Consider the following 55026-nt stretch of genomic DNA (forward strand, 5'->3'; position numbering starts at 1 on the left):
CGTGACGAAGGGCACGCCGTCCTGCTCCATGTCGGCGGTGACGGACCAATATTCCTGCGGCTTGAACGCCTCGATCTCGCGTTCGCGATCGACGACGAGGCGCAGCGCCACCGATTGCACGCGGCCCGCCGATTTCGCGCCCGGCAGCTTGCGCCACAGCACCGGCGAAAGCGTGAAGCCGACCAGATAATCCAGCGCGCGCCGCGCGCGATAGGCGTCGATCAGATCCTCATCCAGCGCGCGGGGATGCGCCATCGCATCCAGCACGGCCGGCTTGGTGATGGCGTTGAAGGTGACGCGGCGCACATCCTGCGGCAGCGCTCGGCGCTTCCTCAGCACCTCCTGCACATGCCACGAAATCGCCTCGCCCTCGCGATCGGGGTCGGTCGCGAGGATCAGGGTGTCGGCATCCTTCGCCTCGTCCGCGATCGCCTTCAGCTGGCGGGTCTTGTCGGCATAGGCCTCCCACTCCATCGCGAAGCCGTTGTCCGGATCGACCGATCCGTCCTTCGCCGGCAGATCGCGGACATGGCCATAGGATGCCAGCACGCGATGGCCGGGGCCGAGATATTTCTCGATGGTCTTCGCCTTGGCGGGCGATTCAACGACGACGAGCTTCATGGGTTCTGGTTGTTCCTCGTATGTGTACGCGTAAAGGTGGAGACCCGCCTTGCCCTTCGTCAAGCACGCAGTTTCAGCCCAGGGATATGACCGCCTCATGGAGATCGCCACCGAACGCCTGCTGCTGCGCCGCGCCCGCCCGGAGGATGTCGATGCGCTGCACGCCATTCTCTCGAACGATCGGGCCATGCGCTACTGGTCGACGCCGCCCCATGCCACGCGCGCGGAAACCGAGGCATGGCTGGCCGCGATGATCCAGTCACCGGCGGAGGAAAGCGAGGATTTCGTGGTCGTGCGCGACGGCCGGGTGATCGGCAAGGCGGGCGCGTTCCGGCTGCCGGAGATCGGCTATATCCTCCACCCCGATCATTGGGGGCTGGGCCTCGGCCGGGAGGCGCTGAGCGGGTTCGTCGCTCATGTCTTCCGCCGGCCGGACGTGGACCATCTGGTCGCGGACGTCGATCCGCGCAACATCGGCTCGCTCAGGATGCTCGCCGGCCTCGGCTTCTACGAGGCGGGCCGCGCGGAACGGACCTATCACACCCATATCGGCTGGTGCGACAGCATCTACCTGCGGCTGGACGCGCCGGGCTGACCCCGGATCGTTTCCGGCGCCGAAGGGTTACGCCTCCCGGAAGCCATGGCACCGGAGGGATTCATGTCCGTACCGCACAAGGCCGAGCTCAGCCTGCTCGACCATGAGGATGGCCAGCTGATCGCGAAGACGCACCATCCCGCCATCCACGATCTGACGCGGGAGGAGCTGCAGGATATGCGGACGCGATTGCGGGCCCTGCGCGATCGGGAACGCACGCTGCTCCGCCAGAAGCTGCGCGAGATACGCGGCAAGGCCGAAGCGCGCGGCACGAGCTTTCCCGGCACGGCCGATCAGCCGGCCAGGCGCAAGCAGGTGTTCGCCAACGCGCTGAAGCGGGTGAACAGCGAATTCAGCCGGCTGCGCAAGATCGAGGGGCGCCAGGCCATGACGGAATCGGCCAAGCGGGCCCTGGCGCTGCGCAAATCGGGTGAGGAGTTCGCCCGCCCCGCCAACAGCCCCACCGCCGGCAAGGGCGCGCGCGCCATCCCCAGCAAGCGCGGCAAATCGCATATCGCCGGCAGCCGTATCGGCAGCACATCGCAGGCGACCAGGAAGGCGCAGGCGGCAAAGGACAAGCGCGGCTGAAAGCGCGCGGGCCGGCCTCAGCCCAGGCTCACCCGTCCGCCGGCATGGCGTTGCAGGCTGCCCGCCAGCTCCAGTTCCAGCAGCACCAGCTGGACGACGGCGGGCGCTAGGCCGGACAGGCGGATCAGCTCGTCCACCGGAACCGCCGACGGGCCGAGCAGGCCGGTGACGGCGCGGCGATCGCGATCGTCGGCATCGATCGCGGCCGGCGGCACGGCATAAGGCTGGCGCGGAGCCGCCACGCCATCCGCGATCGGGCGGAGCGCTTCCATGATATCGGCGGCGGACTGGACGAGGGTCGCGCCCTCGCGGATCAGCAAATTGCAGCCCTGCGCGCGCGGATCGAGGGGGAAGCCGGGCACGGCCATCACCTCGCGGCCATAATCGGCGGCATAGCGCGCGGTGATCAGCGATCCCGATTTGGGCGCGGCCTCCACCACCACCGTGCCGGCGGCGAGCCCGGCGATGATCCGGTTGCGATAGGGGAAATGCCGGGCGCGCGGCTCCAGCCCCGGCGGCTGTTCGGCCACCAGCAGGCCGCGTTCGGCGATATCCGCCTGCAATGCGGCATTTTCCGGAGGATAGGTGATGTCGATGCCGCCCGCGATCACCGCCACCGTGCCGCCTTCCAGCGCCCCGGCATGGGCGGCGGCATCGATCCCGCGCGCCAGCCCCGAAACCACCGTGGCACCGGCATCGGCCAGCTCATGGCCAAGCTGGCGGGCGAAGCGGATGGCGAGCGCGCTGGCATTGCGCGCGCCCACCATCGCCACCATCGGCCGGTCGAGCAGCGCCAGCCGCCCCTTCACGATCAGGGCCGGCGGCGCGGCCTCGATCTCCGCCAGGTGGCGCGGATAGAGGCCGATGCCCCGGAACAGGTATCGCGCGCCGAGCGCGGCGACGCGCTGCACCTCGCGCTCCACCTCGGCGCGGCCCGCCACGCGGATTTCCCGCCCGCCCCCGCGCCGGGCGAGATCGGGCAAGGCATCCAGCGCATCCTGCGGCCGGCGGAAACGCTGGAGCAGCTGATGGTAGGTGACGGGGCCGACATTGGCGGAACGGATCAGCCGGAGCCGGGCGATGCGATCTTCCTCGATCGCGGGATCGGCGCCGTCCGCCATCGCTTCAGCCGGCGGATTTGGCGCCGATGCGCGGTTCGGTGCCCGCCAGCAGCCGTTCCAGATTGCCGCGATGCTTCCACAGCACCATCAGCGCGAAGGCCAGGAACAGCAGCACCAGCGGAAACTGCCCCATCACGGCGGCGACCACCGGCGGCATGCAGGCCGCCGCCATGCCGCCGACGGAGGAATAACGGCTGATCAGCGCCGCGCCGATCCACACCACCGCGAAGGCGATCCCCGCCGGCCACAGCAGCGCCAGCGCGATGCCCAGCAGCGTCGCCACCCCCTTGCCGCCCCGGAAGCCGAGCCACACCGGATAGAGATGGCCGAAAAAGGCGCCCGCCGCCGCCGGCGCGCCGAGATCGGGCGAGATCGCGGCCGCGATCAGCACCGCCGCCGCGCCCTTGGCGCCATCCAGCAGCAAGGTGAGCGCCGCCAGCCCCTTCCGGCCGGTGCGCAGCACGTTCGTGGCGCCGATATTGCCCGATCCGATCTGGCGCAGGTCGCCAGCGCCCGCCGCGCGCGTCAGCAGCACGCCGAACGGGATGGACCCCAGCAGATATCCGCCCAGCAGGGCAATCAGCGGCCAAAGCCAGGTTTCAGAAAGCACACACCACCCTGTCGTTGTGCGGCGACAATAAGCGCTGCCGTGCCTTACGCAAGATTTCCGTCACATTCCCTCCCTCGGGCGAGGGACGATTCCCCATCGCGCCCTTTGCCCTTATGAGGCGGGCATGAGCGACGACCGCCCCCTCCTCTTCTTCGATTCGGGCGTGGGCGGGCTATCCGTCCTCGCGCCCACGCGCCGGCTGCTGCCCCGCGCGCCCATCGTCTATGCCGCCGACAATGGCGGCTTCCCCTATGGCACGAAGAGCGAGGCGGAGATCGCCGCACGCGTGCCCGCCCTGCTGGGCCGGCTGGTGGAGCGTTACAATCCCCGGCTGGTGGTGATCGCCTGCAACACGGCCTCCACCATCGCATTGGGCGCGGTGCGCGCCGCGCTCGACCTGCCCGTGGTCGGCACGGTCCCGGCGATCAAGCCCGCCGCCGAACAGTCCCGCACCCGCGCGATCGGCGTGCTCGGCACCAATGCCACGGTGCGCCAGCCTTATGTCGACGATCTTTCCGCGCGCTTCGCGGGCGATTGCCTGGTGCTGCGCCACGGATCGGCCCGGCTGGTCGAGCTGGCCGAGGCGAAGCTGCGCGGCGAGCCCACGGCAGCGGCCGACTATGCCGAGGTGATGGCCGGCCTCGTCGATCAGCCGGGCGGCGACCGGATCGATACCGTGGTGCTGGCCTGCACCCATTTCCCGCTGGTGGAGGCGGAGCTTGCCGCCGCATCGCCGCGCCCGCTGGCCTTCGTCCATGGCGGCGACGGCATCGCCCGGCGCATCGCCCACCTGACCGAGGGGCAGGAATGGCCGCAATCGCCCCCGCCGGGCATCGCCCTGTTCACCGCCCCGTTCGAGGTTCCGGCCGGCCTCGTCGCCGGCCTCGCCGCCCATGGGCTGGAAGATATCCGCTTCCTCTGATCTCGCCGCTTATCGGGGGAAACGATCAGCGAAAACGGGGCTTTGCGCTACACATCCCGGCCCCGCCATCCTATGTTTCGGCCATGATCGCGTGCCCGGTCGCGGGATGTTAACCGCCATGTGCGCAGCATCGCTGCACATATGGCCGCCAGTTGCGAACCGTTCGCGCTGGAAAAAGTGGGCGAGCTTCCCTAGAAGCGCCCGCATATTTCGAGGGCGATGGCCCCCGGGGGAGTAGGTTCCTTGGACTATCAGCGCGTTTTTGCGGATGCGATCGACAGGCTCCATGCGGAGGGCCGCTACCGGGTTTTCATCGATATCCTGCGCAACAAGGGCGCTTTTCCCAACGCGCGCTGCTTCGCCGGCCATAATGGGCCGAAGCCGATCACCGTCTGGTGCTCCAACGATTATCTCGCCATGGGGCAGCACCCCAAGGTGATCACCGCCATGGAAGAGGCGCTGCACGATGTGGGCGCTGGTTCGGGCGGCACCCGCAATATCGGCGGCAACACGCATTACCATATCGATCTGGAGAATGAGCTGGCGGACTGGCACGGCAAGGAAGCCGCGCTGCTCTTCACCTCCGGCTATGTTTCCAACGATGCCACGCTTTCGACGCTGGGCAAGGTGCTGCCCGGCTGCATCATCTTCTCGGACGAGCTGAACCACGCCTCGATGATCGCGGGCATCCGCAATTCGGGCTGCGAGAAGCGGGTGTTCCGCCACAACGACCTCGCCCATCTGGAAGAGCTGCTGGCCGCCGAAGACCCCGAGGCCCCCAAGCTGATCGCCTTCGAAAGCGTCTATTCGATGGAAGGCGACGTCGCCCCCATCCATGCGATCTGCGATCTGGCGGACAAGTATAACGCGCTGACCTATCTGGACGAGGTGCACGCCGTCGGCATGTATGGCCCGCGCGGCGGCGGCATCGCCGATCGCGAGGGCGCGGCCCACCGGCTGACGATCGTCGAAGGCACGCTGGCCAAGGCGATCGGCGTGATGGGCGGCTATATCGCGGCCGATCGCACGATCATCGACGTGATCCGCAGCTATGCGCCGGGCTTCATCTTCACCACCTCGCTCTCGCCCGTGCTGGTGGCCGGCGCGCTCGCCAGCATCCGCCATCTCAAATCCTCCTCGGAGGAGCGCGACGGCCAGCAGGCCGCCGCCGCGATGCTGAAGGCGATGTTCCGCGAAGCCGGCCTGCCGGTGATGGAATCCACCACCCATATCGTGCCGCTGATGGTGGGCGATCCGGTGAAGGCCAAGCGGGTGAGCGACATCCTGCTCGCCGAATATGGCGTCTATGTGCAGCCGATCAATTATCCCACCGTGCCGCGCGGCACGGAACGGCTGCGCTTCACGCCCGGCCCGCAGCATGACGAGGCGATGATGCGCGACCTGACGTCCGCGCTGCTCGAAATCTGGGACCGGATCGAACTTCGGCTCGCGGCCTGACGCATCGGGGCAAGCGGCCGGCGCGCCGGCCCGCTTCTCCCTCCGGCCGCGATCGTCAATCGCGGCAGAAGCCTTCGCCCTGCCGGATCATCAGGCAATCCTTCTTGCCGGCCAGATATTTGAGGCCGGTCTCATCCCCGGTCGCCTTGCGGATCACTTCCTCCTTGCCGTCGCGGGTGAAGTGGATCGTCTCGCCGGCGCCGGTGCCGACATAATTGTTGGTGCCGTCCAGCAGCGTGACCTTGAGGGCATATATCCCCTCCTCCGGTCCCGGCTCGATCTCCAGCGCCAGCCCTTCCACGCCCACCCATTTGCCGATCCACGCGGCGGTCGGCAGCGTCGAGGCGACGGCGGCATTGCCGATGCCGGGGTCCGCCACGGCATTGCCGGGGGCCATGTCCGGTTCCGCCGGCAGGATCGCATTGCCGGCCGCGTCCGCCCCGCCGGCATCGACATCCGCCGGCTTGGTCGCCGGTCCGCAGGCGGCAAGCATGGCGCAGGCAAGAATCATGATGGTGGGCTTCATCGGCAAGCTCCCTTGATGGTGGATGCCCTTCCAACGCACGGATCGCGACTTGGCAACATGGCAGGTGGCGTTTCGCCGCCCGAGCCCCTAGATAGCCGCCATTCGACTCAATCCGGAACCCGTATCATGGCCGAGACAATCGCCATCGCATCCGATCACGCCGCCATCGACCTGAAGGCCGCGCTCGCCCAATGGCTGCGCGAGCAGGGCCATGAGGTGATCGACCTTGGCCCCGCAACGGCGGATTCGGTCGACTATCCCGATTATGGCTATGCCCTGGCCGAAGCCGTGGCCGGCGGCCGCGCCGCGCGGGGCATCGCGCTATGCGGATCAGGCATCGGCATCTCGATCGCGGTGAACCGCAACCCGGCGGTGCGTTGCGCGCTCGTTTCGGACAATCTTTCCGCCCGCCTTTCGCGCCAGCATAATGATGCGAACATCATCGCCATGGGGGCGCGGCTGATCGGCGTCGATACCGCCAAGGATTGCGTATCCGCCTTCCTCGCCACCCCGTTCGAAGGCGGCCGCCACCAGCGCCGCATCGACAAGCTTTCCAACCCCGCATTCGCCAAGGAGCCAGCATGAGCACCAACCCCGCATCCCTGTCGGAGGTCCAGCCCGACGGCTTCTTCACCCGTGGCCTCGCCGATGCCGATGCGGCCGTGTTCGGCGGCGTCCGCCAGGAACTGTCGCGCGAGCAGAACCAGATCGAGCTGATCGCTTCGGAAAACATCGTGTCCCGCGCGGTGCTGGAAGCGCAGGGCTCCGTCTTCACCAACAAATATGCCGAAGGCTATCCGGGCAAGCGCTATTATCAGGGCTGCGCGCCCTCCGACGTGGTGGAAACGCTGGCGATCGAGCGCGCCAAGCAGCTCTTCAACTGCGGCTTCGCCAATGTGCAGCCCCATTCGGGCGCGCAGGCCAATGGCGCGGTGATGCTGGCGCTCACCAAGCCGGGCGACACGATCATGGGCCTCAGCCTCGATGCCGGCGGCCACCTGACCCACGGCGCCAAGGCGGCGCTTTCGGGCAAATGGTATAATGCCGTGCAATATGGCGTGCGCCGCGACGATCACCTCATCGATTTCGATCAGGTCGAGGCGCTGGCCAGGGAGCATCAGCCGAAGCTGATCATCGCCGGCGGCTCCGCTTATCCGCGCCACATCGATTTCGCCCGCTTCCGCGCGATCGCGGACGAGGTGGGCGCCTATTTCATGGTCGACATGGCGCACTTCGCCGGCCTGGTGGCGGGCGGCGTGCACCCCACGCCCTTCGGCCACGCCCATGTCGTCACCACCACCACGCACAAGACGCTGCGCGGACCGCGCGGCGGCATGGTGCTGACCGATGACGAGGCGATCGCCAAGAAGATCAACTCGGCCGTCTTCCCCGGCCTGCAGGGCGGCCCGCTGATGCACGTGATCGCCGCCAAGGCGGTGGCGTTCGGCGAGGCGCTCCAGCCCGAATTCAAGAGCTATGCCAAGGCGGTGGTCGAAAACGCCAAGGTGCTGGCCGCCCGCCTGAAGGAACGCGGCGCGGAGATCGTCTCCGGCGGCACCGACACGCATCTGGCGCTGGTCGATCTGACCCCGCTGGGCGTCACCGGCCGCGATGCGGACGAGGCGCTGGAGCGTTCGTCGATCACCTGCAACAAGAACGGCATCCCCTTCGATCCGCTGCCCCCGGTCAAGACCTCGGGCATCCGCGTCGGCACGCCGGCCGGCACCACGCGCGGCTTCGGCCCGGCCGAATTCCGCGAGATCGCGGACATGATCGCCGACGTGCTCGAAGGCCTGCGCACCAAGGGCGAGCACGGCGATCCGGCCGTGGAAGCCGCGGTCAAGGCCCGGGTCGAGGCGCTCTGCGCCCGCTTCCCGATCTACCCCGCCCAGTGAGTTCGATCCGCTCTCGCGGGTGGGGGTGCGGGCTGATGCCGCTCGCCTGGAGGGCGCGATAATGCGCTGCCCGTTCTGCGGCCATGAAGACAGCCAGGTGAAGGACAGCCGCCCCAGCGAGGATGGGGCGGCGATCCGTCGCCGGCGCCAGTGCGAAGGCTGCGGCGCGCGCTTCACCACGTTCGAGCGCATCCAGCTGCGCGAGCTGACGCTCATCAAGAGCGACGGCCGCCGCGAACCGTTCGATCGCGACAAGCTGGCCCAGTCGATCAGCGTCGCCTGCCGCAAGCGCCCGATCGATCCCGCCCGGATCGACCGGCTGGTCTCCGCCATCCAGCGCCAGATCGAAACCAGCGGCGAAAGCGAAGTCGCCGCCGCCCAGGTCGGCGGGATGGTGATGAACGGGCTGAAGGCGATGGACAGCGTGGCCTATATCCGCTTCGCCAGCGTCTATAAGGACTTCACCGAGGCCAAGGACTTCGAGGATTTCGCCGGCGCGGTGGCGGAGGCGGGCAAGGACGGATAGGAGTTTCTTTCGCTTCCCCCTTGCCGCCCGCCCATCCCTTGCTTCGCCCATCCCGAGGGGGAGGCCGACCTTTTGAAGCCTCGTCTCGAAGGATCGCCCGCTTCCCCCACCCGCTCATCCTGAGTAGGGACTGAGCCTCGGCGAAGGCCCGTATCGAAGGACATGCCTTGACCTTCCACACCTATCTCCTCCGCTGCTCGGACGGCAGCTATTATGTCGGCCATACCGACGATCTGGACACCCGCCTCGCGCAGCACCAATCGGGCGGGATCCCCGGCTACACCGCGAACCGGCGCCCCGTGGAACTGGTCTGGTCGGAAAGCTTTGCCGATCGCGATCAGGCCTTCGCGGTCGAACAGCAGATCAAGGGATGGTCGCGCGCGAAGAAGGAAGCCCTGATCCGGGGCGACTGGGAAGCGATCCGCATGCTGGCGCGCGGCGGAACGCCCCTTCGAGACGAGGCTTCGCCAGGCTCAGCCTCTCCTCGGGATGAGCGGGAAAATGGCGGGGAATCCGCTCCGCCCCCCGTCATCGTCCTCGTCCGCCCGCAGCTTGGCGAAAATATCGGCAAGGCGGCGCGCGCCATGCTGAACTTCGGGCTAGCCGAGATGCGGCTGGTCTCCCCGCGCGACGGGTGGCCCAATCCCGATGCCGGCCCGGCCGCGTCCGGCGCGGATATCGTGCTGGCCGATGCGAAGGTCTATGAGAGCGTCGCCGATGCGGTGGCGGATTGCGCGCATGTCTATGCCACCACCGTGCGCAAGCGCGGCGTGACCAAGCCTGTGGTGACGCCGGAGGAAGCGGCCCGCGCCATCCATGGCGAGCCCGGCCGGTCCGCGATCCTGTTCGGGCCGGAACGTTCGGGGCTGGAAACCGATGACGTGGCGGTCGCCCGCACGATCCTGACGGTGCCGATCAACCCGGAATTCGGCAGCCTGAACCTCGCCCAGGCGGTGATCCTGGTCGCCTATGAATGGTCGAAGGGCCAGGCGCTCGCCTCCCCGCCCGCGACGGACCTCGATCCCCCGGCCCCGCAGGGCGACCTCGACGGCATGATCGGCCAGCTCGAAGCCATGCTGGACGGGGCGGGCTATTTCTTCCCGCCCGATCGCGTGCCCGCGACCAGGCGCACGCTGCGCACCATGCTGACCAAGCCGGCCTGGACCGCGCAGGAGGTGCGCACCATGCGCGGCGTGCTCAGCGCGCTCGCCAAGCCCCGGCCGCGCTGACGCTCAGCGCGCGTCGAACTTGTCGAATTCGTAGGCGATCGATCCTTCGACGAGCTGTTCGTAGAGCGCGCGCACCAGAGCGGGCGGCACGCCCACGCGCGCGGCCACGGCGGCGGCATTGTCGATCACCTGCGCCTTGCGGGCTTCGTCGCGCACGGCGCCGCGCGTCGTCTTGATGCGGGCGGCGGCGTCCATGTAGCGCATGCGCCGGCCGAGCAGCGTGACGATCTGTTCGTCGAGCGCATCGACGCCGGCGCGGACCTCGATCATGGTCGTGCAGTCTTCGGGAGCGAGTATGTCGGTCATGCCGCCTCCCTAGATCGATTTGGGGGCGGAGGGAAATCCGCCGGTGCGGAACGCGCGAGGCCCTGCCCCGCCCCGCCGAACTTGACTCGCCGGCACCATCCCGCCATAGGCGCCGCTTCGCGATTGGCCCCGCATCCCGGTGAAGCGGTGGCCCTGCCGGATCCGATCCGTGCAGGCGATACCGGGAACGAGGCCGTCCCCAAGCGGATGGCCGACCCTGTAGCAATTGAAGGAAGTGACATGTCGAAGCGCAACAGCGCCAAGTACAAGATCGATCGCCGCATGGGCGAGAACATCTGGGGCCGCCCGAAGAGCCCGGTGAACCGCCGCGAATACGGCCCCGGCCAGCACGGCCAGCGCCGCAAGGGCAAGATGTCCGACTATGGCATCCAGCTCAAAGCCAAGCAGAAGCTGAAGGGCTATTACGGCGAAGTCACCGAAAAGCAGTTCAAGAAGGCCTATATCGAGGCGTCGCGCATGAAGGGCGACACCGGTCAGAACCTGATCGGCCTGCTGGAGCGCCGCCTGGACGCGCTGGTCTATCGCGCCAAGTTCGCGCCGACCATCTTCTCGGCCCGCCAGCTCGTCAGCCACGGCCACGTCTATGTGAACGGCGTGAAGTGCAACATCGCCTCGCGTCTCGTGAAGCCGGGCGACGAGATCACGCTGGGCAAGAAGGCGCAGGAAATGGCCCTCGTGCTCGAAGCGCAGAGCCTGTCCGAGCGTGACATCCCGGAATATGTGGCCGCCGACGGCGCCGCCAAGGTCACCTTCGTCCGCGTGCCCTCGCTCGACGAAGTGCCCTATCCGGTGAAGATGGAACCGAACCTGGTCGTCGAATTCTATTCGCGCTGATCCGGCGTTCCATCGCTCGAGCAAAAAGGGCGGTCCCGATCGGGGCCGCCCTTTTTGTTTGCTGGTGATGGACGGCCGCGAGCAGGCGGCTCCCGCCCGCCGCCTCTCTCAACCGGCCGGCGGCGCCTTGGCCTTGTCCTGCGGCGCGGGGCTCTTGTCCGTCCCCTCATCGCCGGCATCGGCCTCCGCCGTCGTGGCCAGCCCTTCCCAGGACTGCACCGCGCCGGACAAGGGCTCATGCTTCTTCGCCATGGCGAGCAACGCACGCGCCCGCGCTGCCGAGCCGCCGCCGTGCGGATCGGCGGCCAGCGGCTCGATCATGCGCGCCGCCTCGTCGAAATAGCGTTTCTGCATCAGGGCGACGGCCGCGCTCCCGCGCAGTTCGTCCACCTGCGGGGCAAGCCGCTGCGCTTCGAGCAGGACGTTCAGATCGTTATCGGACAATGGCTCCAGCGATCGGGTTTCCACATAGGCCCAGAGCGCCGGCACATAATATTTGTCCGCCTTGAAGGCCCGGACGAACCACTTCCGGGCGCTATCGTAAAGCGGCGCGCGCGCCTGGCCTTCCAGCTTCCGGGCAGCGGAGAGATCGGCATAGCCCCGCAGGAACAGCGAATGGGCGTCCTGCGCGCCCTCGCCGGCCACCAGCTTTTCCGCAAGCGTCCGGCCGGTGGCGACATCGCCAACGTCCAGCTCGATCTCCGCCTGCGTCGCCATCGCCAGCCGATCGCCCGGAAAAGCGGCGGCCGCCTTGCGCACCCGCGCCAGCATCGGCCTGCCACGCTCCTCATCGATCCCCAGCGATATGCCCGCGCCGGGCAACAGCAGGTCGTCCGCCGATTTGGGCAGGGCCGTGATCGTGACGGAGGCAGGCCCCCAATCCTCCGGCCGACCTATTTTCAAATAGGTGAGCGGCCTCGACACATATGTCTTCAGGGCCTTGGTGAATTCGGCATAGTTCATGCCGAATTCGCGCTGGAAGACCGCCTGGCTGTCTTCGCCGCTGTTGCGGGCCGCCAGATAACGCTTCAATTGCAGATGCTTTTTCTGCCCGAACATCCAGTGGGTTATCAGCCAGCTCTGCGCATAGAATTGCGCCATCTGGAGACTGTTCAGGCCCTCCGCATTGCCGTCCAGAATGCGCTGGACCGGCAGCCATGGGGCGTTCACCAGCATATAGCCGCGCCCCGCATTGTAACGGCCGACATGGAACTCCTTCTCCAATATGTCGGCCGTCATCATATATTCGGCAAAGCCTTCGACATACCAGGCGGGATAACCCATCGGGTAATATTGCAGCATGAAATGGTGCGTATATTCGTGCTGCAGCACTTCGTCGCCATCCAGCCCCCCACGATCCCTGCGGATCGCGAAGGCCGCGATCGCGCCCGGTGTCGCCGAATAGAAGCCGGCCACGCTGGCGCTGACCGGGCGGACCTGGCGCAGGTCCGCGTTGCTGCCGACCAGATAGATGTCGAGCTTGCCGGGCGCCGGCGGCAGCTTCGTTCCCGTTACCAGCCTGAGGATACGGTCATAATCCTCCAGCTTCGAGGCAAAGGTCCGCAACTGCGCCTCGCCGCCTTCGCTGTAGATGCGGAAATGCTCCGTCTCGGCCTTCAGCCAGGCGGCATGGGCCGTGCCGGAGGAAAGCCCCGCCGCCAGCAGCGCCAACAGAGACCACGCACGCCGGACTGACCGTTTCGTTCTGATGCCGTGATCGCCGCCCATATTTACATTCCCATCGCTTTTCGGAGGAATGCATCGCTCTTCCCGAGCATATCGGCACGAACCGCTGAGTCTTCGAGATCATGGTCGAGCGCCGGATAGATTACGAGCTCAGGCTTCTTTCCGGCGTCCGTCAGCCGGTCCGCCATCAGCCTGGAAGCCTGCACCTCCACATTGCTGTCCACATCTCCATGAAACAGCATCACCGGCGCACGGATCGCCGCAGCGTTCTGGGCGGGCGATCCCTCGCGGATATGAGGGCCGTTTCCGACAAATCGCTGTATCTCCACAAAGGTTGCGGTGTTGCGATACTGCTCCTTCAGACCGTTAAGGTCGGTGACCGGCGCAATGGCCACGATCGCCTTGTAGAGATCCGGCGCGAGCACGCCGGACTGGAGCGCGGCATAGCCGCCATAGGACCAGCCGAGCACCGCAAGCTTCTTCGGGTCGGCGATACCTTCGGATACCAGCCATCGCCCGCTGTCCACCACGTCGCCAATGGCAATCTTCCAGGATTGGAAGCCGTTATTACGAAACCATTCATCGCCATAGCCGGTCGAGCCGCGGAAATTGGGCTGAAGAACGGCATAGCCGCGATTGGCGTAATATTGCGCCATCCAATCGAAGCCCCATTCGTCACGCGCGCCCGGCCCTCCATGCGGCATCACGATGGCCGACAGGCCCTTGCCCGAAGATCCGACCGGCAGCGTCAGATAGGCCGGTATCAACGTCCCATCGGCAGCCCGCACCTGAACCGATCGCATGGGCGCCAACGGATAATCCGCCAGTTCGGGCCGGCTCAGGATCAAGGGCCGCAGCTGCTTGGTGCCTCGATCGAACAGGTAATATTGGCCTGGATCGGTATCGCCGCCGGCCCAGATCAGCAGCTTCCGTCCATCGGCGCTTTCGCTTTCGAAATTGATTTTTGGTTGTTTTGGCAAAACCTTGCTCAAGCCGTCGGCGAGCTTATTAAGGTTTTCGTCAAAATAAACCGCCTGGCGATGGTCCGTTGCGAAGGACACACCCACGATCCGCCTCTTCCGACCGAGCCGGATCAGACCATCCACATCCACCTCTGGATGGCTGAAAACCAGTTGGTCACGTAGAGAACCGTCCAGCGATCGCTTGTATAGAGCCAGTCGACCGTTATTCTTCATGAAGCCATAAGCGGCATTTTCCTCGGGATCGACGGCATAGGGGTTGAAGCCCTGGCGGGTCAGGGAATTATACTCCCCCAGATCCTTCCACCCATCCTGGCCTGCCAACCGGTAGGAATAGCGCGTGACACCCGTGGTGTAGCCATCACCCTTGAGTTCCCATGCACCCTTTATCCGTACCGTGCCGAGGCCGTCCGTGATGAATTCCGAGGCATCCCGCATGGGATTGACGACCCTCTTCGAAGCCAGGGTGGTCGTATCCACCCGATCGACACCGAAGCCTTCGAGGCGGCTTTCGACGAGCTTTCCGATCCTAGCTTCGGGAACATAGGCGCGGCCTATCAGCACCGCTCCGTCCTGCCCCGGCAGCAAGTCCACGATCGTTCCACCGAACCCATTGAAATATAGCGCATCTCCGTTTGTCCGACGCGAAAGCAGCTTGGGATCGCTGCCGTCGATGTTGATGGCTATCATGGAACTGGTGTTGACGACCTGGCCGGCGCCGCGCTGAACCGAATATATCTGGCACGCCAACCGCTTGTCCGAAACCCAATCGCAGCGTGAAATCCGTTCGGGATTGCCGCTGGCAAGTAGCGCGCGCGTGGGCGGTGCGCTTCCATCTATCGGCACGGTAAAGAGCGCATTGCTCTGCCCCTTACCGGGGGCAAGAAAAGCGACACGCTCCCCATTCGGGGAAAGCGACGCGCCGCTTACCCCTTCGCGCGCGCCGAAAGCCGCTTCCGGCGGCAGCGTCTGCGCCGACGCAACCCCACAAAAGAACATGGCGCCAAGTATAGGCGCAGAACAACGCAGCATCGATCCCCCCGTATATATTCCCCTCTTCGCATTTATCTCCTCTCGGTAAAGAAACAAGCCGCCATCTGGTTCGCTTTTCCCTTTCCCGCCCCACCCTTGCCCGCCGGCCGTAGCGCTGCCATGAGGCACGCAACATCATTACCCGGGATAACGATATGCGCTTCGCCCTTGCCGCTTCGCTCCTTGCCCTGTCGGTCGCCACGGCCGCTGCCGCCGCCCCCGTGCCGGCCATCAATGTCGAGACGCTGAAGGACATCACCAGGACGCTTTCCAACGACAGCTTCCAGGGCCGCGCGCCCGCGACGCCGGCGGAGGACAAGACGGTGGCCTATATCGCCGATCGCTTCGCCAGGGCGGGGCTGAAGCCGGGCAACAAGGGAAGCTGGTATCAGGACGTGCCGCTGGTGGAGCTGACGCCCAACGCGGCCTTCCCGATCAGCATCACCGGCGGCAAGACGCCGATCACGCTGGATTACAAGACCGATCACATCACCTGGTCCTACCAGGTGCAGCCCCGGATCGACGTCGCGGGCAGCGATATCGTGTTCGTGGGCTATGGCATCAACGCGCCGGAACGCGGCTGGAACGACTATGCCGGGCTGGACGTCAAGGGAAAGACCGTCCTGATCCTGATCAACGATCCGGACTGGAAGATGCAGTCGCTGGATGGCCCCTTCGGCGGCCGGGCGATGACCTATTATGGCCGCTGGACCTACAAATATGAGGAAGCCGCCCGTCAGGGCGCGGCGGCCGCGATCATCATCCACGATACCGAGCCCGCGGCCTACGGCTTCAACGTCGTCGTCTCCTCCAACAGCGGCGGCAAGCTCGGCTTCGACGAGCCGGGCAACCATATGGACCAGTCGGCCGCCGCCGGCTGGATCACCAACGATGCCGCGCGCCGCATCTTCGCGTCCGCCGGCCAGGATTATGACGCGCTGGTCGCCGCCGCCGGGCAAAAGGGCTTCCACGCCGTCCCCTTCACGGGGATGAAGGCGTCGCTGTCGTTCGACCAGTCGATCCGCCGCCAGAAATCGAAGAATGTCGTCGGCATCATCCCCGGCAAGAAGCGTCCCGGCGAATATGTGCTCTATTCGGCGCACTGGGACCATCTCGGCATCTGCGAGCCGGTGGACGGCGACAATATCTGCAACGGCGCGGTGGACAACGCCTCCGGCACCGCCGGCCTCGTCGCGCTGGCCGAAGCCTATAAGGCGGGCGGCCAGCCGGATCGGTCGGTGGTGTTCCTGGCGGTGACGGCGGAGGAATCGGGCCTGCTCGGCTCCGAATATTATGCCGCCAATCCCATCTACCCGCTGGCCCGGACGGTGGGCGGCGTGAACATGGATTCGCTGAACGTGATCGGCAAGACCAACGACATCGTCGTCGTCGGCCCCGGCAAGTCCGAGCTGGAGGATTATCTGAAGCGCGCCGCCGTGGGCGAGAACCGCGTGCTGGTGCCCGAACCGACGCCGGAAAAGGGCTATTATTACCGTTCGGATCATTTCAGCTTCGCCAAGCTCGGCGTGCCGATGATCTATTTCGAAAGCGGCGAGGATCTGGTGAATGGCGGGCGCGAGCGCGGCAGCAAGCTGGCGGCCGATTATATCACCAACCGCTATCACGGGCCGAAGGACGAATATGATCCCAATTGGGATTGGTCCGGCGCGGTCTCCGACCTGAAGCTTTTCTATACTATCGGTCGCGAGCTGGCGGATTCGGATGCCTGGCCCAACTGGTATCCCACGGCGGAGTTCCGCGCCGTCCGCGACAAGTCTCGCGCCGGCAAGTAAGGCAAGGCAGAACCGATGACCTATCGTCAACCGCCCGAATGGGCCCGCCACGACCGCGTCTGGATCGGCTTTCCCAGCCATCCGGAACTTTGGGAGGACGATCTGGAGCCGGCGCGCGAGGAGGTGATCGCCTTCGCCCGCGCGGTGGACGCCGATGGCGCGGGCGAGCGCGTCGTGCTGGTCGCGGCGGACAAGACGGCCGCCAAGGCGGCGCTGGCTTCGGCCGGCCCCAATGTCGATGTGGTGGTGGCCCCGTTCGGGGATATCTGGCTGCGCGATACCGGGCCGATCATCGTGCACGACAGCGCCGGCGGCGTGCCGACCGCGCTCGATTTCCGCTTCAACGGCTGGGGCGGCAAATATGACCTGCCGAACGACGATACCGTGGGCCGCACGCTGGCGGAGGCCGCGCGCTTCCCGGTGAAGGCGTGCGACTGGATCTTCGAGGGCGGGGCCATCGACGTGGATGGCACCGGGCTGGTCGTGACGACCGAGCAGTGCCTGCTCAATCCCAACCGCAACCCCTATCTGTCGCGCGGCGATATCGAGGCGCGGCTGAAGGCGGATCTCGGGCTCGATCGCGTGCTGTGGCTGGGCAGCGGCCTGCTCAACGATCATACCGACGGCCATGTCGACAACCTCGCCCGCTTCGTGGGCGAAGGGCGGATCGCCATACCGGAGCCGACGGCGGACGATCCGAACGAGGCGGTCTATCGCGATGCAGCCGCCCGCGCCCGCGCCTTCGGGCTCGAGGTGGTCGGCGTCCCCTCCCCCGGCAAGGTCGAGCGGGACGGGGCGATCGTGCCGGCATCCTATATGAACTTCTATGTCGGCAATGCCGCCGTGGTGGTTCCCGTCTATGGCGCCGCCAATGACGATGCCGCCGTGGCCGCCTTCGGCGCGCTCTTCCCCGGCCGCAGGGCGATCGGCATCCGCGCCGATCATGTGCTGACCGGCGGCGGCAGCCTGCACTGCATCAGCCAGCAGGTGCCCAGCCCCTAAAATGGGCGCGGCGGCCCCGGCCTTGGCTTCGCGGCCCCGCATCCTTATCTGAGCCCGCCGCCCGTGGAGACCCTTTGATGACCGAAGTGACCGTTGCCGCCCTCCAGCTCGCGCTCAGCGACGATGTCGATACCAACATCGCCGCCGTGTCCGAACTCGTGCGCGAGGCGGCGGCCGAGGGCGCGCAGGTCATCCTTCCGCCCGAGCTGTTCGAGGGCCATTATTTCTGCCAGGTCGAGGATGAGGGCCTGTTCGCCCGCGCCAGGCCCACCGATCGCCATCCCGCGGTGCTGGCGATGCGCAAGCTGGCGGAGGAGCTGAAGGTCCATATCCCGACCAGCTTCTTCGAGGCGGACGGCCCGCATCATTATAACAGCCTCGCCATGATCGGGCCGGACGGCAAGGTGGCCGGCGTCTATCGCAAGAGCCACATCCCCGACGGGCCGGGCTATGAGGAGAAATTCTACTTCCGGCCCGGCAACACCGGCTTCAAGGTGTGGCCGACCGATCATGCCACGCTGGGCGTCGGCATCTGCTGGGACCAATGGTATCCCGAAACCGCGCGCACGATGATGCTGATGGGGGCGGAGCTGCTCTTCTACCCCACCGCGATCGGCAACGAGCCGCACGATCCCGATCTCGACACCAGCCGCCTCTGGCGCCGGGCGATGATCGGCCATGCCGTGTCGAACGTGGTGCCGGTGATCGCATCCAACCGCATCGGCACCGAAGGGGCGATGACCTTCTACGGCCACAGCTTCATCGCCGACGAGCGCGGCGATCTGGTGGCCGAATTCGGCGCGAGCGAAACCGGCGTGCTCACCGCCACGCTCGATCTCGATCGCGTGAAGCGCCACCGCGCCGCCTTCGGCTTCTTCCGCGATCGCCGGCCGGACCTTTACGGCCGCCTCGCCCAGGATATCTGACGGACAAGAACGGCTGCCGCCGGCAGAACGGCACCGGCGGCACCATCGGCCCCTCCCCCGATCGGCAAACCGCCTGCCGGCATGCGGAGGGGAGTCGATTCCCGGCGAGCGCTCGGCTATCCCATTCGGGTCCAAGCCCTTTCAGGAAAGCCGTCCATGCGCCGCCGCACATTCCTTGCCGCCATTCCCGCCGCCGCCGCTGCCCCCGCCATGCTGCGGGCGCAAGCGCCCTCCCCCGTCCCCGCGCCGATCTGGACGCCGGGCGAGGTGCGGTTCGATCGGCCGGACGTGCATGGCGGCGATCGCCCGGTCGGGGCGAGCTTCGCCTCGCGCTCGGTGGTCTACGGGCTTTCGGGCGCCGCCGGCTCCGCGCAGCCGCTGGCCACGCAAGCGGGCATCGAAATCCTGAAGAAGGGCGGCTCCGCCGTCGATGCCGCCATCGCGATCAACGCCTGCCTGGGCTTTCTGGAGCCGACCGCCTGCGGCGTGGGCGGCGATCTCTACGCGCTGCTGTGGGACCCGAAGCAGGGCAAGGTCGATGGCCTCGCCAGCTCCGGCCGGTCGCCCCGCGCGCTGACCTTCGATATCGCCCAGTCGCGCACGAAGAACGGCCACCTGCCGGCTTATGGCGCCGCCTCGGTCTCGGTGCCCGGCACGGTCGCCGGCTGGTGGACGCTCCACCAGCGCCACGGCAAGCTGAAATGGGCGGAGCTGTTCGAGCCCGCGATCGCGATGGCGGAAGGCGGCGTGCCGGTGGCGCCGATGATCGCTTATTATATCGGCCGGGCCATGGCCAATTTCACCAAGCCCGGCGCCGGCATCGAGGAAGTGGACAATGCCCGCAAGGTGTGGATGCCGAACGGCGCCGCGCCGAAGGAGGGCGATCCCTTCCGCAACCCCGATCTCGCCCGCACCTATCGCCTGATTGCCCAGGGCGGGCGCGACGCCTTCTATGACGGCCCGATCGCCGACACCATCGAGCGTTATTTCCGGCGCATCGGCGGCTGGATGACCCGCGCGGACCTCGCCGCCCATCAGGCGAAATGGACCAGGCCGCTGGAAACCACCTATCGCGGCATCGGCGTGCAGGCGATCGGCGAGAATACCCAGGGCCTCGCCACCCTGCAGATGCTCAACATCCTCGAGCATTTCGACATGGCCGGCGCGGGCTTCCAGTCGGCGCTGTCGATCCACCTGCAGGCGGAGGCCAAGCGCCTCGCTTATGAGGATCGCGCCCGTTATTATGCCGACCCGGAATATGCCAAGGTCCCGATGGAGTGGCTCGCCTCCAAGGAATATGCGGCGGAGCGCGCGCGACTGATCCGCCCGGACCGGCTGATGACGGACGTGCAGCCCGGCAAGGCGCCGTCGCGCGGCGACACCACCTATTTCACCTGCGCCGACAAGGACGGGCTGATGATCTCCATGATCCAGTCCAACTTCCGCGGCATGGGATCGGGGCTGGTGGCCGACGGCCTCGGCTTCATGTTCCAGGATCGCGGCCAGCTCTTCTCCTTCCAGCCGGGCCATCCCAACATCTATGCGCCGGGCAAGCGCCCGTTCCAGACGATCATCCCCGGCTTCGCGACGAAGGACGGCAAGCCCTGGCTCAGCTTCGGCGTGATGGGCGGCGACATGCAGCCGCAGGGGCAGACGCAGATCATCCTCAACCGCACCGATTACGGCCTCGACGCGCAGGCCGCCGGAGACAGCCCGCGCTGGCACCATGAAGGGTCGTCCGAAAGCATGGGCGAGGATTCGGGCGACGAAGGCCCCACCGGCACGCTGCGGCTGGAAAAGGGCGTGCCCGAGGCCACCCGCACCCGGCTTGCCGCGATGGGCTGGAAGATCGGGGCGTCGGACGGCGGCTTCGGCCGCTACCAGTGCGTCGAGCGGATCGACCGCAACGGCGAGCGCGTCTATGCGGCGGCAAGCGAGATGCGCGCCGACGGCGTGGCGCTGGCCTACTGATCGCCTTCCCGGCCGGGTTCAGTTGAGCCCGGCCAGCAGCTCCGGCCGATAGGGCTGCAGCGATTCATGGTCCCCGGCGCGCACCTTGGCCGGCCAGGCCGGATCGCCCAGCAGCGATCGGCCGAGCGCCACCAGATCGAATTCGCCGCGATCGATGCGGCCGCGCACGTCGTCGAGATAATGGTCCGAAGGCTCGGCGACGCGGCCATAGACGTCCCCCTGCCCATATTCGAGCGCGGTCGCCGCCAGGCCGATGCCGCCGCCGGCGATGGTGGCACGGCCGGTGATATGCTTGATCCAGCCGGCGAGGTTCAGGCCGCTGCCTGCGAATTCCGGCCGCCAGAAACGGCGCAGCGAACAATCGAACATGTCGACGCCGGCATCGGCCAGCGGCACCACCAGCGCCTCCAGATCGGCCGGGCTTTCCGCCAGCTTCGCGGCATAATCCGTCATCTTGAACTGGGAAAAGCGCAGCGCGATCGGGAAATCCGGCCCCACGGCCTTGCGGCAGGCGGCGACGATCTCGGCCGCGAAGCGCACGCGATCGGCGCCATAGGCATCGTCGCGCCGGTTGGTGCGGTGCCACAGGAACTGATCGATCAGGAAGCCGTGCGCGCCATGGATCTCGATGCCGTCGAAGCCGATGCGCCGGGCGGCGGCGGCGGCCTCGGCAAAGGCCGCGATCACGGCGTCGATCTCCGCCAAGGTCATCGGCGGGCCTTCGATCCGCTCCGGCGCTGGCGGCCGGCCCACCTCGGCCCCCGCCAGCCAGATGCCGGACGGGCCGATGCCGCGCCAGGGCGGCGGCACCTGCGCGATGCCCTGCAGGCCGGCATGGGCAAGCTGCGGCATCATCCGCCCGCCGGCCCCGTGCACGGCCTCCGCCGCCTTCTGCCAGGTCGCCAGCGCGGCCCCGTGGAAGCGCGGCTCATTCTCGTCGAAGGCGGCATTGTCTTGCCCAACGGCCGTCGCGCCGCTGATGATAAGGCCGGTGCCGCCTTCGGCCCGCCGCCGGAAATAAGCGGGATAATCGGGATGCGGCAGGCCGCCGGGCGCCTTGCCCTGCCCCATCGGCGCCATGACGATGCGGTTGGGCAGCGCCAGCGAACCCAGCGCCAGCGGCGAAAAGAGCGGATCGGTCATGGCCGGATTATGATCCGCCGCAAGCGCCATCGCCAGCCGGCGATCACGCCCGACCCGCCGATAGCGCCATAATCCGGCCCCCCAGGGATCGTCATGGTCAACCGGCGGGACCTCCCGTCCTCCCCAAGGTGGATCACCACCGGAAAGCGGTGATCCCCCTCGAAGATCGTGCCGCCCCAGCCGCAAGATCGATTGGCGCGGCACCCGTCCTTCCGGGCGGGCATCACGAATGCGGCGCCGCGCACCCCAAGGTCGCGCGGCGCCGCATTGGCGAACCTATGCCGCCGCCGGCCCTTCCAGCGTCGCCATGTCGATGACGAAGCGGTAGCGCACGTCGGCCTTCTCCATCCGTTCGAACGCGCCGTTGATCTCCTGGATGGCGATCATCTCGCATTCGGGCAGGATGTTCTTCTTCGCGCAGAAGTTCAGCATCTCCTGCGTCTCGGCGATGCCGCCCACGGGCGATCCCGATATCCGCCGCCGTCCCATCAGCAGCGGCAGGGTGCTGATCTCGTCCACCAGTCCCAGCTGGCCCACGATCACCAGCGTCGCATCGATATCGAGCAGCGGCATATAGGGGCGGAGGTCATGCCGCACCGGCACGGTATCGATGATCAGGTCGAAGGCGTTGGCGGCGGCCGCCATCGCTTCCGCGTCGGTCGAAACCAGCACCCTGTCCGCGCCCAGCGCCAGCGCGTCGGCGGTCTTGGCGTCGCTGCGGCTGATGACGGTCACGTCGGCGCCAAGGCCCGCGGCCAGCTTCACCGCCATATGGCCTAGCCCGCCCAGGCCGATCACGCCCACCCGGCTGCCCGGCCCCGCATTCCAGGTGCGCAGCGGGGAATAGGTGGTGATGCCGGCGCAGAGCAGCGGCGCGGCGCGCGCCAGGTCCAGCCCTTCCGGGATGGAAAGCACGAACTCCTCGCGCACCACGACATGCTTGGAATAGCCGCCATAGGTCACGTCGCCGGTGATCCGGTCGCGACCATTATAGGTCAGCGTCACGCCCTCGCGGCACATCTGCTCCTCATGGGCGAGGCACTGGTCGCAATGGCCGCAGCTGTCGACCAGGCATCCGACCGCGACGGCATCGCCCACCTTGTGCCGGGTCACGTCGCCGCCCACCTCGATCACCCGGCCGACGATCTCGTGGCCCGGAACGCAGGGGTAGATGGTGCCCGGCCAGTCGCTGCGCGTCTGGTGCAGGTCGGAATGGCATACGCCGCAATAGAGGATCTCGATCGCCACGTCGTCGGAACGAAGCTCGCGACGGTCGAAGCTGTAGGGAGCAAGCGGGGTCTCGGCGTTCAGCGCCGCATAGCCGGTGGTCTTCATCTTCACTCCTCGGGTGATGGTGGATGTGTGGTGTTGAATTGCGGGTCGGTCAGAAACGCTCGCCGACCATTTCCTCGCTTTTGGCCCACAGCGCCTTCGCCCGCTCGGGATCGAGGGCGTAGGGCTGCACGCCGTCGCGCCGCGAAGTGCCGGTGGCGATCTCGGCCACATGGCAATCCTCGGCATAACGTCCGCCGATCTCGTCCGGCGCGGCCACGATCGCCGCCCAGATCGAGGTGGCGGCGCCCTGCGGCACCGTCTTCCAGTGGAAGGCGGGCGCTCCCTCGGGCTGGTTCGCCGTGATGGACGCGATCAGCGCGTCCTGCGCCTCCTGGGTCATGTGGCGGCTCAGCTCGGTGCGGATCACGCCCGGATGCACGGCCGCCGCGCGGATGCCCCGGTCGCGATGGCGCCGGTCGAATTCCACCGCGAACAGGATGTTGGCGGTCTTCGATCGGCCATAGGCCACGAACTCTTCGTAATCGGTATGATCGAAATTGGGGTCGTCCAGGTCGACGTCCGAATATCGGTGGCCGGCGGACGAAAGGCTCACCAGCCGGCCGCCCGGTTTCAGCAGCGGGGCGATCCGGTTGACCAGCACGAAATGCCCCAGATGATTGGTGCCGAACTGCGTTTCGAAGCCGTCGGCCGTCACCCCCTTGGGGCAGGCCATCACGCCGGCATTGGCGATGATGATGTCCAGCGGCCGGCCATCGGCGATCAGCGCGTCGGCGGCCGCCCGCACGCTCGCCAGCGATGCGAGGTCGAGCCGGATCAGCTCCAGGCTGCCGCCGCCGTCCCGCGCCGCCGCGCGCACGCTTGCGGTCGCGGCTTCCGCCTTGGCGAGGTCGCGCGCCGCGCCCACCACGTCCGCGCCGTGCGCCGCCAGCGCCCGCGCCGTCTCCACGCCCAGCCCGGCGGAAACGCCGGTCACCAGGATGCGCCGGCCGGAAAGATCGACGCCTTCCAGCACCTCGTCGGTCGTCGATTCCGCGCCGAATATGGTCATGGCTGTTCTCCATTTCCGTGGAGGAGGCCCATCGCCCCCTCGAAGCCGGGGCCGATATGGATGGCAGTCCCCGCTTCCGGGCGCCCGATCGTGTCGATCTCTTGCCTGATCCTATCAAAGCACGGGCCGGGATGCAGGCCCGCCCTTGCCACCGGGTCGGCGCGCGCCAATCTTCGAGGCCATGCGCCATCAGCTCGATCAGATGCTCGCCCTTGCCGAGCGCCACCTCCACAACCCGCACCGGGAAGCCGCCCTCCCCCGCCTCGCCCTCTATGCTTCCAGCGGGCAGACATGCTCCACGGCCACACTCTACCGGCCGATGCTGTGCCTGGTCCTGCAAGGCGCCAAGCAGGTGCTGATCGGCGATCGCGTGCTGCGCTACGATCCCGCATCCTATTTCGTCGCCTCGCTGGAATTGCCGGCATCCGGCCGCATCGTCGAGGCGAGCCCCGATCGCCCTTATGTCGCGCTCAGCCTCACGCTCGATCGGGAGGCGCTGGCCGCGCTGCTGCCGGATGCCCCGCCCGCGTCCGGCGGCCGCACCGCCGGCTTCGCCGTCAGCCCGGTCACGCCGCACCTGCTCGATGCCTGCCTCCGGCTGCTCGCCCTGCTCGATACGCCGGAGGATGCCGCCGTCCTCGCGCCCCTGCACGAACGCGAAATCCTCTATCGCCTGCTCCGGGGCCCGCAGGGCGGCGTGCTGCGGCAGATCGCCCAGGCGGACAGCCGCCTGTCGCAGGTCCGCCAGGCGATCGCCTGGATCAGGGAGCATTTCGACGAGCCGCTCCGCGTCGAGGCGCTGGCCGAGATTGCCGGCATGAGCCCCGCTTCCTTCCACCGCCATTTCAAGGCCGCCACGGCGATGAGCCCGCTGCAATATCAGAAGGTGCTCCGCCTGCAGGAAGCGCGGCGGCTGCTCGTCATCAGCGCGGATGCGACGCGCGCCGCCTACCGGGTCGGCTACGAAAGCGCCTCGCAGTTCAGCCGCGAATATGCCCGCATGTTCGGCGTCCCGCCCTCGCGCGATGCGGAGCGGCTGCGCGGCGCCGGCATCGGCCTACCGGAAATCAGCAGCGCGGCCTGATCCCGATCAGCCGGCCCCCGATCAGCCGGCCCCCGATCACCCCGCCAACGTCTCGATCGAGGACGTGTTCTCCAGCGTCCGGTGGACGGGGCATTTGGCGGCCACGTCCAGCAGGCGCGTGCGCTGCTCGCCGGTCAGCGCATCGCCACGGATGCGCACCGTCTTGCGGAAAACGTCCGTCTTGCCCGGCCGGCCTTCCACGGTCGCCTTCTCGTGCGTCACGTCGGTCTCGATATGGTCGACCGGCCATTGCTGCTGCCGGGCGAACCAGCGCACCGTCATCGTCGTGCATTCGCCCAGCGCCGCCGCCAGCATCTGATAGGGCGACGGGCCGAGGTCGGCACCGCCCATCGCCACCGGCTCGTCGCCGATCAGGCTATGCCCGCCGGTCTCGATCCGCACCGCGAACGGGCTCGCGCCCGTCTCGCTCACCGTCACTTCCACCTTGTCGCTCATGCCGCTCTCCCCGTCCGTGCCGCGCCCTTCCTGGACCCGCTCATCCATCGACGATATCCGAATATTCGGGGTGGCCGGCATAGAAGCGGCTCATGAAGCTGCACTTCAGCACGGCCTTGCGCCCGCTCGCGCGGATCGCATCGAACACGCCAGTCGCCAGCTTCGTGCCGATGCCCTGCCCCGAATATTCGAACGGCACCTCGGTATGGGTCAGCACCACCCGGCCTTCCTCGTCGATGCGGTAATAGGCCGCCGCCACATCGTCGCCGTCCAGCGCCAGCTCGAACCGGTGCTGCGCCGGATTGTCGATCACCGAAGCCATCTGCGTCTCCCGTCCGCCTTCCTCAATGCCCCGTCACGCCCATCGCCAGCAGCAGCAGCAGGAAGAGGGTCGCCGCGAAGGTCGCGGAAAACAGCAGGAAGCAGGTCCGCCACAGCGCGCTGAACCAGCCGAGCGAATAGGCGCCCTTCAGCTGGCGATACATGTGCCATGGCGGAAAGAAGGTCATGAATATGATGATCGCGGTCGCCGGCAGGATCAGCGCGGCGAAGCTCATCGTCACCATCATCAGCGTCATCGCCGCCAGCGAATATATGGCGAAGATGGCATGATCGTAGAGGCCGAACTGCCAGCGCCAGGCGAACATCAGCCAGATGAAGGGCAGCGATATCGGGATCAGCGCCCAGGAGAATTTATAGGCGGAGGATTGCAGCTTGTAGAGCAATAGCGCCGGATTTTTCGATGCTTTCTCAATGCCTTCATCCAGCGCGGGCCAGCCGGTGTTCGCGTTGATCCCGGAATGGGTCGGCTCGGCAACCGGTGCCTTGGCGCTATCCTTGCCGGCCAGGGCGGCCTGCTCGGCCACCCGGCCGGTCATGAGGTTGGTCACCGCCAGCTCGCGCTGCAGATCGGCGATTTGCCGGTCCAGCGCGCGGGTGTTGTCGCCCGCCGCCTTCAGCTCGTCGCGGGCGGCCTGCAACTCCTTCAGGCGGATGGCGGACCTGTCATTCTCGCTGCCGATCTCGCGCTGGGCCTCCTGCAGCCCGCTCGCCACCTCCTCCACCGTATGCCCGCTCGCGCCGCGGATCGGCAGGCCGACCCAGGAGAACACCGCCACCATCAGGAATACGGAAAACAGGAAGAGTGCCAGCGGCGACACGAATTTCGCCCGTTCGCCCAATATGTAGCGCCGGGTCAGCTCCCCCGGCCGCCAGAACAGCAGCGGCAGCGTGCCCCACATCTTCCCTTCGAAATGGAACACGCCGTGGGCGATATCGTGCACCAGCGCCATCACCGTGCGGTGCAGGTGCGCCGCCTGCCCGCAATTCTGGCAAAAATGGCCCGCAAGCGGCGTGCCGCAGTTCAGGCAGGCGCTTTCGTGGGTGTGGCCGTCATCGGTGGCGCGGCGGCCCCCAAGCCGCTCGCCCTCGATCGCATGAGCCGCAAGGGCTCCGGTCGCGACATTCGCCGCTGCTTCGAATTCTCCGGTCATGTGCCCAGGATAGCGGCGTGACCGTGGCGAAGCGAGGGGCGACGTGATAGGGCTCCGGCCATGACAGACGCCGCCACCCTCGCTTCGTCCGCCGTTACGTCCGCCACGGATGCGCCCGTCCCGGATGCGGAGGCGCTGATCCAGGATATGGGCCGCCGCGCCCGCGCCGCCGCCGCGGTGCTGGCCCGCACGCCGACCGCGGTGAAGGCCGGTGCGCTCCGCGCCGCCGCCGCCGCTCTGCGCGCGGACGAGGCCGGGATTCTCGCCGCTAATGCCGCCGATATGGCGCGCGGCCGAGAAAACGGCCTGTCGCCCGCCCTGCTCGATCGGCTGAGGCTCGATCCCGCGCGGCTGGAAGGCGTCGCCGCCGGGCTGGAGGCGGTGGCCGCCCTTGCCGATCCAATCGGCCAGGTCGTCGATCGCGCCGCGCGACCCAACGGCCTGGAATTGAGCCGGGTGCGCGTGCCGCTGGGCGTCGTCGGCATCATCTACGAAAGCCGCCCCAACGTCACTGCCGATGCCGGGGCGCTCTGCCTGATGGCCGGCAACGCCGCGATCCTGCGCGGCGGATCGGAAGCGATCCAAAGCAGCCGGGCGATCCACGCCGCCCTTATCGAAGGGCTCCGCGCCGCCGGCCTGCCCGAGGACGCGCTTCAGCTCGTCCCCGTCACCGATCGCGCGGCCGTGGGCGCGATGCTCAAGGCCGCCGGCCTTATCGACATCATCGTGCCGCGCGGCGGCAAATCGCTGGTCGCGCGCGTCCAGGCCGAGGCGCGCGTGCCCGTGCTCGCCCATCTCGACGGCATCAACCACACCTATATCGATGCCGCCGCCGATCCCGCGAAGGCGGTGGCGCTGGCCGTCAACGCGAAGATGCGCCGCACCGGCGTTTGCGGCGCGACCGAAACGCTGCTGATCGACCGCGCCTTCCCCGAGGCCGCGGCCGTGGTGAAGGCCCTGCTCGATGCCGGCTGCGAACTGCGCGGAACCCCGGAAATCCAGGCCCTCGATCCCCGGATCCTGCCGGCGGGGGACGAGGATTGGGATACCGAGTATCTCGACGCCATCTGCGCGGTCCGGGCCGTTTCAGGGGCGGACGAGGCGATCGGCCATATCGCCGCCCACGCTTCCCACCACACGGACGCGATCGTCACCGAGGATGCCGCCACCGCCGAACGCTTCCTGGCGGAAGTCGATTCGGCGATCGTGATGTGGAACGCCTCCACCCAGTTCGCCGATGGCGGCGAATTCGGCCTGGGCGCGGAAATCGGCATCTCCACTGGCCGTCTCCATGCACGTGGGCCGGTCGCGCTCGAAGGGCTCACGACCTATAAATGGGTGGTGCGCGGCACGGGACAGCTCCGCCCTTGAGCCATCGCAGAAGGGCGACCGGCCTGCTCGGCGGGTCGTTCAATCCCGCCCATCGCGCCCATCGCCGCATCACCCTTGCCGCCATCGAGGCGCTGGGGCTGGACGAGGCATGGTGGCTGGTTTCCCCCGGCAACCCGCTGAAAGATGGCGCGCCCGACATGGCCCCCCTGTCGGCCCGCGTCGCCAGCGCCCGCGCCATGGCCCGGCGCGCGCCGATCCGCGTCACCGCGATCGAGCGGCGGCTGGGCACCCGCTACACCGCAGAGACGCTGGAAAAGCTCGTCCGCCTCTACCCCGATCGCCGCTTCATCTGGTTGATGGGATCGGACAATCTCGTCCAGTTCCACCGCTGGCGGGACTGGCGCAGGATCGCGCGGACGGTTCCGATTGCCGTAATCGCCCGTCCGGGTTATGATGGGGCCGCTCACGCTACGAGGGCGATGGGCTGGCTGCGGCGTTTCGTCCGGCCCGCAAGCCAGGCGAGAAACTGGACGACGTGGAGACCGCCGGCGCTCGTGCTGCTGCGCTTTCGCCCAGATCCCGGTTCCGCCACGCGCTTGCGGGCTGAAGACCCGCTTTGGTTTCACGCATATCATCAACAGGCCCTGCGCGACCCCGTGACGCGCCGGTGCATCGACTAGGAGGCCCTTTGCCCGCCAGTACCGCCGCCCTTCGGGGCACCAACGAACCCGAGCCGTCGGCCGCGCTTCACCAGCTCGTGCTCCGCTCGCTCGACGACGACCAGGCCGTCGAGACCGTAACCATCCCGCTTGCCGGCAAGAGCAGCATCGCCGATCACATGGTGATCGCGAGCGGTCGTTCGTCGCGCCAGGTGGCATCGATGGCGCAGAAGCTCGCCGATCGCATCAAGCAGGAAACCGGCCGCATCGCCCGTATCGAAGGGCTGCCGACGGCGGACTGGGTGCTGATCGACGCGGGCGACGTGATCGTCCACCTGTTCCGCCCCGAAGTCCGCAGCTTCTACAATCTCGAACGCATGTGGGGTTTCGAGGAGGAACGCCGCCCGGCCGGCGAAGCCTGAGGCGTTGCTGCTCCACATCGTCGCGCGGGGCAAGATCGGCCGCAGCCCCGAGGCGGAGCTCGTCGATCGCTATCTGAAGCGGATCGCCTGGCCGACCCGCGTTACCGAGCTGCCCGACAAGGGCGGCCGCGCACCCGTGCTGGACAATGATTCCATCCTCGTGGCGCTGGACGAGAAAGGCCAGCAGCTGCCCTCGCTGGCGTTCGCGGAAAAGCTGGGCCGCTGGCGGGACGACGGCCGGCGCGAGGCCCGCTTCCTGATCGGCGCGGCCGACGGGCTGGAACCCGCCGATCGCGAACGCGCCGATCTGCTGCTGGCCTTCGGCGCCGCCACCTGGCCGCACATGCTGGCCAGGGCGATGCTGGCCGAACAATTGTGGCGGGCGACCAGCATCCTGGCCGGCCACCCCTATCATCGCGAAGGCTGAGCACATCGCAATGGCCCGCCCCCTGCTGATCGCCGCGACCATCGCCACCGGCGCCGTGGCGGGCCTGGCGATCGCGCGGGTGCCCACGGCGGCCGAGATTTCGGCCGATCAGATCCGTCGCCAGGCCGATGCCGCCGCCGCCCGCGCGGCGGGGCTGGAGGAACAGGCCGCCCGCGCCGCAGAGGACGCCGCCCGCACCCGCGCCGCGGAAGCCGCCGTCGCCAGCCGCGTGATCGCCGCCGAGGCGGAGATCGCCGCCGCCGAGAAGCGGATGGGCGACGTGGCCGCGCTCCGCGCCCGCCAGCGCGCGCGGCTCGCAGAGCAGCAGGCCCCGATCGTCCGGCTCACGGCCGCGTTGCAGACGATGGCCCGCCGGCCGACCGCGCTCGCCTTCGTCCAGCCCGGCTCCATCGCCGATGTCGTCCATGTTCGCGCGCTGCTCGATGCGCAGGTGCCGGCGATCCGCGATCGCACCGCCGGGCTCCGGCGCGAGGTCGCCCACGGCCTCGCTCTCCAGCGCGAGGCCGATCAGGCGGCCGCCAGCCTGCGCGACAGCCGCGATCGACTGCAGGCGGAACGCGCGGAACTCGCCCGGCTCGAAACCCGGCACCGCATCCGCGCCCAGGCACTCACCGATGATTCGCTCGCCCAGTCCGATCGGGCGATGGCGCTGGGGGAAAAGGCCCGCACCGTCGCCGACCTGATGGATCGCCTCGACAGCCAGTCGCGCACGCGCGATCGGCTGGCCGCGCTCCCCGGCCCGGTCCTCCGCCCGCTCGTCCCGGGCCAGGCGGCGGCCCCACCCGCCGAGCCCGCGCCCGAAGGCCCGCTCAACCTCGCTTATCGCCTGCCCGTTACCGGCAAGCTGGTGCGCGGCCTCGGCGAGATTTCGGACGCCGGCGTCCGCGCCCGCGGGCTCACCATCGGCGCCAAGGCCGATGCGCTGGTGGTTGCGCCGGCGCGTGGCCGGATCGCCTATGCCGGCCCCTTCCGGGGCTATGACAATATCGTCATCATCGAACATGGCGGCGGCTGGACCAGCCTCGTCACCGGCCTCGCCGCGCTCAACGCCAGGGTGGGCGAGGCGGTGGACCAGGGCAGCCCGATCGGCCGCGCCCATGGCGGCGCCGGCGGCGTGACGGTCGAGCTGCGCCGCGCCGGCCAGCCCATCGATATCGTTCCGCTGCTGGGGCAGGGCTGATGGCACGCCCCGCACCCCGCCTCCCCTACCCCCTCATCCCGTTCACCGCATCTTCATCGCCGGTGATCGACCATGCCCCCGCCCAGGCTTTTCATCCGGCAGCCTTGTTGCCGGAGAGGGAAAGGCTGTAACGTGGTGGCAATATCCAGCGAAGGCACCCTGTCGATGGCCAGATTATTGTTGCGTTCCGCCTTGCTCGTCAGCGCTGTTGCGCTGGTTCCCACCGTCACGTCGGCATTGGCGGCCGCGGATGCGGAAACTTTCCGCGAAATGGATCAGTTCATGAGCGTTTTCGATCGCGTGCGATCGGAATATGTCGACAAGGTTGACGACAAGACGCTGATCAAGGGCGCGATCGACGGCATGCTCGCCAGCCTCGATCCGCACAGCTCCTATCTCGATTCGCGCGACTATCAGAATCTGCGCACGCAGACGGACGGCGCTTATGGCGGCCTGGGCCTGACGGTCTCGATGGAGGACGGCGCGGTCAAGATCATCGCGCCGACCGAGGATACGCCTGCCTACAAGGCCGGGCTCAAGTCGGGCGACTATATCACTCATCTGGACGGCAAGCTGATCTACGGCGGCACGCTGGACGAAGCGGTCGATCAGATGCGCGGCAAGCCGGGCACGCAGGTGAAGCTAACCATCGTCCGCCCGGGCCGCGACAAGCCCTTCGACGTGACGCTGACGCGCGAGGTCATCACCCTGAAGCCCGTCAAGTGGGAGGTGAAGGACAAGGTCGGCATCGTCAACATCAACACCTTCAACAAGCAGACCGGCGAAGCGGTGCGCGCGGCGCTGGTGTCGATCGACAAGGCGGTCGGCGGCCAGCCGCTCGGCTATGTCGTCGATCTCCGCTCCAACCCCGGCGGCCTGCTGGACCAGGCGATCGAGGTTTCGGATGCCTTCCTCGATCGCGGCGAGATCGTCTCGCAGCGCGGCCGGGAGAAGAGCGATATCGAACGCTGGTATGCCCGCCCCGGCGATTTCGCCCATGGCCTGCCCGTGATCGTCCTGATCGACGCGGGATCGGCCTCGGCGGCCGAAATCGTGGCCGGCGCGCTCCAGGATCACCGGCGCGGCCTGGTGATGGGCGAACGCAGCTTCGGCAAGGGATCGGTGCAGACGCTGCTACCGCTGACCGAGGATACCGCGCTCAGGCTCACCACCGCGCGCTATTTCACGCCGTCGGGCCGCTCGGTGCAGGAAGGCGGCATCCAGCCGGATATCCGCGTGCCCCAGCTCACCGATCCCGATTACAAGGATCGTCCGCGCCTGCGCGAGGCCGATCTGCGCCGTCACCTCATCAACGAGGCGAAGCTCGACGAAAGCGTGCTGGAGGACGACACCAAGGCCGATCCCCGTTTTCAGCTGACGGCCACCCAGCTTGAAAAGCAGGGCGTTTCGGACTTCCAGCTCGATTATGCGGTGAAGACCCTCGCCCGCCTCGGCGGTGCGCCTGCAACCACCGCCGCCGCGACCACCAGCGCCGCGGCCAAGGGCACCGTGACAGCGGGCGCCGGCCCCAAGGGCGGCCGCTAAACCTCTCGTCCGGCTCCCCTCCCGGCAAGGCCGCGTGAGGGGAGCCGCAATCCCAAGGGATCTCCGCCCTCCCCATGACCAGATTCGCCACGGCCCGCCTGCTCGCCCTCCTGATCCCCACGGCGCTGATGGCGGGCGCGCTGGGATCGCAGTTCATCGGCGGCCTCTATCCGTGCGAGATGTGCCACTGGCAGCGCTGGCCGCATTATGCGGCGATCGCGATCGCGCTCCTCGCCTTTCTCGTCCGCCCCGCCGCGCGGCCGCTCACCATCCTGGCGGCGCTGGCGATCATGGCCAGCGGCGCGATCGGCGTCTTTCACGCCGGGGTCGAATATGGCTGGTGGGAAGGGCTCACCCGCTGCAGCACGATCGGCAATTCGGGTGATATCCTCGCCGATATCATGGCGGCGCCGATGGTCCGTTGCGATGAGGTGCAATGGTCGCTGTTCGGAATTTCTCTCGCCGGATGGAATGCGATCGTTTCGCTTGCCGGCGGAGCGACTATATTGGCCCTATGCCTGAAACGCCCCCGCTGATGCCGATCGACGAAAAAGCCCGCGCCTCGATGCTGCGGGTCGACCAGGCCGGTGAATATGGCGCGACCCGCATCTATGCCGGGCAACTTGCGGTGATGGGCGATCATGCGCCGGGCAGCCGCCTGATCGCGCGCATGGCCCTGCAGGAGGAACGCCACCGCGCCCGTTTCGATGCGATGATCGCCGAACGCGGCGTGCGGCCGACCGCGCTCCAGCCGCTGTGGAACGTCGCGGGCTTCGCGCTGGGCGCGGCGACGGCGCTGATCGGCCCCAAGGCCGCGATGGCCTGCACCGCGGCGATCGAGACGGAGATCGACCGCCATTATGGCGAGCAGCTCGAACGGATCGGCACCGGCGACCCCGAACTCAGCGAGGCCATCGCCGATTTCCGGGCCGAGGAGGTCGAGCATCGCGAGATAGCGCTGGCCGAAGGCGCGGAGGAAGCGCCCGCTTATCCCCTGCTCTCCAGCGCCATCCGTCTCGGCTGCCGGGCCGCGATAGCGCTTTCGAAGCGGATTTGACGCATCCCTGCCCCTGGTTCAGACGTTGGGGCAGGACAATATAGGATCGGCACGATGAAGACCGTGATCGCCAGCCTCGCTTTCGTGATCGCCGCGTCGGCGGCCATGCCCTTCGACGTCGCGCAGGCGCAGCGATCCGAAAGGGTGCTGACCATTTACGGCAACGACAAATGCCCCACCAGCAATGGCGAGGAAATCGTCGTCTGCCGCCGCCTCGACGAAAATGAGCGGTATCGCATTCCCAAGGACCTCCGCGATTCCGAACTCACGGGCAACGATGCCTGGAATGAGCGCGCGCGCAGCTTCGAATATGTCGGCCGCTCCGGCGCCCAGAGCTGCTCGCCGGTCGGCAGCGGCGGCGCATCGGGCTGCATGCGCGAAATGTTCCGCAAGGCGCGGGACGAGCGCGCCGCCAATGGCGAGAAGACCGGCATCCCCTTCTGAGCCGGCCGCACCCCTCCCGATCCTTGAGGACAAACCATATGCGCAGCACCATCCGCCTCGGCCTGGTCACGTTGGGCCTGCTGGGCGCGCTGCCTGCCTACGCCCAGGACGCGACAACCGGAACCCCGCCGGAGAAAGTCTCCTCGCTGGTCGTCTATGGCGACGATCCCTGCCCGCGCAGCACCAGCGACGAGATCGTCGTGTGCGGGCGCGAACCGGAAAGCGAACGCTACCGCGTGCCCAAGCGCTTCAGGGGCAAGAAGGCCGAGCCCGCCCAGCAAAGCTGGTCCAACACGGTGCGCCAGCTCGAATGGGTCAGCCGCGCCGGCACGCCCAACAGCTGCTCGCCAGTCGGCAGCGGCGGCGCCACCGGCTGCTACCAGATGTTCATGCGCCAGGCGCGCGCGGAACGCGAACAGGCCCGGCAGGAAGCAGCCGACATTCCCTGACGGCCGTGCGACATCAGCCCTGGTGGCAGGGCCGCCGATCGCTCCATATCACGACATAATCGTCCGGCACTCGTGTCCAGCGGCCGTCCGGCCGCCGGATCAGCGGTTCGGCGCACGCCCGGCAGCGATCGAAGAACAGCCCGTCATTCCACACGCCGGGCGACTCGCTGCGATGCAGCCCCAATCGGCATAATAAGGACATGGCGACCCCTTTGTCCCCGCCGATCGATGCCATCCCCACGGCGCCGCCGACGGTCCGTTTTCCCGCTTATATCTTTATGGTTAAGATATTCGCTACGGCAGATCAATCGGCGGGCGCGCGATAAGCGGGCAGCAGGCGGATCGCGGCGATGATGGCGAGGCCGAACAGGATCGCCGCGCAATCGGCCAGGAAATCCATGGCGTTGGCATCCCGGTGCAGCATCGGGATCGCCTGGGTGATTTCGATCGCGGCACCCACCCCCGCCAGCCCCAGCCCGGTCCGCCACAGGGCGCGGCGCGGCCAGCCCAGCCCCGCCAGCAGCGCCAGGGTGAAGAAGGCGATCATATGTTCGATCTTATCGGAAGCGGCGATGTGCGGCGCTTCGGCCTGCGGCATGATCGCCGCGCTATAGGCGAAGATCAGCGCCGCCCAGAATAGCGGCCGCGCGAGGCGTTCGATCAGGGCCATGCGGCCGGCCTCATCCGATCGGGAAAGGAAATGGCGCCTTCAGGCGGCGCCGGGGCGCCGTCGCGCCCGATATGGCAGAGCGGCGGAGCCTCCTGGCTCCGCCGCCCATGCGATCACTTCTTGCCGAGCGTGAGGCCGCCGAAGCGCTTGTTGAAGCGCGCGACCTGGCCGCCAGAATCCAGCAGGGTCGACTTGCCGCCGGTCCACGCCGGGTGGACGGTCGGATCGATGTCGAGCTGCAGCGTATCGCCCGCATTGCCCCAGACCGAACGGGTCTCGAAGACGGTTCCATCCGTCATCTGGACCTTGATCATGTGGTAGTCGGGGTGAATGTCCTTCTTCATCATTTCGCTCCTGAAATGGCTGGTTTCCGACCAGCCTGGGCAATGAAGGCGCGGCCATAGCGGCAGATGCCGCGATTGACAAGGCGCGCTTGCCCGTCGTCCCGAATGAAAGAGGCGGCCCCGCCACGCGGAACCGCCCCTTCATGATCCTGCGTTTCGCCGGAGGATTCAGGCCGCCGGCGGGTCCGCGATCATGGCGGTGAAGTTCGCCTGCGCGGCGACCTTGCCGTCCACCAGCGCCCGGCCCGCGAACTTGCAGACCGTCGCGCGCTTCTGCACGAACTCGACCTCGAGGCGCAGCAGCACGCCCGGCTCCACCGGCACGCGGAACTTCGCCTCGTCGATCGCCATGAAATAGACGAGCTTGCCGGAACCGGCGAGGCCCAGCGATTCCACCGCCAGCACGCCTGCCGCCTGCGCCAGCGCCTCGACGATCAGCACGCCCGGCATGATCGGCCGGCCGGGGAAATGGCCCTGGAAGAAGGGCTCGTTGATCGTCACCGCCTTGATCGCCGCGATCGACCGGTCGGGGATCAGCTCCTCGACGCGATCGACCAGCAGCATCGGATAGCGGTGGGGCAGCGCCGCCAGCACCCGCCGGATATCCAGCGGGCCGCGATTCCCGGCCGCGTCGCCAGCCACGTCCGTCGTCTCGCTCACCGGATCAGCGGCTCGCGGGCGCAGGCGCGGCCGGCGCCGTCGTGTTGACGCTCGGCAGCTGCGAGTTGAGCTGCGTCATCACGTCGTTGGTCACGTCCAGCCCGGCGGAGGCCGCCAGCGTGGCGCCGGTGTCGACCGCGATGTTGGCGCCGCGCGCCTGCATCACCTGGGTGACGATCGGGTTCAGCTTCTCGGTGATCTGCTGGGCGACATAGGCGCGGTTGCGCTGGAACTGCTGCTGGCGCTGCTGCAGCTGCTGGTTGGCCTGCTGCTCCTTGGTCTGGAGCGCCTGGATGCGCTGCTGCAGCGCGGCGTCGGGCGCCTTGCCGCCGGCCGCCTTGGAAATCGCTTCCGCTTCGGTGCGGATCGGGGCGCCCAGCGATTCCTGCAGCTGCTGCAGCTGCTGCGCCTGGCTCTGAAGCTGGGTCTGCGCGGCCTTGCAGGCATTGCATTCCGCATAGATCTTCTGGGTGTCGACGGTGACGATCACCGCCCCCGGAACCTTCTGGGCCTGAGCCACGCCCGGAAGGGCGGCAATCGCGGCAAGCAGAACGGCCGCCTTGGAAATGGTCTTCATCAGAATTGAGTCCCTACGTTGAAGGTGATGAGCTTTGTATCGTCGCCGTCACGCTTGACCAGCGCCTTGGCGATATCGATGCGGAACGGCCCGAAGGGCGAATTCCAGTTGACCCCGAATCCGACGGAAACGCGAGGCTTCCAGGTATCGCCCAGGAACTTCTCGTCCCATGGACCATAGGAATTGGTCGCAGCATTGTTGGGAGCGCTGCCTACGCAAATGCCGGCGTCATTCTTCTGACCCTCGCGGCAGGTCGTATACGTGCCCGCATTCGGCTCCCCCTCCGGGATTAGATACAGCGGATTGCCGGAAGTATCGCGCACCGGCCGCGTCTCGGGCTGAAGCTTGCCATCATCGTCCTTCTCGAATGTAGCCGTCGGCTCCGGCTTCTTCACACCGAAAACCGAACCGACGTCGAGGAAGATCGACGGACGCAGCCCCATCTCGCGCGCACCCGAACCAAGCGGAATTTCAAGTTCAGCGCGCGACATATAGTAATAACGGCCGCCCAGCGCATCATCATACATCCGGTCACGATCGGTGATCGGCTTGCCATCCGCATCGTAAGGGATGCGGAGCACGCGGGGACCGATACCGCGGATCGCGAAGCCCCGCATCTGCGGCTCGCCCAGGAAGAAGCGATCGGTCAGCCTCACCGCGTCCACGCCCGGCCCCGGGCTGCTCTGCAGTGGCAGGATCGCGCCGCCCTCCAGGCCCAGCGAGAAGATGAATCCACTGCCGACATTCCAATATTTATCGGCATCGATACGCGAGCGGACATAGCGCACGCTGCCGCCGAGGCCCGCGACATCCTGGCTGAACACAACACGCTGGCCCCGGCTGGGGCGGACACGATTGTTCAGATTGTCGAAGACGAGGCTGTAACCGACCGAGGAAGTCGTCCGCTTGCCCAGCGCATCGCAGAGATAGCGGCCGGCGAGCAGCGGATCGCAGACGAGTTCGCCCTGATCGTTCACCGTGTAGAAGGTGTTCTTGTCGAGCGAGACGTCGTCGAAGCTCAGGCCGTAACGCAGCGCTAGGCTGACATATTCGGTCAGTGGCACGCCCGCGCGCACCTGGAAGCCGGTGGTCGTCTGCTCGTAGGTGGTCCGGCGATCGTTGCCGTAATAGTTGAACGAGTTGTAATCGCGCCGAAACACGTCGAAGCCGAGCGCGATATTCTTGTCCATCAGATAGGGTTCGGTGAAACCCAGCTCGATCGACTTGGAATAGGTCGAATAATTGACACCGGCGCGGACTTCCTGGCCCTTGCCCATGAAGTTACGCTCACGGATCGAAAGATCGACGATGAACTTCTCGAGGCTCGAGAAGCCGGCCGAGACCTGCAGCTCGCCGGTCGATTTCTCCTCGACATTCGCTTCCAGCACCACGCGGTCGGGTGCCGACCCCGGCTTCTGCTCGATCTCCAGCTTTTCCTGAAAATAGCCGAGCGACTGGATGCGATCGCGCGAGCGCTTGACCCGGAAGCTGTTGAACGCATCGCCTTCCGAAAGGCGGAACTCGCGGCGCACCACCTTGTCCTTGGTGTGCGTGTTGCCGTTGATCGCGATGTCTTCGACATAGACGCGCGGCGCATCGTTCACCTTGAAGGTGACCGACATGGTGAGCTTGTCCTTGTCGCGCACGAAATCGGGGCGGACGTCGGGGGTGAAGCCCAAGAGGCCGGTGGTCTCGGTGATGGCGTCGACGGTGTCTTCCACCGTCTTGGCGTTGTACCAGTCGCCCTTGCGGATGCGGATCAGCGCCTTCAGCGTGTCCGGCTTGATGTCGCGGATCTCGCTCTCGGCGTCGATATCGCCGAACTTGTAGCGATCGCCCTCCTCGATCACATAGGTGATGATGAAATCGCGCTTGTCCGGCGTCAGCTCGGCAACGGCGGAGATCACGCGGAAATCGGCATAGCCCTGGGTCAGGTAGAACTGGCGCAGCTTCTGCTGGTCATAGGCCAGGCGATCGGGATCATAGCTGTCGTTGGAGGAGAATATCCGCCAGAAGCGCGAGGCCTTGGTCGCCATCTCGCCTTCGAGTTCGCCGGCCGAGAAATGCTGGTTGCCGATGATGTTGATCTGGCGGACCTTGGATTTCGCGCCCTCGTTGATCTCGAACACGATATCGACGCGGTTCTGGTCGAGCTGCACCATCTTCGGCTCGACGGTGGCGGCGAAACGGCCCTGCCGGCGATAGAGCTCGATGATGCGCGCCACGTCGGCGCGCGCCTTGGAACGGGTGAAGATCTGGCGCGGCGCCAGCCGGATCTCCGGCCGGATCTTCTCTTCCTTCAGGCGCTTATTGCCTTCCAGGACAATGCGGTTGATCACCGGGTTCTCGCGCACCTGGATGGTCAGCGCGCCGTGATCGTCGCGGATTTGGACGTCGGCGAACAATTCGGTGGCGTAAAGGTCCTTCAGCGCCTGGTCCAGCGTCTCGCGCGTATAGGGGTCGCCCGGCTTCAGCTTGATGTAGGAGCGGACGGTATCCGGCTCCAGCCGCTGCGATCCGGCGACCGCGATGGTCCGCACCACGCCGCTGCCCGGCAATGCCGCGGCCGCCGGCGCCGACGCTGCGGGCGCCGCATCCTGCGCATATGCGGCGGCGACGGGCATTCCGCCCAAAATCGTCCCCACCAGCAGCAGCGGTCCCATCCGCCGGAGCGAGTTCATGGCTTGCCGTTCGCCCCCGATGGTCCGTGCCTTCATTGCCGTCACGCGTACCCGCCCTTGTCCCAACTGGTCTTCAAATCAGGCGCCCCCCAAAAGGTACGCCGGTCCCGCCGCCTGCCCTGCCCGATCGATGTCAGCCGATCAACCCGGCAAGCCTTTGCCACACCCCAAAAGACGCCAGGTCGTTGACGGTGACGAAGATCATGAAAGCCAGCAGCACCGCCAGCCCCGTCCTGAAAGCCCACTCCTGGATCGCGGGATTCAGCGGCCGCCGAACCACTCCCTCGACCGTGTAGAACAACAAATGGCCACCATCCAGCAATGGAATTGGCAACAAGTTGATGAATCCCAGATTAATCGAAATCATCGTCATGAAGAGGATGAAATCGAACCATCCGAGCGTCGCCTGCTGCCCGGAAATCTGGGCGATCTTCAACGGTCCGCCCAGTTCCTTCACCGAACGCCGCCCGGTGATCACCTGGCCCAGCGTATCCACCATCATGCGGACGATATTGCCCGTCTGCTCGATGGCGGCGCCCGGCAGGCGCCAGAAGGGCACCTCAACCCACACCGGCTGGCCGGGGCTGATGCCGAGCAGGCCACGCCGGAATTCGTTGCCGAAGCGATCGCGCTCTACTTCCACGCCGATCGTGGCGTTGAGCGAAAGCGGCCGCCCGTCGCGCACCACCTCCAGCCCCAGCCGCTCGCCGGGCCGGATCGCGACGATCGCGGGAATATCCTCGAATCGCTCGATCCGCTGGCCGCTGACCGTGGTGATCCTGTCGCCGGGGCGCAGCCCCGCTGCTTCCGCCGCCGATCCCGCCTGCACCGTCGCCACCAGGGCGGGCGTGCGCGCCTGCCCGTTCACCGCAAACACCGCCATGAACACCAGGATGGCGAACAGGAAATTGGTGAGCGGCCCGGCCGCGACGATGATGAAGCGCTGCCACAAGGGCTTGGCCTGGAAGGTCCGCGCCCGTTCCTCGGCCGGCATCGCCAGCCATTTGGCGGTGGGATTGTGGGCGCTGGCCGGGTTCATGTCGCCGGCGAAGCGCACATAACCGCCCAAGGGCAGCGCCGCCACGCGCCAGCGCGTGCCGCGCCGGTCGGTCCAGCCGAAAAGCTCGCGCCCGAATCCGATCGAGAAAGCCTCCGCCTTCACGCCGAAAATCCGGCCGGCGAAATAATGGCCAAGCTCGTGAATGAAGATCAGCGGCCCTATGACGAGAAGAAAAGCTATAATCGTCAGCGGGATGCCGGGGGTCTCTATCACGCGGCCTTCTCCTCCATCATTGCCGTCGCGAGCCTGCGCGCCTCAGCATCGATCGCGAATACCTCATCGAGGCTGGTAGGCGACGATGGATCATAACTGTCCAGAACTTTCGCCACGATTGCGGCAATATCGAGGAAAGCGATGCGCCGCCCGAGAAATGCGGCCACCGCTTGCTCGTTCGCGGCGTTCAGAATGGCCGGCCGGGCGCCGCCCGCCTCCACGGCGGCGCGGGCGAGCGCCAGTGCGGGGAAACGCACCGGGTCCGGCGCCTCGAAGCTCAGCGATCCGATGCGGGCCAGGTCCAGCCGCTCGGCAGGCGCCGCCATCCGCTGCGGCCAGGCGAGCGCGTGGGCGATCGGCGTGCGCATGTCGGGCGTGCCGAGCTGCGCCAGCGTCGATCCATCGACATATTCCACCATCGAATGGATCACCGATTGCGGGTGGACCAATATGTCGATCCGCTCATGCCCGACGGGGAACAGGTGGTGGGCCTCGATCAGTTCCAGCCCCTTGTTCATCATCGTCGCCGAATCGATCGAAATCTTGGCGCCCATCGACCAATTGGGGTGTTTCACCGCGCGTTCGGGCGTCACCCCTGCCATCTCGGCCGGGCTCCAGGTGCGGAATGGCCCGCCGCTCGCGGTCAGGATGATGCGACGCACCTTGTCCAGCCGGTCGCGATCCAGGCACTGGAAGATGGCGTTATGCTCGGAATCGACCGGCAGCAGCGTCGCGCCATGGGTGCGCGCCGCCAGCGTCATCAGGTCGCCGGCGGAAACCAGCGATTCCTTGTTGGCCAGCGCCACGGTCGCGCCACGCTTCAGCGCCGCCATCACCGGCTTGAGGCCGGCGCAGCCGACGATCGCGGCCATCGTCCAGTCGGCATCGCGCGCGGCCGCCTCGATCAGCGCGCCTTCGCCCGCCCCGGTCTCGATCCCGGTGCCGGCCAGCGCCTCCGCCAGCGCCGCGCCCAGCGCCGCATCGCCGATGGCCGCGAAGCGCGCCCGCGTCCGCCGCGCGGCGTCGGCCAGGCCCTTCACGTCGCTATGCGCCGTCAGCGCCACGACCTCGAAGGCGTCGCGGTTGCGATCGATCAGGTCCAGCGTGGAGGTGCCGACCGATCCGGTCGCGCCCAATATGCTGACGGTGCGCATCACAGCCATCCCCGGATCACCAGCCCCGCCACGATCACCGCCACCGGCACCAGCCCGTCCAGCCGGTCCATCACGCCGCCATGGCCCGGCAGCAGCCGTCCGCTATCCTTGGCGCCCACCCGGCGCTTCAGCCAGCTTTCGAACAGGTCGCCAATCTGCGCGGCCACCGCCAGCGTCGTAGCGAAATAGACGGCGATCCACGAAAGCCCGAAGAATATCGCCATGACCAGGCTCAGAAGCTCGGCTGCGATCACGCCGCCGATCAGGCCCGCCCAGGTCTTGTTGGGGCTGATGCGCGGCGCGAGCTTCGGCCCGCCAATCCCGCGCCCCGCGAAATAGGCACCGATATCGGTCGCCCACACCAGCGCCATCGCCCACAGCGTCAGCAGCAGGCCCCGTTCCTCGCGCAGGTAGATCAGCGCCAGCGCCGGCAGCCCGGCATAGATAATGCCCGCCGCCAGACCGACGCGCCGGCTGAGCAGCGCCCCCACCGCGAACAGCAGCACCAGCACCATGGCCATGGTCACGACGCCGCCGCCCGGCCAGATCGTAGCCGGCACGATCCCCACCAGGCCGGGGCCGAACTGGCCGGCGGCGCCATTGGCGATCAGCAGGGTCTGGACGAGGAACAGGGCCAGCAGCACCAGCATCACCCGCGTCCGCCAGCGGTCGGCCCGCAGCAGCCCGGCCCATTCGCCGATCATCAGCAGGCCCGCCGCCGATGCGAGCAGGCCGAACCAGATGCCGCCAGCCCACAGCGCCCCCAATGCGACGGCGATCATCACGATCCCGGCCAGCACGCGCTGCGTCAGTTCGGTCATAGCCCTCCGAAACGTCTCTCGCGCCGGCCATAATCGGCGACGGCCGCGAACAATGCTTCCCGCCCGAAATCCGGCCACAGCGTATCGACGAACAGCAGCTCGGCATAGGCCGCCTGCCACAACAGGAAGTTGGAAAGCCGCCGCTCGCCGGACGTGCGGATCAGCAGGTCGGGCGGCGGCAGTTCCCGCGTGTCCAGCCGCGCGTCCAGCGTTTCCGCATCGATCGCCGCCGGGTCGATCCGGCCGGCCAGAGCATCCTCGGCCAGCGCGCGGGCAGCGCGGACGATCTCGTCCTGCGCGCCGTAATTGAGCGCGATCACCAGCGTCATCGCCCGGTTGCCCGCCGTCCGCTCGATCGCGTCGTCCAGCAGGCGGGCAAGCTCGGGGCCGAACCGCCGATATTCGCCGATCACGCGCAGGCGCACACCGTTGGCGGCCAGTTCCTCGATCTCGCCCAGCAGATAATGGCGCAGCAGGCCCTTGAGGTCGGAAACCTCCTCCTCCGGCCGGCGCCAATTCTCGGACGAGAAGGCGTAGAGCGTCAGCACCTCGATGCCCAGCTCGCGCGCGGCGCGGATGGTGGCGCGCACCGCTTCGGCGCCCTTGCGGTGGCCGGCGACGCGCGGCAGGTGCCGGGCCTTCGCCCAGCGGCCATTGCCGTCCATGATGATGGCGACATGGCGGGGAAGCCCGGCGCCGCCGTCGCTCGCCCGCAGGGTCGAGGCCGAGGCGGCGCTCACTTGCCGAGGATTTCCTTTTCCTTGGCCGCCGCCGCCGCGTCGATCTCGGCGATCGTGCTGTCGGTCAGCTTCTGCACCTCGGTTTCGGCGCGCTTGCGCTCGTCCTCGCTGATCTCGCCCTTCTTCTCGTCGGCCTTCAGCGCGTCATTGCCGTCGCGGCGCACGTTGCGCGCGGCGATGCGGGCCTTTTCGGCATATTGGCCGGCAAGCTTGGCCAGCTCCTTGCGCCGTTCCTCGGTCAGGTCGGGGATCGGCAGGCGCAGCGTCTGGCCGTCGACGATCGGGTTGAGGCCCAGGCCCGCCGAACGGATCGCCTTGTCCACCGGCGTCACGTTGGACTTGTCCCACACCTGCACGGAAATGAGGCGCGGTTCCGGCACGCTGACGGTCGCCACCTGGTTGAGCGGCATCTGCGCGCCATAGACCTCCACGGTCACCGGATCGAGCAGCGAGGTGCTGGCGCGGCCGGTGCGCAGGCCCTGCAAATCCCCCTTCAGCGATTCCACCGCGCCGTGCATCCGGCGTTCCAGGTCGGCCTTGTTATAGGCGGGCATCGATCACACTCCCTCGTTCTGGACGATCGTCGCCACGCCATCGCCCGCCAGCACCCGGGCCAGATTGCCCCGCTCGCGGATGTTGAAGACGACGATCGGAATATTATTGTCGCGGCAGAGCGCCACGGCGCTCGCATCCATCACCTTCAGGTCGTCCGAAAGGACCTTGCTGAAGGTGACGCTGTCATAACGCTTCGCGCCCGGCACCTTCTTCGGATCGGCATCATAGACGCCGTCCACCGAGGTTCCCTTGAACAGCGCGTCGCAATTCATCTCGGCGGCGCGGAGGGCGGCCGCGCTATCGGTGGTGAAATAGGGGTTTCCGGTGCCGGCTGCGAAGATCACGATCCGGCCCTTCTCCATGTGGCGTTCGGCGCGGCGGCGGATGAAGGGCTCGCACACCGTGTTCATCGGGATGGCCGATTGCACGCGGGTGTCGACGCCGATCTGCTCCAGCGCGTTCTGCACGGCGAGCGCGTTCATCACCGTCGCCAGCATGCCCATATAGTCGGCGCTGGTCCGTTCGAAGCCCTTGGCGGCGGCGGCCAGACCACGGAAGATATTGCCCCCGCCCACGACCAGGCAGAGCTCATGGTCCTTGGCGACGTCGGCGATCTCCTGGGCGACGCGGGCCACCGTCTCGGGATCGATGCCGAACTGCCCCTGCCCCATCAGCACTTCGCCGGAAAGCTTCAGGAGTATGCGGTTGAAGCGCGGCCGGGTCATCGCCGTGGGATTCTCTCATGCATCAGGAAGGGAAACGGCGCGCACCCTAGAGCCTGATCGTTCGAGATGGAAGCGCTATGCGCTCCCATCGAAGATACGTGAATCAGGCTCCGATCCCTTATGCGGGATCGCAATTCACCGGCGAGGCGAATGGCCCGGGCCGATCGAGGTTCCGTGCGGGCGCACACCGGTGCCAGGGGCGCAATTTGCTTCCCCTCCCCGGATCAGGGAGGGGATTGGGGGGCGAGCGTCCGCCGCAGGCCCGAATGCCGCGACCGAGGCACCCGCCCCCGATCCCTTCCGCAAGCGGAAGGGAGGCAGAAGGATCAGACGCCGGCGGCGGCGGCGACTTCGGCGGCGAAGTCGCTTTCCTTCTTCTCGATGCCTTCGCCGAGCTGGAAGCGCACATAGCCCTTCAGCACGATCGGCGAACCGGCTTCCTTGCCGGCGGCGGCGACGACGTCGGCCACCGGGGTCTTGCCGTCGATCACGAACGCCTGGCTCACCAGCGCGTTCTCCTTGCGATACTTGGCGATCGCGCCTTCCACCATCTTCTCGACGATGTTGGCGGGCTTGCCCGATTCGGCGGCCTTTTCGGTCGCGATCGCGCGCTCGCGCTCGATCGTCTCGGCGTCCAGGCCATCGGCGGTCAGCGCCAGCGGGGCGGCGGCGGCGATGTGCATGGCCAGCTGCTTGCCCAGCGCTTCCAGCTTGTCGGCCGGCGCGGCGCTCTCAAGCGCGACGAGCACGCCGATCTTGCCGAGGCCGGGGGCCGCGGCATTGTGGACGTAGGAGACGATCGCGCCCTGATCGACCGTGAGGGTCGCCGCGCGGCGCAGTGCCTGCTGCTCGCCGATGGTGGCGATGTTGCTGGTCAGCTTCTCGGCAACGGTGCCCTCGCCCGGATAGGTCGCGGCGGCCAGCGCCTCGATCGAATCGCCGGTGTCGAGCGCCAGCTCGGTCACGGTCTTCACGAACGACTGGAACTGATCGTTCTTGGCGACGAAGTCGGTTTCCGAATTCACCTCGACCACGGCACCCTTGGTGCCCTTCACGGTCACGCCCACGAGGCCCTCGGCCGCCTGGCGGCCGGCCTTCTTGGCGGCGGCGGCGAGGCCCTTGGTGCGCAGCCAGTCGACGGCGGCTTCCATGTCGCCATTGGTCTCGGCGAGCGCCTTCTTGCAGTCCATCATGCCGGCGCCGGTGCGGTCGCGCAGTTCCTTGACGGTCTTGGCAGTGACTTCCGCCATGTCCTTGTCCTTTCGTTATGAACGGGTCGGGGCGAGCCGATAGGCCCGCCCCGTGATCTTGTTATGACGCACGCGCTCCAGGGAGGGCGCGTGGAGCGCGATCAGGCGCTCAGCGCTTCCTCGGCGACCGGCTCGGCGGCGGCGCCCAGGTCCTCGCCACGGGCGGCGCGGCCACCCTGCTCGCCACGGGTCGCGGCGGCGGCGACGGCGTCGCAATAGAGGCGGATGGCGCGGGCGGCGTCGTCATTGGCCGGGATCGGGAAGGCGATGCCGTCCGGCGACACGTTCGAATCGAGGATCGCGACGACGGGGATGCCCAGCGTGTTGGCTTCCTTGATCGCCAGCTCTTCCTTGTTGGCGTCGATCACGAACATCACGTCCGGGATGCCGCCCATGTCGCGGATGCCGCCCAGCGAAAGCTCCAGCTTGTCGCGCTCGCGGGTCAGCTGCAGCACTTCCTTCTTGGTCAGGCCGTGCGTGTCGCCCGAAAGCTGCTCTTCCAGCGTCTTGTAACGCTTGATCGAGCCCGAGATGGTCTTCCAGTTGGTGAGCATGCCGCCCAGCCAGCGGTGGTTGACATAATGCTGGCCCGAACGGCGGGCGGCCTCGGCGATCGGCTCCTGCGCCTGGCGCTTGGTGCCGACGAACAGCACCTTGCCGCCATGGGCGACGGTCTGGCTCACGAAGTCGAGCGCGCGCGCGAAGAGCGGCACGGTCTGCGACAGATCGATGATATGGACGCCGTTGCGCTCGCCGAAGATGTAGGGCTTCATCTTCGGGTTCCAGCGGTGGGTCTGGTGGCCGAAGTGGGCGCCGGCGTCGAGAAGCGCCTGCATCGAGACGGTGGGAACCGCCATGGGATAGTCTCCTTCCGGTTGAACCTCTCCGGGGCAGTGACCGGACGGGCGGAACGCCCATCAGCGGCACCGGTTTATGAACCCCGGATGTGGAATGGCGGCGCACCTAGCCATTCGGGCGCCGGAAATCAACCCTTGACGATAGGAACAAAACAGGAACATAAAGGCCGCAACACGGGATTCGCGGAAATGCCCCATTGGGCAGGGCGAAGCGGGAGGCGGTTATGGCACAGCTTGCGACGATCCTTTTCTTCCTCGCCATGGGCGGCACGGCGCTCGGCATCATCGCGGGGATGGTGATGGAATATGCCGATCGGATCGCGATGGCGCTCGGCGCCCGCCCGGCCGCATCGCCGGCCCTGCCGCCGCTGCCGGCGGCGCGCGTCAGGCTTCAGCCGCGGGCCGTTCCTGCGCGGATCGCGCAGCCGCCGCTGCGCGCTGCCGCCTGACGCGGGCATAGCTGCGCATCCCGAAGGGGATGGACAGCACATAGGCGATGCTGGCGATGGCCAGCGTTTCCCACGTCGCCACGATCAGCGCCGCGCCCAGCAACGCCACGGCCAGCAGCAGCCACAGCCGGATGCCGCTGCGCAGGCGGAGGGACGACCAGGAATAGGTGGCGACGTTGGAGATCAGCAGGAATCCGACGAACGCCGCCCACGGCGCCACGACATAGGTTTCGCGGAAGATGTCCAGGCCGGTGCACAGCCAGAGGTAGAGCGGCAGCATCAGGAGCCCAGCGCCCGCGGGCGCTGGCACGCCGGTCAGGAAGCCGGCCGACTTATGCGGCTGCTCGCTCGCGTCGATCTGGGCGTTGAAGCGGGCAAGCCGCAGCGCGCAGCATACCGCATGGCCCAGCGCGAACAGCCAGCCGTAGCGCGGCAGCGCCTGCAGCGACCAGAGGAACATGATGATCGCCGGCGACACGCCGAAGGCGATCACGTCGGAAAGCGAATCGAGCTCCGCACCGAACCGGCTCTCGCCCTTCAGCAGCCGGGCGATCCGCCCGTCGAGCCCGTCGAGCACGCCCGCCAGGATGATGAGCGCGGCCGCCATCTGCCATTCGAGCCACCAGCGTTCCGATCCCGGCACGCGCCCGATCGCTCCGATGGCGAAGCGCACGCCGGTCAGCCCCGAACACAGCGCCAGCGCCGTCACCGCGTTGGGCGCGAGCGCGCGCAGCGGAATGCCCTTCAACGGGCGCTGGATGCGGGCATTGTCGGGGCGCGGCGCCATCAGAGCGCGGTTCCGTATACCCGTTCCGCCTCGCCGATCCTCGCGATCACGGTCTCGCCGGCAATGGCCCGCTGGCCCAGCGCGATGCGCGGCTGGGTGCCGGCCGGCAGATACACGTCCACCCGGCTGCCGAAGCGGATCAGGCCGATGCGCTGCCCGCCGGCGACGATGTCGCCCGGCTTCACGAACGGCACGATGCGCCGCGCCACCAGCCCGGCGATCTGGGTGAAGCCGATGCGGGTGCCGTCATTGCCTTCGACCAGGATGTGCTGGCGCTCATTCTCCTCGCTCGCCTTGTCGAGGTCCGCATTCAGGAACTTGCCGGAGATGTAGACGACCCGACGGATCGTGCCGGCGATCGGCGTGCGGTTGATGTGCACGTCGAACACGCTCATGAAGATCGAAACCCGCGTCATCGGCTCGTCGCCCAGCCCGTCGGGGCCTGCCAGCTCGCGCGGCGGCGGCACGGTGGCGATCATCGTCACCAGCCCGTCGGCCGGCGACACGATCAGCCCCTCCCCCCTCGGGAAGGTGCGGATCGGATCGCGGAAGAAGGCGAGGATCCAGATCGTCACGCCCGCCATCGGCCAGGCAAGCGTTTCCCAGGCCATCAACGCGAAGATGAGCGTGATGGCCGCGCCGATCAGGGCGAACTTGCGGCCTTCGGGATGAACCGAGGGCCAGCGCCAGCGGACGGTGGTGGTGCCGACGTCCGGCTTTTCCAATGATGTCATGTCCGCGTTCTTACGATCGGCCATGGCGGCTGACAACGGCGCAGTGGGCAACAATGTTGCAATCGCCCTCCCCGCGCCCCCTTCGGCCCATGCGATGCGGCAGCGCAACATTTCGTTACGCGCGGGAAACAGGCGGATCACAGGCGCCCTTTAGGCTGTCCTCCATCCCGGGGGACGCGCGCACGGCGGCCCGCCAGCCGCAAGAGGCCGCGCCCGCGGGATGCAGGAGGAACATTCCAACCATAAAAGGGGAATGTTCCATGTCTTATCGTCTGGTCGCCGCGGTTGCGGCAGCCCTGTTCGCGACGCCGGCGCTGGCGCAGGAAGAGGCGTCCGGCCCCTTCACCATCTCCGGCAGCGCCGGCCTCGTTTCCGATTACCGGTTCCGCGGCGTCTCGCAGTCGGACAAGGAGATGGCCGTGCAGGGCGGCATCGGCGTCTCGCACGAAAGCGGCCTCTATGCCGGCACCTGGGCGTCGAGCCTCTCGGGCTGGGGCACCTTCGGCGGCGGCAATATCGAGCTTGATCTCTATGCCGGCTACAAGCTGCCGGTCGGCGGCGCGACGATCGATGTCGGCCTCACCTGGTATATGTATCCGGGCGGCGCGGACGATACCGACTTCGCCGAGCCTTATGTGAAGGTCAGCGGCACGGTGGGGCCGGTCTCGCTGCTCGGCGGCGTCGCCTATGCGCCCAAGCAGCAGGCGCTCGGCAACTATTCCAACACGCCGCAGAGCCGGGGGCAGAAGCAGGACAATCTCTATCTCTGGGGCGATGCCAGCGCCGGCATTCCCTCCACCCCCCTCAGCGTGAAGGCCCATATCGGCTATTCGGACGGCAATCCCGGCCTCGGCCCCAACGGCACCAGCATCGCGCCCACAGGCAAATATTGGGATTGGCTGGTGGGCGCCGATGCGGTCGTCGGGCCGGTCACGCTCGGCATCGCCTATGTCGATACCGATATCAGCAAGGCGGATTCGGCCTATATCCAGCCCAATTTCTCGTCGACCAAGAACGGTTCGTCGATCGCCAGCGGGCGGGTGGTCTTCTCCGTCACGGCCGCCTTCTGATGCGGTGACGGCCAGACCTTCCCGGCCGTCCCACGCCCCCGGGGCTCCGCGCTCCGGGGGCGTCGCTTTTTCCCGCGCGCCATTCCTTTTGCCCGCCGCGCCTTCCGCCGCCCGCAAGGTTGATCCTCGCCCCGGCATTGCCTAGACGGGCGCGAAACCCACTCCCTGGAGAAAGCGGACCCCCATGGCCAAGATCACCGTGAAGACCCCCGTCGTCGAGCTCGACGGCGATGAAATGACCCGGATCATCTGGCAATGGATCCGCGAGCGGCTGATCCTGCCCTATCTCGATCTCAAGCTCGAATATTACGACCTCTCCGTGCAGAAGCGCGACGAGACGGCGGACCAGATCACCATCGATTCCGCCCGCGCGATCCAGAAGTACGGCGTCGGCGTGAAGTGCGCCACGATCACCCCGGATGAGGCCCGCGTCGAGGAATTCGGCCTCAAGAAGATGTGGAAGTCGCCGAACGGCACGATCCGCAACATCCTGGGCGGCGTCGTGTTCCGCGAACCGATCGTCATCAAGAACGTTCCCCGGCTGGTTCCGGGCTGGACGGACCCGATCGTCGTCGGCCGTCACGCCTTCGGCGACCAGTATCGCGCCACCGATTTCAGGGTGCCCGGCCCCGGCAAGCTCCGCCTCGTCTGGGAAGGCGACAATGGCGACGTGATCGACGAGGAAGTGTTCCAGTTCCCGTCGTCCGGCGTCGCCATGGGCATGTATAATCTCGACGATTCGATCCGCGATTTCGCCCGCGCCAGCATGAACTATGCGCTGGGCCGCGGCTGGCCGCTCTACCTCTCCACCAAGAACACGATCCTCAAGGCCTATGACGGCCGCTTCAAGGATCTGTTCCAGGAGGTGTTCGACGCCGAATTCGCCGCCCAGTTCAAGGAAAAGGGCATCGTCTACGAACATCGCCTGATCGACGACATGGTCGCCTCGGCGCTCAAGTGGAGCGGCAAGTTCGTCTGGGCCTGCAAGAATTACGACGGCGACGTGCAGTCGGATACCGTCGCGCAGGGCTTCGGCTCGCTGGGTCTCATGACCTCGGTGCTGATGTCGCCGGACGGCAAGACGATCGAGGCGGAAGCCGCCCACGGCACCGTCACCCGCCACTATCGCATGCACCAGCAGGGCAAGGCGACGTCGACCAACCCGATCGCCTCGATCTTCGCCTGGACGCAGGGCCTCTCCTTCCGCGGCAAGTTCGACGGCACGCCGGACGTCACCCGCTTCGCCGAGACGCTGGAGCGCGTCTGCATCGAGACGGTCGAAAAGGGCCAGATGACCAAGGACCTCGCCATCCTGATCGGCCCGGATCAGCCCTGGATGACGACCGAGCAGTTCTTCGAGGCGATCCGCGTCAACCTCGAAGCCGAAATGGCCAACTGGAAGTAACCTTCCCGCCATCGGCACCAAAAAAGGCGCCGCTCCGGTCCACCGGGGCGGCGCCTTTTCTTTTTGGGGCTCGTATCTCGGCCAACTCAAGTCGATTGCGACTACCTAGCCGGGCATCCCGGATCAGATCGGGAATGCCCGCCGCGCTCCTTTCAAGCCGCGATCCGGGAAACGAACTCGCTCGTTGCCGCTTCCAGGTCGGAAAGTCGGGCGTCCACGGTCTGGAAGCCGGTTTCCAGCCGGTCGATCTCGCCGGCTACGGATACCGTGTCGGATCGGATCGCGGCGATGGTGCCGGACATCGAGTCGGCCGCCAGGGCCGTTTCGTCGACGGCGGCGGTGATCGAGGTCACCGTCTGCGCCTGCACTTCCATGGCCTGCTGGATGCGCCGGGCCGATGTCTGCACCTCGCCCACCGTGTCGCGGATCGATCCGTTGGCTTCCAGAGTCTGGTGCGTCGCCGCCTGGATCGCGGCGATCTTGGCGGCGATGTCGTCGGTGGCGCGCGCGGTCTGCGAGGCGAGGCTCTTCACCTCCTGCGCCACCACGGCGAAGCCCCGGCCGGCATCGCCGGCGCGCGCCGCCTCGATCGTGGCGTTGAGCGCCAAGAGGTTCGTCTGCCCGGCAATGTCGCGGATCAGGCCGAGGATGGATTCGATCGCCTTGGCGTGGTCGGAAAGCGCCTCCGTCACCGCCACGGCCTCGGCCGACTGGGTCGCCGCCTTGGTCGCCACCAGGGCCGCCGATTCCACCTCGCCGCGCGCTTCCTCGATGGCGCGGATCAGGCCGGCGGCGGTATGCGCCGCCTCGCGCATGGCGGTGGCCGATTGCTCGGCGGCGGCGGCCACCTCGGATGCCTTGCCCAGCATGCCGCGCGCGGCGGCGGCGGTGTTCACCGTCTTTCCTTTCAGGTCGCGCGCATTCGCGACCGTATCGGCGAGGATGGCCACAACCGTACCCTTGAACCGGCTGCTCGCGTCGGCGCGCTGCACGCCCGCCGCGTTGCGCTTCAGATTATTGATCTGGGCCAGGATGATCTCGGTCTCGATGCAGGCCAGGCGATGGACGATGCGGATCGCGCGGCGGCGCGTGTCCGGGTCCCCGATCGCCAGGCGGAGCTGATCGCACATCATTTCGGAAGCGGTGATCACCGCCTCGATGAACACGGGCGGCGGCACGTCGCTATGGTAGATGTCGGCCGCGGGCCGCGCGACGAGCGCGATCCAGTCCGCATCCACCGGCTGGCGATATTTGCCGGTCGCATGCGCGATGAATTCCTCCACCGGCAGCGGGCTGCGCGGCGTCATCCCTTCCCAGAAGGCGCGCGATGCATCGCTTATGGCGTCGGCGCCATGTTCCCACAGGAAGCGCAGATCCTCGCTCAGCCGCCCGTCGCGATTGTATAGCGCCAGCCGCTCGGCCACTTCCTCGTCCGGCAGAGGCACATGGATCTCGGCAGAGGTCTGTCGCATATATTGGCCGCTCAACCCTTGTCTCCCCACGCACAAATCCGGTTTCGGGGCCATCTTAAGGCGCGGTGGTAAATGCAGGGTTATTCCGGCGAACGTCCGCGTAAGGTTGCATGACGACGAGGTTCGGCTAAAGGAGCCCCGCATATCGATTAGGGGGACTTCCATGTCTCGAAACGCCGCACGCCCGCTCTCTCCTCACCTCACCATCTGGCGGTGGGGGCCGCACATGCTGGTTTCCATCCTGCATCGCGCGACGGGCACAGCGCTCGCCATCGGCGGGGGCATCCTGTTCGCCTGGTGGCTGGCCGCCGCCGCCAGCGGGCCGGACTATTACGAATCGTTCCGTTATTATGCCGTCCAGGCGGAAGCGGGCGACACGCTGGGCTGCATCGTCAACGTCCTCGCGCGCATCGTCGCGATCGGGCTGACGTGGAGCTTCTTCCAGCACCTCTTTTCCGGCCTTCGCCATTTCGTGCTCGATACGGGCGCGGGCTATGAGCTGAAGACCAATCGCATGTGGTCGATCCTCACCATCGTGGGCTCGATCACCTTCACCGCCCTGATCTGGGGCTGCATCCTTCTGGCTAGGGGCTGATCGGATGGGAACGGGAACCGGCATCGGCCGCGTCCGCGGGCTTGGCTCGGCCAAGCATGGATCGCTTCACTGGTGGCAGCAGCGGCTGACGGCCGCGGGCAACGTCATCCTCCTCCTCTGGTTCGTGGTATCGATCTTCCGCCTGCCGGTGCTCGATTACGCCACCGTCACGACGTGGATCGGATCGCCCTTCGTGGCGGTGGCGCTCGTCCTGCTCACCGTATCGGTATTCTGGCACCTGCGCCTCGGCCTCCAGGTCTTCATCGAGGATTATGTGCATGACGATGCCTCGCGCGTCGCGGCCCTCCTCGCCCTCAATTTCTATGCGGTCGGCTCGGCCGCGCTCGCGATCTTCTCGATCCTGAAGATCGCGTTCGGTGGAGTTCATGGCTGATGTCCGAAGCCTATAAGATCATCGACCATATCTACGACGCGGTCGTCGTCGGCGCGGGCGGCTCGGGCCTGCGCGCCACGATGGGCGTCGCGGAAAAGGGTCTCAAGACCGCCTGCATCACCAAGGTGTTCCCCACCCGCAGCCACACGGTCGCGGCGCAGGGCGGCATCGCGGCGAGCCTCGGCAACATGGGTCCGGATCACTGGACCTGGCACATGTACGATACCGTCAAGGGATCGGACTGGCTGGGCGACCAGGACGCGATCGAATATCTCTGCCGCGAGGCACCGGCCGCCGTTTACGAGCTGGAACATGCCGGCGTGCCGTTCAGCCGCACCAACGAGGGCAAGATCTACCAGCGCCCGTTCGGCGGCATGATGCAGAATATGGGCGCCGGCCCGCCCGCGCAGCGCACCTGCGCCGCGGCCGACCGCACCGGCCACGCCATGCTCCACACGCTCTACCAGCAGAGCCTGAAGTATGACGCGGACTTCTTCATCGAATATTTCGCGCTCGACCTCATCATGGAGGATGGCGAGTGCAAGGGCGTGCTCGCCATCTGCATGGAAGACGGCAGCATCCACCGCTTCCGCAGCCATGCGACCGTGCTCGCCACCGGCGGCTACGGCCGCTGCTATTTCTCCGCCACCTCGGCCCACACCTGCACGGGCGACGGCGGCGGCATGGTGCTGCGCGCCGGCCTGCCGCTGCAGGACATGGAGTTCGTGCAGTTCCACCCGACCGGCATCTACGGCGCGGGCGTGCTGATCACCGAGGGCGCGCGCGGCGAAGGCGGCTACCTCACCAATTCCGAGGGCGAACGCTTCATGGAGCGTTACGCCCCCTCCGCGAAGGACCTCGCCTCGCGCGACGTCGTCTCGCGATCGATGGCGATGGAGATCCGTGAGGGCCGCGGCGTCGGCAAGAACAAGGATCACATCTACCTGCACCTCGATCATATCGATCCGGCGGTGCTGGCGGAGCGCCTTCCCGGCATCACCGAGACCGGCAAGGTGTTCGCGGGCGTCGATCTCACCCGCCAGCCGCTGCCGGTGGTGCCGACCGTCCACTACAATATGGGCGGCATCCCGACCAATTATCATGGCGAGGTCGTG

Annotated in this window: 60 protein-coding genes (2 of these 60 only partly in view); 30 read left to right on the plus strand and 30 right to left on the minus strand. The window is 67.3% G+C overall.

From position 1 onward, the window contains the following. Window positions 1-621 carry the 5' end (the start) of a type I DNA topoisomerase gene (gene topA, locus G432_RS04070; protein ID WP_015457551.1) on the minus strand. The gene continues 1950 nt to the left of window position 1, outside the view, so the window shows 621 of its 2571 coding nt (coding positions 1-621); its start codon is at window positions 619-621; its stop codon lies beyond the left edge, outside the window. A gap of 97 nt (window positions 622-718) precedes the next feature. Here topA and G432_RS04075 point away from each other — a divergent pair, with 97 nt between their 5' ends. Next, entirely contained in the window at window positions 719-1216 is a 498-nt protein-coding gene (locus G432_RS04075; protein ID WP_015457552.1) for a GNAT family N-acetyltransferase, read from the plus strand. Between the two features lie 63 nt (window positions 1217-1279). Continuing rightward, window positions 1280-1804 (plus strand): hypothetical protein, encoded by a 525-nt coding sequence (locus G432_RS04080; RefSeq protein WP_015457553.1) that lies wholly within the window; start codon window positions 1280-1282, stop codon window positions 1802-1804. 17 nt (window positions 1805-1821) lie between these two features. Here the strand turns inward: G432_RS04080 and dprA are convergent, their stop codons facing one another. Then, a complete protein-coding gene (dprA, locus tag G432_RS04085; RefSeq protein WP_015457554.1) occupies window positions 1822-2925 on the minus strand; it encodes a DNA-processing protein DprA in 1104 nt (367 codons plus the stop codon). 4 nt (window positions 2926-2929) lie between these two features. Beyond that, the gene (gene plsY, locus G432_RS04090) at window positions 2930-3535 is read right to left on the minus strand and encodes a glycerol-3-phosphate 1-O-acyltransferase PlsY (protein WP_015457555.1); all 606 of its coding nucleotides are present in this window, start codon (window positions 3533-3535) and stop codon (window positions 2930-2932) included. Between the two features lie 124 nt (window positions 3536-3659). On the opposite strand from plsY, the gene murI reads away from it, so the two are divergent. Then, the gene (gene murI, locus G432_RS04095) at window positions 3660-4457 is read left to right on the plus strand and encodes a glutamate racemase (protein WP_015457556.1); all 798 of its coding nucleotides are present in this window, start codon (window positions 3660-3662) and stop codon (window positions 4455-4457) included. Window positions 4458-4676: 219 nt separating this feature from the next. Continuing rightward, window positions 4677-5915, plus strand: coding sequence for a 5-aminolevulinate synthase (hemA, locus tag G432_RS04100; RefSeq protein WP_413818411.1), 1239 nt, complete (start codon window positions 4677-4679; stop codon window positions 5913-5915). Between the two features lie 55 nt (window positions 5916-5970). On the opposite strand, the gene G432_RS04105 is transcribed toward hemA, so the two are convergent. Further along, window positions 5971-6441: a hypothetical protein gene (locus tag G432_RS04105; RefSeq protein ID WP_015457558.1), complete on the minus strand. Its 471-nt coding sequence runs from the start codon at window positions 6439-6441 to the stop codon at window positions 5971-5973. A gap of 126 nt (window positions 6442-6567) precedes the next feature. On the opposite strand from G432_RS04105, the gene rpiB reads away from it, so the two are divergent. The 4 genes from rpiB to G432_RS04125 all read left to right on the plus strand — a co-directional run bounded on the left by rpiB (window position 6568) and on the right by G432_RS04125 (window position 10091). Continuing rightward, window positions 6568-7026: a ribose 5-phosphate isomerase B gene (gene rpiB / locus G432_RS04110; RefSeq protein WP_015457559.1), complete on the plus strand. Its 459-nt coding sequence runs from the start codon at window positions 6568-6570 to the stop codon at window positions 7024-7026. Then, complete coding sequence (gene glyA / locus G432_RS04115; protein ID WP_015457560.1) at window positions 7023-8336, plus strand: serine hydroxymethyltransferase; 1314 nt, start codon at window positions 7023-7025, stop codon at window positions 8334-8336. The genes rpiB and glyA overlap by 4 nt, the downstream gene beginning before the upstream one ends. Window positions 8337-8397: 61 nt before the next feature. Beyond that, on the plus strand, window positions 8398-8862 hold the full coding sequence (gene nrdR / locus G432_RS04120; protein WP_015457561.1) for a transcriptional regulator NrdR: 465 nt from the start codon (window positions 8398-8400) through the stop codon (window positions 8860-8862). A gap of 167 nt (window positions 8863-9029) precedes the next feature. Next, complete coding sequence (locus G432_RS04125) at window positions 9030-10091, plus strand: TrmH family RNA methyltransferase (protein WP_015457562.1); 1062 nt, start codon at window positions 9030-9032, stop codon at window positions 10089-10091. Between the two features lie 3 nt (window positions 10092-10094). On the opposite strand, the gene G432_RS04130 is transcribed toward G432_RS04125, so the two are convergent. Next, window positions 10095-10397: a chorismate mutase gene (locus G432_RS04130; protein WP_015457563.1), complete on the minus strand. Its 303-nt coding sequence runs from the start codon at window positions 10395-10397 to the stop codon at window positions 10095-10097. A 240-nt stretch (window positions 10398-10637) separates the two neighbouring features. Here G432_RS04130 and rpsD point away from each other — a divergent pair, with 240 nt between their 5' ends. Further along, entirely contained in the window at window positions 10638-11252 is a 615-nt protein-coding gene (gene rpsD, locus G432_RS04135; protein ID WP_015457564.1) for a 30S ribosomal protein S4, read from the plus strand. Window positions 11253-11360: 108 nt separating this feature from the next. On the opposite strand, the gene G432_RS04140 is transcribed toward rpsD, so the two are convergent. Both G432_RS04140 and G432_RS04145 read right to left on the minus strand, forming a co-directional pair. Next, on the minus strand, window positions 11361-12923 hold the full coding sequence (locus G432_RS04140; protein ID WP_015457565.1) for a hypothetical protein: 1563 nt from the start codon (window positions 12921-12923) through the stop codon (window positions 11361-11363). Between the two features lie 59 nt (window positions 12924-12982). Beyond that, window positions 12983-14950 (minus strand): alpha/beta hydrolase family protein, encoded by a 1968-nt coding sequence (locus tag G432_RS04145; protein ID WP_015457566.1) that lies wholly within the window; start codon window positions 14948-14950, stop codon window positions 12983-12985. A gap of 155 nt (window positions 14951-15105) precedes the next feature. On the opposite strand from G432_RS04145, the gene G432_RS04150 reads away from it, so the two are divergent. The 4 genes from G432_RS04150 (at window position 15106) to ggt (ending at window position 20642) form a co-directional block, all read left to right on the plus strand. Next, window positions 15106-16743 carry a M28 family metallopeptidase gene (locus G432_RS04150; protein WP_015457567.1) on the plus strand — a complete coding sequence of 546 codons (1638 nt, stop codon included), beginning with the start codon at window positions 15106-15108 and terminating at the stop codon, window positions 16741-16743. A gap of 15 nt (window positions 16744-16758) precedes the next feature. Further along, window positions 16759-17745 carry an agmatine deiminase family protein gene (locus G432_RS04155; protein WP_015457568.1) on the plus strand — a complete coding sequence of 329 codons (987 nt, stop codon included), beginning with the start codon at window positions 16759-16761 and terminating at the stop codon, window positions 17743-17745. Window positions 17746-17822: 77 nt separating this feature from the next. Then, a complete protein-coding gene (aguB, locus tag G432_RS04160; protein ID WP_015457569.1) occupies window positions 17823-18671 on the plus strand; it encodes an N-carbamoylputrescine amidase in 849 nt (282 codons plus the stop codon). Window positions 18672-18827: 156 nt separating this feature from the next. Further along, on the plus strand, window positions 18828-20642 hold the full coding sequence (ggt, locus tag G432_RS04165) for a gamma-glutamyltransferase (RefSeq protein ID WP_015457570.1): 1815 nt from the start codon (window positions 18828-18830) through the stop codon (window positions 20640-20642). Between the two features lie 18 nt (window positions 20643-20660). Here the strand turns inward: ggt and G432_RS04170 are convergent, their stop codons facing one another. From G432_RS04170 to G432_RS04180, 3 genes are all read right to left on the minus strand, one after another. Beyond that, on the minus strand, window positions 20661-21785 hold the full coding sequence (locus G432_RS04170) for an oxidoreductase (RefSeq protein WP_015457571.1): 1125 nt from the start codon (window positions 21783-21785) through the stop codon (window positions 20661-20663). A 276-nt stretch (window positions 21786-22061) separates the two neighbouring features. Continuing rightward, window positions 22062-23120 carry an NAD(P)-dependent alcohol dehydrogenase gene (locus G432_RS04175; protein WP_015457572.1) on the minus strand — a complete coding sequence of 353 codons (1059 nt, stop codon included), beginning with the start codon at window positions 23118-23120 and terminating at the stop codon, window positions 22062-22064. 49 nt (window positions 23121-23169) lie between these two features. After that, on the minus strand, window positions 23170-24129 hold the full coding sequence (locus tag G432_RS04180; protein WP_015457573.1) for an SDR family NAD(P)-dependent oxidoreductase: 960 nt from the start codon (window positions 24127-24129) through the stop codon (window positions 23170-23172). Between the two features lie 181 nt (window positions 24130-24310). Here G432_RS04180 and G432_RS04185 point away from each other — a divergent pair, with 181 nt between their 5' ends. Continuing rightward, window positions 24311-25213, plus strand: coding sequence for an AraC family transcriptional regulator (locus G432_RS04185; RefSeq protein WP_015457574.1), 903 nt, complete (start codon window positions 24311-24313; stop codon window positions 25211-25213). A 36-nt stretch (window positions 25214-25249) separates the two neighbouring features. Here the strand turns inward: G432_RS04185 and G432_RS04190 are convergent, their stop codons facing one another. From G432_RS04190 to G432_RS04200, 3 genes are read right to left on the minus strand one after another with little or no spacing between them, the layout of a single operon-like run. Next, on the minus strand, window positions 25250-25717 hold the full coding sequence (locus G432_RS04190) for an OsmC family protein (RefSeq protein WP_015457575.1): 468 nt from the start codon (window positions 25715-25717) through the stop codon (window positions 25250-25252). Then, complete coding sequence (locus G432_RS04195) at window positions 25710-25991, minus strand: GNAT family N-acetyltransferase (protein WP_015457576.1); 282 nt, start codon at window positions 25989-25991, stop codon at window positions 25710-25712. Before G432_RS04195 ends, G432_RS04190 begins: the two co-directional genes overlap by 8 nt. 22 nt (window positions 25992-26013) lie before the next feature. Beyond that, the gene (locus G432_RS04200; protein WP_015457577.1) at window positions 26014-27162 is read right to left on the minus strand and encodes a DUF3667 domain-containing protein; all 1149 of its coding nucleotides are present in this window, start codon (window positions 27160-27162) and stop codon (window positions 26014-26016) included. Between the two features lie 60 nt (window positions 27163-27222). On the opposite strand from G432_RS04200, the gene G432_RS04205 reads away from it, so the two are divergent. The 10 genes from G432_RS04205 (at window position 27223) to G432_RS04250 (ending at window position 34698) form a co-directional block, all read left to right on the plus strand. Next, the gene (locus tag G432_RS04205) at window positions 27223-28533 is read left to right on the plus strand and encodes a glutamate-5-semialdehyde dehydrogenase (protein WP_015457578.1); all 1311 of its coding nucleotides are present in this window, start codon (window positions 27223-27225) and stop codon (window positions 28531-28533) included. Continuing rightward, on the plus strand, window positions 28497-29174 hold the full coding sequence (locus G432_RS04210) for a nicotinate-nucleotide adenylyltransferase (protein WP_051128697.1): 678 nt from the start codon (window positions 28497-28499) through the stop codon (window positions 29172-29174). The genes G432_RS04205 and G432_RS04210 overlap by 37 nt, the downstream gene beginning before the upstream one ends. A gap of 8 nt (window positions 29175-29182) precedes the next feature. Further along, entirely contained in the window at window positions 29183-29575 is a 393-nt protein-coding gene (gene rsfS, locus G432_RS04215; protein WP_015457580.1) for a ribosome silencing factor, read from the plus strand. Between the two features lie 4 nt (window positions 29576-29579). After that, window positions 29580-30002 (plus strand): 23S rRNA (pseudouridine(1915)-N(3))-methyltransferase RlmH, encoded by a 423-nt coding sequence (locus G432_RS04220; RefSeq protein ID WP_015457581.1) that lies wholly within the window; start codon window positions 29580-29582, stop codon window positions 30000-30002. Window positions 30003-30012: 10 nt separating this feature from the next. Then, entirely contained in the window at window positions 30013-31203 is a 1191-nt protein-coding gene (locus tag G432_RS04225; protein ID WP_015457582.1) for a murein hydrolase activator EnvC family protein, read from the plus strand. 165 nt (window positions 31204-31368) lie between these two features. Then, window positions 31369-32748 carry a S41 family peptidase gene (locus tag G432_RS04230; RefSeq protein WP_015457583.1) on the plus strand — a complete coding sequence of 460 codons (1380 nt, stop codon included), beginning with the start codon at window positions 31369-31371 and terminating at the stop codon, window positions 32746-32748. 74 nt (window positions 32749-32822) lie between these two features. Next, window positions 32823-33284 carry a disulfide bond formation protein B gene (locus G432_RS04235; protein ID WP_015457584.1) on the plus strand — a complete coding sequence of 154 codons (462 nt, stop codon included), beginning with the start codon at window positions 32823-32825 and terminating at the stop codon, window positions 33282-33284. Beyond that, window positions 33263-33805 (plus strand): demethoxyubiquinone hydroxylase family protein, encoded by a 543-nt coding sequence (locus G432_RS04240; protein ID WP_051128698.1) that lies wholly within the window; start codon window positions 33263-33265, stop codon window positions 33803-33805. Before G432_RS04235 ends, G432_RS04240 begins: the two co-directional genes overlap by 22 nt. Window positions 33806-33859: 54 nt before the next feature. Continuing rightward, the gene (locus G432_RS04245; RefSeq protein WP_015457586.1) at window positions 33860-34249 is read left to right on the plus strand and encodes a hypothetical protein; all 390 of its coding nucleotides are present in this window, start codon (window positions 33860-33862) and stop codon (window positions 34247-34249) included. A 38-nt stretch (window positions 34250-34287) separates the two neighbouring features. After that, window positions 34288-34698: a hypothetical protein gene (locus G432_RS04250; protein ID WP_015457587.1), complete on the plus strand. Its 411-nt coding sequence runs from the start codon at window positions 34288-34290 to the stop codon at window positions 34696-34698. A 13-nt stretch (window positions 34699-34711) separates the two neighbouring features. Here the strand turns inward: G432_RS04250 and G432_RS23125 are convergent, their stop codons facing one another. The 14 genes from G432_RS23125 to rpsB form a co-directional block, all read right to left on the minus strand. Continuing rightward, complete coding sequence (locus G432_RS23125) at window positions 34712-34900, minus strand: hypothetical protein (RefSeq protein ID WP_144061981.1); 189 nt, start codon at window positions 34898-34900, stop codon at window positions 34712-34714. Window positions 34901-35002: 102 nt separating this feature from the next. After that, window positions 35003-35368 carry a hypothetical protein gene (locus tag G432_RS04255; RefSeq protein ID WP_015457588.1) on the minus strand — a complete coding sequence of 122 codons (366 nt, stop codon included), beginning with the start codon at window positions 35366-35368 and terminating at the stop codon, window positions 35003-35005. A 113-nt stretch (window positions 35369-35481) separates the two neighbouring features. Then, window positions 35482-35712, minus strand: coding sequence for a 50S ribosomal protein L31 (gene rpmE, locus G432_RS04260; protein WP_015457589.1), 231 nt, complete (start codon window positions 35710-35712; stop codon window positions 35482-35484). Between the two features lie 168 nt (window positions 35713-35880). Then, entirely contained in the window at window positions 35881-36276 is a 396-nt protein-coding gene (gene fabZ / locus G432_RS04265; RefSeq protein WP_236626890.1) for a 3-hydroxyacyl-ACP dehydratase FabZ, read from the minus strand. Between the two features lie 100 nt (window positions 36277-36376). Further along, window positions 36377-36949, minus strand: coding sequence for an OmpH family outer membrane protein (locus G432_RS04270; RefSeq protein WP_015457591.1), 573 nt, complete (start codon window positions 36947-36949; stop codon window positions 36377-36379). Beyond that, window positions 36949-39630 (minus strand): outer membrane protein assembly factor BamA, encoded by a 2682-nt coding sequence (gene bamA / locus G432_RS04275; protein ID WP_041865142.1) that lies wholly within the window; start codon window positions 39628-39630, stop codon window positions 36949-36951. The genes G432_RS04270 and bamA overlap by 1 nt, the downstream gene beginning before the upstream one ends. A 133-nt stretch (window positions 39631-39763) precedes the next feature. Beyond that, on the minus strand, window positions 39764-40903 hold the full coding sequence (gene rseP / locus G432_RS04280; protein WP_015457593.1) for an RIP metalloprotease RseP: 1140 nt from the start codon (window positions 40901-40903) through the stop codon (window positions 39764-39766). Beyond that, the gene (locus G432_RS04285; protein ID WP_041864782.1) at window positions 40900-42066 is read right to left on the minus strand and encodes a 1-deoxy-D-xylulose-5-phosphate reductoisomerase; all 1167 of its coding nucleotides are present in this window, start codon (window positions 42064-42066) and stop codon (window positions 40900-40902) included. The genes rseP and G432_RS04285 overlap by 4 nt, the downstream gene beginning before the upstream one ends. Then, window positions 42057-42878 carry a phosphatidate cytidylyltransferase gene (locus tag G432_RS04290; protein ID WP_015457595.1) on the minus strand — a complete coding sequence of 274 codons (822 nt, stop codon included), beginning with the start codon at window positions 42876-42878 and terminating at the stop codon, window positions 42057-42059. The genes G432_RS04285 and G432_RS04290 overlap by 10 nt, the downstream gene beginning before the upstream one ends. Beyond that, the gene (locus tag G432_RS04295; RefSeq protein WP_015457596.1) at window positions 42875-43618 is read right to left on the minus strand and encodes an isoprenyl transferase; all 744 of its coding nucleotides are present in this window, start codon (window positions 43616-43618) and stop codon (window positions 42875-42877) included. Before G432_RS04295 ends, G432_RS04290 begins: the two co-directional genes overlap by 4 nt. Then, window positions 43615-44172 (minus strand): ribosome recycling factor, encoded by a 558-nt coding sequence (frr, locus tag G432_RS04300; protein ID WP_015457597.1) that lies wholly within the window; start codon window positions 44170-44172, stop codon window positions 43615-43617. The genes G432_RS04295 and frr overlap by 4 nt, the downstream gene beginning before the upstream one ends. A gap of 3 nt (window positions 44173-44175) precedes the next feature. After that, complete coding sequence (pyrH, locus tag G432_RS04305; protein WP_015457598.1) at window positions 44176-44898, minus strand: UMP kinase; 723 nt, start codon at window positions 44896-44898, stop codon at window positions 44176-44178. A gap of 326 nt (window positions 44899-45224) precedes the next feature. Beyond that, a complete protein-coding gene (gene tsf, locus G432_RS04310) occupies window positions 45225-46148 on the minus strand; it encodes a translation elongation factor Ts (RefSeq protein WP_015457599.1) in 924 nt (307 codons plus the stop codon). 101 nt (window positions 46149-46249) lie between these two features. Next, complete coding sequence (rpsB, locus tag G432_RS04315) at window positions 46250-47005, minus strand: 30S ribosomal protein S2 (RefSeq protein WP_015457600.1); 756 nt, start codon at window positions 47003-47005, stop codon at window positions 46250-46252. Between the two features lie 224 nt (window positions 47006-47229). Between rpsB and G432_RS04320 the strand changes: the two genes are divergently transcribed. Next, window positions 47230-47454, plus strand: coding sequence for a hypothetical protein (locus G432_RS04320; RefSeq protein ID WP_015457601.1), 225 nt, complete (start codon window positions 47230-47232; stop codon window positions 47452-47454). Here G432_RS04320 and G432_RS04325 read toward each other — a convergent pair. Continuing rightward, window positions 47390-48241: a CDP-alcohol phosphatidyltransferase family protein gene (locus G432_RS04325; RefSeq protein ID WP_015457602.1), complete on the minus strand. Its 852-nt coding sequence runs from the start codon at window positions 48239-48241 to the stop codon at window positions 47390-47392. The two genes, G432_RS04320 and G432_RS04325, sit on opposite strands and share 65 nt — an antisense overlap. Next, entirely contained in the window at window positions 48241-48975 is a 735-nt protein-coding gene (locus tag G432_RS04330; protein ID WP_015457603.1) for a phosphatidylserine decarboxylase, read from the minus strand. Before G432_RS04330 ends, G432_RS04325 begins: the two co-directional genes overlap by 1 nt. A gap of 260 nt (window positions 48976-49235) precedes the next feature. Between G432_RS04330 and G432_RS04335 the strand changes: the two genes are divergently transcribed. Together G432_RS04335 and G432_RS04340 are read left to right on the plus strand one after the other, a co-directional pair. Further along, window positions 49236-50045, plus strand: coding sequence for a TorF family putative porin (locus G432_RS04335; protein WP_015457604.1), 810 nt, complete (start codon window positions 49236-49238; stop codon window positions 50043-50045). A gap of 184 nt (window positions 50046-50229) precedes the next feature. After that, on the plus strand, window positions 50230-51450 hold the full coding sequence (locus tag G432_RS04340) for an NADP-dependent isocitrate dehydrogenase (RefSeq protein ID WP_015457605.1): 1221 nt from the start codon (window positions 50230-50232) through the stop codon (window positions 51448-51450). 152 nt (window positions 51451-51602) lie between these two features. On the opposite strand, the gene G432_RS04345 is transcribed toward G432_RS04340, so the two are convergent. Then, entirely contained in the window at window positions 51603-52922 is a 1320-nt protein-coding gene (locus G432_RS04345) for a methyl-accepting chemotaxis protein (RefSeq protein WP_051128699.1), read from the minus strand. Window positions 52923-53085: 163 nt separating this feature from the next. Between G432_RS04345 and sdhC the strand changes: the two genes are divergently transcribed. The 3 genes in view from sdhC to sdhA are tightly spaced (at most 4 nt apart) and all read left to right on the plus strand, a layout consistent with a single transcriptional unit that may run on beyond the window. Then, window positions 53086-53517: a succinate dehydrogenase, cytochrome b556 subunit gene (gene sdhC / locus G432_RS04350; RefSeq protein ID WP_041864783.1), complete on the plus strand. Its 432-nt coding sequence runs from the start codon at window positions 53086-53088 to the stop codon at window positions 53515-53517. Between the two features lie 4 nt (window positions 53518-53521). Then, a complete protein-coding gene (gene sdhD / locus G432_RS04355; RefSeq protein WP_015457608.1) occupies window positions 53522-53911 on the plus strand; it encodes a succinate dehydrogenase, hydrophobic membrane anchor protein in 390 nt (129 codons plus the stop codon). Then, on the plus strand, window positions 53911-55026 hold the 5' portion of the coding sequence (gene sdhA, locus G432_RS04360; RefSeq protein WP_015457609.1) for a succinate dehydrogenase flavoprotein subunit. Its footprint extends 687 nt past the window's final position; the window shows 1116 of its 1803 coding nt (coding positions 1-1116); it begins with the start codon at window positions 53911-53913; its stop codon lies off the right edge, out of view. Before sdhD ends, sdhA begins: the two co-directional genes overlap by 1 nt.

The sequence above is a fragment of the Sphingomonas sp. MM-1 genome (assembly GCF_000347675.2).
Classification (GTDB): Bacteria; Pseudomonadota; Alphaproteobacteria; order Sphingomonadales; family Sphingomonadaceae; genus Sphingomonas_E; species Sphingomonas_E fennica.

Bases quoted from the DNA above. Each gene is read 5' to 3' on its own strand.
- G432_RS04075 (WP_015457552.1), top strand. From the start codon at position 719: ATGGAGATCGCCACCGAACGCCTGCTGCTGCGCCGCGCCCGCCCGGAG.
- G432_RS04080 (WP_015457553.1), top strand. From the start codon at position 1,280: ATGTCCGTACCGCACAAGGCCGAGCTCAGCCTGCTCGACCATGAGGAT.
- dprA (WP_015457554.1), bottom strand. From the start codon at position 2,925: ATGGCGGACGGCGCCGATCCCGCGATCGAGGAAGATCGCATCGCCCGG.
- murI (WP_015457556.1), top strand. From the start codon at position 3,660: ATGAGCGACGACCGCCCCCTCCTCTTCTTCGATTCGGGCGTGGGCGGG.
- hemA (WP_413818411.1), top strand. From the start codon at position 4,677: ATGGCCCCCGGGGGAGTAGGTTCCTTGGACTATCAGCGCGTTTTTGCG.
- G432_RS04105 (WP_015457558.1), bottom strand. From the start codon at position 6,441: ATGAAGCCCACCATCATGATTCTTGCCTGCGCCATGCTTGCCGCCTGC.
- rpiB (WP_015457559.1), top strand. From the start codon at position 6,568: ATGGCCGAGACAATCGCCATCGCATCCGATCACGCCGCCATCGACCTG.
- glyA (WP_015457560.1), top strand. From the start codon at position 7,023: ATGAGCACCAACCCCGCATCCCTGTCGGAGGTCCAGCCCGACGGCTTC.
- nrdR (WP_015457561.1), top strand. From the start codon at position 8,398: ATGCGCTGCCCGTTCTGCGGCCATGAAGACAGCCAGGTGAAGGACAGC.
- G432_RS04130 (WP_015457563.1), bottom strand. From the start codon at position 10,397: ATGACCGACATACTCGCTCCCGAAGACTGCACGACCATGATCGAGGTC.
- rpsD (WP_015457564.1), top strand. From the start codon at position 10,638: ATGTCGAAGCGCAACAGCGCCAAGTACAAGATCGATCGCCGCATGGGC.
- G432_RS04145 (WP_015457566.1), bottom strand. From the start codon at position 14,950: ATGCTGCGTTGTTCTGCGCCTATACTTGGCGCCATGTTCTTTTGTGGG.
- G432_RS04150 (WP_015457567.1), top strand. From the start codon at position 15,106: ATGCGCTTCGCCCTTGCCGCTTCGCTCCTTGCCCTGTCGGTCGCCACG.
- G432_RS04155 (WP_015457568.1), top strand. From the start codon at position 16,759: ATGACCTATCGTCAACCGCCCGAATGGGCCCGCCACGACCGCGTCTGG.
- aguB (WP_015457569.1), top strand. From the start codon at position 17,823: ATGACCGAAGTGACCGTTGCCGCCCTCCAGCTCGCGCTCAGCGACGAT.
- ggt (WP_015457570.1), top strand. From the start codon at position 18,828: ATGCGCCGCCGCACATTCCTTGCCGCCATTCCCGCCGCCGCCGCTGCC.
- G432_RS04170 (WP_015457571.1), bottom strand. From the start codon at position 21,785: ATGACCGATCCGCTCTTTTCGCCGCTGGCGCTGGGTTCGCTGGCGCTG.
- G432_RS04175 (WP_015457572.1), bottom strand. From the start codon at position 23,120: ATGAAGACCACCGGCTATGCGGCGCTGAACGCCGAGACCCCGCTTGCT.
- G432_RS04180 (WP_015457573.1), bottom strand. From the start codon at position 24,129: ATGACCATATTCGGCGCGGAATCGACGACCGACGAGGTGCTGGAAGGC.
- G432_RS04185 (WP_015457574.1), top strand. From the start codon at position 24,311: ATGCGCCATCAGCTCGATCAGATGCTCGCCCTTGCCGAGCGCCACCTC.
- G432_RS04190 (WP_015457575.1), bottom strand. From the start codon at position 25,717: ATGGATGAGCGGGTCCAGGAAGGGCGCGGCACGGACGGGGAGAGCGGC.
- G432_RS04195 (WP_015457576.1), bottom strand. From the start codon at position 25,991: ATGGCTTCGGTGATCGACAATCCGGCGCAGCACCGGTTCGAGCTGGCG.
- G432_RS04200 (WP_015457577.1), bottom strand. From the start codon at position 27,162: ATGACCGGAGAATTCGAAGCAGCGGCGAATGTCGCGACCGGAGCCCTT.
- G432_RS04205 (WP_015457578.1), top strand. From the start codon at position 27,223: ATGACAGACGCCGCCACCCTCGCTTCGTCCGCCGTTACGTCCGCCACG.
- G432_RS04210 (WP_051128697.1), top strand. From the start codon at position 28,497: ATGGGTGGTGCGCGGCACGGGACAGCTCCGCCCTTGAGCCATCGCAGA.
- G432_RS04225 (WP_015457582.1), top strand. From the start codon at position 30,013: ATGGCCCGCCCCCTGCTGATCGCCGCGACCATCGCCACCGGCGCCGTG.
- G432_RS04230 (WP_015457583.1), top strand. From the start codon at position 31,369: ATGGCCAGATTATTGTTGCGTTCCGCCTTGCTCGTCAGCGCTGTTGCG.
- G432_RS04235 (WP_015457584.1), top strand. From the start codon at position 32,823: ATGACCAGATTCGCCACGGCCCGCCTGCTCGCCCTCCTGATCCCCACG.
- G432_RS04240 (WP_051128698.1), top strand. From the start codon at position 33,263: ATGCCTGAAACGCCCCCGCTGATGCCGATCGACGAAAAAGCCCGCGCC.
- G432_RS04245 (WP_015457586.1), top strand. From the start codon at position 33,860: ATGAAGACCGTGATCGCCAGCCTCGCTTTCGTGATCGCCGCGTCGGCG.
- G432_RS04250 (WP_015457587.1), top strand. From the start codon at position 34,288: ATGCGCAGCACCATCCGCCTCGGCCTGGTCACGTTGGGCCTGCTGGGC.
- G432_RS23125 (WP_144061981.1), bottom strand. From the start codon at position 34,900: ATGTCCTTATTATGCCGATTGGGGCTGCATCGCAGCGAGTCGCCCGGC.
- G432_RS04255 (WP_015457588.1), bottom strand. From the start codon at position 35,368: ATGGCCCTGATCGAACGCCTCGCGCGGCCGCTATTCTGGGCGGCGCTG.
- rpmE (WP_015457589.1), bottom strand. From the start codon at position 35,712: ATGAAGAAGGACATTCACCCCGACTACCACATGATCAAGGTCCAGATG.
- fabZ (WP_236626890.1), bottom strand. From the start codon at position 36,276: ATGCTGCTGGTCGATCGCGTCGAGGAGCTGATCCCCGACCGGTCGATC.
- G432_RS04270 (WP_015457591.1), bottom strand. From the start codon at position 36,949: ATGAAGACCATTTCCAAGGCGGCCGTTCTGCTTGCCGCGATTGCCGCC.
- bamA (WP_041865142.1), bottom strand. From the start codon at position 39,630: ATGAACTCGCTCCGGCGGATGGGACCGCTGCTGCTGGTGGGGACGATT.
- G432_RS04285 (WP_041864782.1), bottom strand. From the start codon at position 42,066: ATGGCTGTGATGCGCACCGTCAGCATATTGGGCGCGACCGGATCGGTC.
- G432_RS04290 (WP_015457595.1), bottom strand. From the start codon at position 42,878: ATGACCGAACTGACGCAGCGCGTGCTGGCCGGGATCGTGATGATCGCC.
- frr (WP_015457597.1), bottom strand. From the start codon at position 44,172: ATGCCCGCCTATAACAAGGCCGACCTGGAACGCCGGATGCACGGCGCG.
- pyrH (WP_015457598.1), bottom strand. From the start codon at position 44,898: ATGACCCGGCCGCGCTTCAACCGCATACTCCTGAAGCTTTCCGGCGAA.
- tsf (WP_015457599.1), bottom strand. From the start codon at position 46,148: ATGGCGGAAGTCACTGCCAAGACCGTCAAGGAACTGCGCGACCGCACC.
- rpsB (WP_015457600.1), bottom strand. From the start codon at position 47,005: ATGGCGGTTCCCACCGTCTCGATGCAGGCGCTTCTCGACGCCGGCGCC.
- G432_RS04320 (WP_015457601.1), top strand. From the start codon at position 47,230: ATGGCACAGCTTGCGACGATCCTTTTCTTCCTCGCCATGGGCGGCACG.
- G432_RS04325 (WP_015457602.1), bottom strand. From the start codon at position 48,241: ATGGCGCCGCGCCCCGACAATGCCCGCATCCAGCGCCCGTTGAAGGGC.
- G432_RS04330 (WP_015457603.1), bottom strand. From the start codon at position 48,975: ATGACATCATTGGAAAAGCCGGACGTCGGCACCACCACCGTCCGCTGG.
- G432_RS04335 (WP_015457604.1), top strand. From the start codon at position 49,236: ATGTCTTATCGTCTGGTCGCCGCGGTTGCGGCAGCCCTGTTCGCGACG.
- G432_RS04340 (WP_015457605.1), top strand. From the start codon at position 50,230: ATGGCCAAGATCACCGTGAAGACCCCCGTCGTCGAGCTCGACGGCGAT.
- G432_RS04345 (WP_051128699.1), bottom strand. From the start codon at position 52,922: ATGCGACAGACCTCTGCCGAGATCCATGTGCCTCTGCCGGACGAGGAA.
- sdhC (WP_041864783.1), top strand. From the start codon at position 53,086: ATGTCTCGAAACGCCGCACGCCCGCTCTCTCCTCACCTCACCATCTGG.
- sdhD (WP_015457608.1), top strand. From the start codon at position 53,522: ATGGGAACGGGAACCGGCATCGGCCGCGTCCGCGGGCTTGGCTCGGCC.